At 75.5% G+C, this 57,671-nt stretch carries 50 protein-coding genes (1 of these 50 only partly in view); 20 read left to right on the forward strand and 30 right to left on the reverse strand.

From position 1 onward, the window contains the following. Positions 1-31 precede the first annotated feature (31 nt). The 3 genes from KOV94_RS04910 (at position 32) to KOV94_RS04920 (ending at position 5,682) form a co-directional block, all read left to right on the forward strand. Complete coding sequence (locus KOV94_RS04910; protein WP_218051361.1) at positions 32-622, forward strand: protein-L-isoaspartate O-methyltransferase family protein; 591 nt, start codon at positions 32-34, stop codon at positions 620-622. Positions 623-823: 201 nt separating this feature from the next. Continuing rightward, the gene (locus tag KOV94_RS04915) at positions 824-4,975 is read left to right on the forward strand and encodes a S8 family serine peptidase (RefSeq protein WP_218051362.1); all 4,152 of its coding nucleotides are present in this window, start codon (positions 824-826) and stop codon (positions 4,973-4,975) included. 200 nt (positions 4,976-5,175) lie between these two features. After that, positions 5,176-5,682, forward strand: coding sequence for a DUF3806 domain-containing protein (locus KOV94_RS04920; RefSeq protein ID WP_218051363.1), 507 nt, complete (start codon positions 5,176-5,178; stop codon positions 5,680-5,682). Positions 5,683-5,812: 130 nt separating this feature from the next. On the opposite strand, the gene KOV94_RS04925 is transcribed toward KOV94_RS04920, so the two are convergent. Further along, positions 5,813-6,439, reverse strand: a complete 627-nt coding sequence (locus KOV94_RS04925) for a ribonuclease H family protein (protein WP_235843105.1) — start codon at positions 6,437-6,439, stop codon at positions 5,813-5,815. 80 nt (positions 6,440-6,519) lie between these two features. On the opposite strand from KOV94_RS04925, the gene KOV94_RS04930 reads away from it, so the two are divergent. Further along, a complete protein-coding gene (locus KOV94_RS04930; protein ID WP_218051364.1) occupies positions 6,520-7,041 on the forward strand; it encodes a hypothetical protein in 522 nt (173 codons plus the stop codon). 89 nt (positions 7,042-7,130) lie between these two features. Here the strand turns inward: KOV94_RS04930 and KOV94_RS04935 are convergent, their stop codons facing one another. The 7 genes from KOV94_RS04935 to KOV94_RS04965 form a co-directional block, all read right to left on the reverse strand. After that, positions 7,131-7,754 carry a DoxX family membrane protein gene (locus KOV94_RS04935; RefSeq protein ID WP_218051365.1) on the reverse strand — a complete coding sequence of 208 codons (624 nt, stop codon included), beginning with the start codon at positions 7,752-7,754 and terminating at the stop codon, positions 7,131-7,133. A 308-nt stretch (positions 7,755-8,062) separates the two neighbouring features. Then, positions 8,063-9,016 (reverse strand): 5'-3' exonuclease, encoded by a 954-nt coding sequence (locus tag KOV94_RS04940; RefSeq protein ID WP_218051366.1) that lies wholly within the window; start codon positions 9,014-9,016, stop codon positions 8,063-8,065. A gap of 104 nt (positions 9,017-9,120) precedes the next feature. Then, positions 9,121-9,708 carry a DUF4203 domain-containing protein gene (locus KOV94_RS04945; protein WP_218051367.1) on the reverse strand — a complete coding sequence of 196 codons (588 nt, stop codon included), beginning with the start codon at positions 9,706-9,708 and terminating at the stop codon, positions 9,121-9,123. An 86-nt stretch (positions 9,709-9,794) separates the two neighbouring features. Next, entirely contained in the window at positions 9,795-10,826 is a 1,032-nt protein-coding gene (locus KOV94_RS04950; RefSeq protein ID WP_124341624.1) for a LacI family DNA-binding transcriptional regulator, read from the reverse strand. Between the two features lie 31 nt (positions 10,827-10,857). Then, positions 10,858-11,757, reverse strand: a complete 900-nt coding sequence (locus KOV94_RS04955; protein WP_372449444.1) for a carbohydrate ABC transporter permease — start codon at positions 11,755-11,757, stop codon at positions 10,858-10,860. Next, positions 11,754-12,719, reverse strand: a complete 966-nt coding sequence (locus tag KOV94_RS04960; RefSeq protein ID WP_218051368.1) for a carbohydrate ABC transporter permease — start codon at positions 12,717-12,719, stop codon at positions 11,754-11,756. Before KOV94_RS04960 ends, KOV94_RS04955 begins: the two co-directional genes overlap by 4 nt. A gap of 120 nt (positions 12,720-12,839) precedes the next feature. Beyond that, on the reverse strand, positions 12,840-14,165 hold the full coding sequence (locus tag KOV94_RS04965) for an ABC transporter substrate-binding protein (protein ID WP_124341622.1): 1,326 nt from the start codon (positions 14,163-14,165) through the stop codon (positions 12,840-12,842). A 229-nt stretch (positions 14,166-14,394) separates the two neighbouring features. Here KOV94_RS04965 and KOV94_RS04970 point away from each other — a divergent pair, with 229 nt between their 5' ends. After that, entirely contained in the window at positions 14,395-16,440 is a 2,046-nt protein-coding gene (locus KOV94_RS04970) for a beta-galactosidase (RefSeq protein WP_218051369.1), read from the forward strand. 204 nt (positions 16,441-16,644) lie between these two features. On the opposite strand, the gene KOV94_RS04975 is transcribed toward KOV94_RS04970, so the two are convergent. The 6 genes from KOV94_RS04975 to KOV94_RS05000 all read right to left on the reverse strand — a co-directional run bounded on the left by KOV94_RS04975 (position 16,645) and on the right by KOV94_RS05000 (position 23,183). Further along, positions 16,645-18,174 (reverse strand): hypothetical protein, encoded by a 1,530-nt coding sequence (locus KOV94_RS04975; protein ID WP_218051370.1) that lies wholly within the window; start codon positions 18,172-18,174, stop codon positions 16,645-16,647. A gap of 1,015 nt (positions 18,175-19,189) precedes the next feature. After that, entirely contained in the window at positions 19,190-19,816 is a 627-nt protein-coding gene (locus KOV94_RS04980) for an RNA polymerase sigma factor (RefSeq protein WP_218051371.1), read from the reverse strand. Positions 19,817-19,908: 92 nt separating this feature from the next. After that, a complete protein-coding gene (locus KOV94_RS04985) occupies positions 19,909-20,475 on the reverse strand; it encodes a hypothetical protein (RefSeq protein WP_124341581.1) in 567 nt (188 codons plus the stop codon). Between the two features lie 140 nt (positions 20,476-20,615). Beyond that, positions 20,616-22,106: a MinD/ParA family ATP-binding protein gene (locus tag KOV94_RS04990; RefSeq protein ID WP_225916107.1), complete on the reverse strand. Its 1,491-nt coding sequence runs from the start codon at positions 22,104-22,106 to the stop codon at positions 20,616-20,618. A gap of 108 nt (positions 22,107-22,214) precedes the next feature. After that, on the reverse strand, positions 22,215-22,658 hold the full coding sequence (locus KOV94_RS04995; RefSeq protein WP_124341582.1) for an ATP-binding protein: 444 nt from the start codon (positions 22,656-22,658) through the stop codon (positions 22,215-22,217). Positions 22,659-22,817: 159 nt separating this feature from the next. Beyond that, the gene (locus KOV94_RS05000) at positions 22,818-23,183 is read right to left on the reverse strand and encodes a VOC family protein (protein ID WP_124341583.1); all 366 of its coding nucleotides are present in this window, start codon (positions 23,181-23,183) and stop codon (positions 22,818-22,820) included. Positions 23,184-23,377: 194 nt separating this feature from the next. Here KOV94_RS05000 and KOV94_RS05005 point away from each other — a divergent pair, with 194 nt between their 5' ends. From KOV94_RS05005 to KOV94_RS05025, 5 genes are all read left to right on the forward strand, one after another. After that, a complete protein-coding gene (locus KOV94_RS05005; protein ID WP_124341584.1) occupies positions 23,378-23,584 on the forward strand; it encodes a hypothetical protein in 207 nt (68 codons plus the stop codon). Beyond that, the gene (locus tag KOV94_RS21055) at positions 23,581-26,481 is read left to right on the forward strand and encodes a helix-turn-helix transcriptional regulator (RefSeq protein ID WP_218051372.1); all 2,901 of its coding nucleotides are present in this window, start codon (positions 23,581-23,583) and stop codon (positions 26,479-26,481) included. The genes KOV94_RS05005 and KOV94_RS21055 overlap by 4 nt, the downstream gene beginning before the upstream one ends. A 31-nt stretch (positions 26,482-26,512) precedes the next feature. After that, positions 26,513-27,067 (forward strand): P-loop nucleotide/nucleoside kinase family protein, encoded by a 555-nt coding sequence (locus KOV94_RS05015; RefSeq protein WP_218051373.1) that lies wholly within the window; start codon positions 26,513-26,515, stop codon positions 27,065-27,067. An 84-nt stretch (positions 27,068-27,151) separates the two neighbouring features. Next, positions 27,152-28,222, forward strand: a complete 1,071-nt coding sequence (ligD, locus tag KOV94_RS05020; RefSeq protein WP_124341586.1) for a non-homologous end-joining DNA ligase — start codon at positions 27,152-27,154, stop codon at positions 28,220-28,222. Then, positions 28,206-29,741: an MFS transporter gene (locus KOV94_RS05025; protein ID WP_308160370.1), complete on the forward strand. Its 1,536-nt coding sequence runs from the start codon at positions 28,206-28,208 to the stop codon at positions 29,739-29,741. The genes ligD and KOV94_RS05025 overlap by 17 nt, the downstream gene beginning before the upstream one ends. 112 nt (positions 29,742-29,853) lie before the next feature. On the opposite strand, the gene KOV94_RS21165 is transcribed toward KOV94_RS05025, so the two are convergent. Next, entirely contained in the window at positions 29,854-30,849 is a 996-nt protein-coding gene (locus tag KOV94_RS21165) for a M15 family metallopeptidase (protein WP_308160371.1), read from the reverse strand. 213 nt (positions 30,850-31,062) lie between these two features. Between KOV94_RS21165 and KOV94_RS05035 the strand changes: the two genes are divergently transcribed. Next, positions 31,063-32,070 carry a DUF3806 domain-containing protein gene (locus KOV94_RS05035; RefSeq protein WP_124342889.1) on the forward strand — a complete coding sequence of 336 codons (1,008 nt, stop codon included), beginning with the start codon at positions 31,063-31,065 and terminating at the stop codon, positions 32,068-32,070. A gap of 148 nt (positions 32,071-32,218) precedes the next feature. Next, positions 32,219-33,397: an RtcB family protein gene (locus tag KOV94_RS05040; protein WP_218051374.1), complete on the forward strand. Its 1,179-nt coding sequence runs from the start codon at positions 32,219-32,221 to the stop codon at positions 33,395-33,397. A gap of 195 nt (positions 33,398-33,592) precedes the next feature. Here KOV94_RS05040 and KOV94_RS05045 read toward each other — a convergent pair whose 3' ends face one another. The 13 genes from KOV94_RS05045 to KOV94_RS05105 all read right to left on the reverse strand — a co-directional run bounded on the left by KOV94_RS05045 (position 33,593) and on the right by KOV94_RS05105 (position 48,243). Beyond that, positions 33,593-33,880, reverse strand: a complete 288-nt coding sequence (locus KOV94_RS05045) for a hypothetical protein (RefSeq protein WP_124342891.1) — start codon at positions 33,878-33,880, stop codon at positions 33,593-33,595. A gap of 222 nt (positions 33,881-34,102) precedes the next feature. Beyond that, on the reverse strand, positions 34,103-38,716 hold the full coding sequence (locus KOV94_RS05050; RefSeq protein WP_218051375.1) for an FtsK/SpoIIIE domain-containing protein: 4,614 nt from the start codon (positions 38,714-38,716) through the stop codon (positions 34,103-34,105). A gap of 78 nt (positions 38,717-38,794) precedes the next feature. Then, positions 38,795-39,067: a WXG100 family type VII secretion target gene (locus tag KOV94_RS05055; RefSeq protein WP_160142877.1), complete on the reverse strand. Its 273-nt coding sequence runs from the start codon at positions 39,065-39,067 to the stop codon at positions 38,795-38,797. Positions 39,068-39,162: 95 nt separating this feature from the next. Beyond that, the gene (locus tag KOV94_RS05060; protein WP_218051376.1) at positions 39,163-41,973 is read right to left on the reverse strand and encodes a hypothetical protein; all 2,811 of its coding nucleotides are present in this window, start codon (positions 41,971-41,973) and stop codon (positions 39,163-39,165) included. After that, on the reverse strand, positions 41,970-42,428 hold the full coding sequence (locus KOV94_RS05065; protein ID WP_218051377.1) for a pilus assembly protein TadG-related protein: 459 nt from the start codon (positions 42,426-42,428) through the stop codon (positions 41,970-41,972). Before KOV94_RS05065 ends, KOV94_RS05060 begins: the two co-directional genes overlap by 4 nt. Then, a complete protein-coding gene (locus KOV94_RS05070) occupies positions 42,425-42,838 on the reverse strand; it encodes a TadE/TadG family type IV pilus assembly protein (protein WP_218051378.1) in 414 nt (137 codons plus the stop codon). The genes KOV94_RS05065 and KOV94_RS05070 overlap by 4 nt, the downstream gene beginning before the upstream one ends. Positions 42,839-42,870: 32 nt before the next feature. Then, positions 42,871-43,311: a TadE/TadG family type IV pilus assembly protein gene (locus KOV94_RS05075; RefSeq protein ID WP_235843482.1), complete on the reverse strand. Its 441-nt coding sequence runs from the start codon at positions 43,309-43,311 to the stop codon at positions 42,871-42,873. After that, the gene (locus KOV94_RS05080; RefSeq protein ID WP_225916109.1) at positions 43,308-43,532 is read right to left on the reverse strand and encodes a hypothetical protein; all 225 of its coding nucleotides are present in this window, start codon (positions 43,530-43,532) and stop codon (positions 43,308-43,310) included. Before KOV94_RS05080 ends, KOV94_RS05075 begins: the two co-directional genes overlap by 4 nt. Positions 43,533-43,601: 69 nt before the next feature. Next, positions 43,602-44,522, reverse strand: coding sequence for a type II secretion system F family protein (locus KOV94_RS05085; protein WP_124343504.1), 921 nt, complete (start codon positions 44,520-44,522; stop codon positions 43,602-43,604). After that, positions 44,519-45,415, reverse strand: a complete 897-nt coding sequence (locus KOV94_RS05090) for a type II secretion system F family protein (RefSeq protein ID WP_218051379.1) — start codon at positions 45,413-45,415, stop codon at positions 44,519-44,521. The genes KOV94_RS05085 and KOV94_RS05090 overlap by 4 nt, the downstream gene beginning before the upstream one ends. Next, on the reverse strand, positions 45,415-46,725 hold the full coding sequence (locus KOV94_RS05095) for a TadA family conjugal transfer-associated ATPase (protein ID WP_124344028.1): 1,311 nt from the start codon (positions 46,723-46,725) through the stop codon (positions 45,415-45,417). The genes KOV94_RS05090 and KOV94_RS05095 overlap by 1 nt, the downstream gene beginning before the upstream one ends. Positions 46,726-46,735: 10 nt before the next feature. Further along, a complete protein-coding gene (locus tag KOV94_RS05100) occupies positions 46,736-47,518 on the reverse strand; it encodes a CpaE/TadZ family protein (protein ID WP_218051380.1) in 783 nt (260 codons plus the stop codon). A 2-nt stretch (positions 47,519-47,520) separates the two neighbouring features. Then, positions 47,521-48,243, reverse strand: a complete 723-nt coding sequence (locus tag KOV94_RS05105) for an SAF domain-containing protein (protein WP_124344026.1) — start codon at positions 48,241-48,243, stop codon at positions 47,521-47,523. Between the two features lie 264 nt (positions 48,244-48,507). On the opposite strand from KOV94_RS05105, the gene KOV94_RS05110 reads away from it, so the two are divergent. Next, complete coding sequence (locus KOV94_RS05110; RefSeq protein WP_218051381.1) at positions 48,508-49,467, forward strand: FHA domain-containing protein; 960 nt, start codon at positions 48,508-48,510, stop codon at positions 49,465-49,467. Between the two features lie 9 nt (positions 49,468-49,476). Here the strand turns inward: KOV94_RS05110 and KOV94_RS05115 are convergent, their stop codons facing one another. Continuing rightward, positions 49,477-50,502 carry a hypothetical protein gene (locus KOV94_RS05115; RefSeq protein ID WP_124344024.1) on the reverse strand — a complete coding sequence of 342 codons (1,026 nt, stop codon included), beginning with the start codon at positions 50,500-50,502 and terminating at the stop codon, positions 49,477-49,479. Further along, a complete protein-coding gene (locus tag KOV94_RS05120) occupies positions 50,496-51,095 on the reverse strand; it encodes a hypothetical protein (protein WP_124344023.1) in 600 nt (199 codons plus the stop codon). Before KOV94_RS05120 ends, KOV94_RS05115 begins: the two co-directional genes overlap by 7 nt. Before the next feature lie 197 nt (positions 51,096-51,292). Between KOV94_RS05120 and KOV94_RS05125 the strand changes: the two genes are divergently transcribed. The 7 genes from KOV94_RS05125 to KOV94_RS05155 all read left to right on the forward strand — a co-directional run. Continuing rightward, on the forward strand, positions 51,293-52,117 hold the full coding sequence (locus tag KOV94_RS05125) for a hypothetical protein (RefSeq protein ID WP_124344022.1): 825 nt from the start codon (positions 51,293-51,295) through the stop codon (positions 52,115-52,117). Further along, positions 52,114-53,559 carry a hypothetical protein gene (locus KOV94_RS05130; RefSeq protein ID WP_218051382.1) on the forward strand — a complete coding sequence of 482 codons (1,446 nt, stop codon included), beginning with the start codon at positions 52,114-52,116 and terminating at the stop codon, positions 53,557-53,559. The genes KOV94_RS05125 and KOV94_RS05130 overlap by 4 nt, the downstream gene beginning before the upstream one ends. 9 nt (positions 53,560-53,568) lie before the next feature. Further along, positions 53,569-53,853, forward strand: a complete 285-nt coding sequence (locus KOV94_RS05135) for a hypothetical protein (protein WP_124342361.1) — start codon at positions 53,569-53,571, stop codon at positions 53,851-53,853. Further along, a complete protein-coding gene (locus KOV94_RS05140; RefSeq protein WP_218051383.1) occupies positions 53,850-54,488 on the forward strand; it encodes a hypothetical protein in 639 nt (212 codons plus the stop codon). Before KOV94_RS05135 ends, KOV94_RS05140 begins: the two co-directional genes overlap by 4 nt. Before the next feature lie 40 nt (positions 54,489-54,528). Then, positions 54,529-54,966 carry a hypothetical protein gene (locus tag KOV94_RS05145; RefSeq protein WP_218051384.1) on the forward strand — a complete coding sequence of 146 codons (438 nt, stop codon included), beginning with the start codon at positions 54,529-54,531 and terminating at the stop codon, positions 54,964-54,966. A gap of 507 nt (positions 54,967-55,473) precedes the next feature. After that, a complete protein-coding gene (locus KOV94_RS05150) occupies positions 55,474-56,811 on the forward strand; it encodes a YibE/F family protein (protein WP_124342358.1) in 1,338 nt (445 codons plus the stop codon). Further along, on the forward strand, positions 56,808-57,671 hold the 5' portion of the coding sequence (locus KOV94_RS05155; RefSeq protein WP_218051385.1) for a YibE/F family protein. It continues 378 nt past the right edge of the window; the window shows 864 of its 1,242 coding nt (coding positions 1-864); its start codon is at positions 56,808-56,810; its stop codon lies off the right edge, out of view. Before KOV94_RS05150 ends, KOV94_RS05155 begins: the two co-directional genes overlap by 4 nt.

Raw genomic sequence — 57,671 nt, forward strand, 5'->3', positions numbered from 1 at the left:
GCGCGCGAGCCTCGCGCCGTAGGCTCGGACGATGGGCGCCACCACCGGCCCCGACCCCGAGCGCGCGGCCGACGTCGCGGACGCGATGCGCACCCTCGCGCGCGAGCTCTTCCTCCCCGACGAGCAGCGGCACCGGGCCGGTGAGGACCACCCCCTCCCCCTGTGGCACGGCCAGACGAGCTCGCAGCCCTCGACGGTCGCCGCGATGCTGCGGCTCCTGCAGGTCCCCGTCGGCGCGCGCGTGCTCGACGTCGGCAGCGGGTCCGGGTGGACGACCGCGCTGCTCGGCCGGCTCGTCGGACCCGGCGGCACGGTGCTCGGCCTCGAGCTCGACCCGCAGCTCGCCGACTGGGGCCGCGGCAACGTCGACGCCTGCGGGATGCCGTGGGTCACCGTCGAGCGCGCCGACCCGCACGTCCTCGGGCGCCCCGTCGACGGCGGCTGGGACCGCGTGCTCGTGTCCGCGGCACCCCGCGCGCTCCCCGAGACGCTCGTCGACCAGGTCGCCGAGGACGGCCGCATGGTCATCCCCGTCCGCTCGACCATGCACCTCGTGCGCCGCATGGACGGACGCGTGCTGGTCACGACGCATGGCTCGTACACGTTCGTGCCGCTGCGCTGACGCAGGTCGCGGCGACGGTCGCCCACCGGCGTCGGGACGCGCGTCCGACTCCGACGGGACCCCGACGAAAAAGACGACCGTGCACGGGGGTGACGAATGTCGTGACTCGTCAGTAACGTGCACGAGGCACCCGGGTGCGCGCGCCAGGAAACGGCGCGTCGGCCGGGTGCACGCCGGTCCTCACCAGTCAGGGATGTGCACATGTCACGTCGTCCGTTGCTCGCCGGGCTCACCGCCCTGTCCGTCACCCTCGGAACCGCCGTCCTCGGCGCGCAGCCCGCCACCGCGGCACCGCCCCCGGACACCCCGAGCGCCGCCGACCCCGGCAAGCTCGACCCCCGCGCCGCCGCCCGCGTCTCGCGCGACCTGCAGGACGCCACCGGCCGCGTCACCGCGTTCGTCCAGCTCGACGCGAAGTCCGGCGCCGACATCGTCGCCGACGGCGGCACGCCCGCGCAGGTCCGCGCCCAGGCCGAGGTCACCGAGGACCTCGCCGAGGACGTCGTCCCGCAGGAGCAGACCGCCCGCTCCGCCAAGGCCGCCGAGCCGCAGCGCATCGCCACCCTGACCAACCTCGTCGCGGGCACGCTCGTCACCGGTGACGCCGCCGAGGTCCGCGCGCTCGCGGAGAGCCCCGACGTCGTGGCCGTCTACCGCGTGGCCCGCAAGACCGCCGACAACAGCCACCAGGTCGAGTTCACGCGTGCGCTCGCGACGTGGCAGAGCACCGGCCAGACCGGCGAGGGCGTCCGCGTGGGCGTCATCGACACGGGCCTCGACTACACGCACGCCGACTTCGGCGGCCCCGGCACGGTCGCGGCGTACGAGGAGGCGTACGGCGAGGACGGCACGCAGCCCGTGCCCGCGGGCCTGTTCGACCCCGAGAAGTTCCTCGGCGGCTACGACTTCGCCGGACCGCTGTACGACCCCAGCGTCGACCCGCTGCCCGGCTCGACGCCCGTCCCCTCGCCGGACGACAACCCGATCGACGCGACCTACCTGTCGGACAACGTCGGTCACGGCACGCACGTCGCCGGCACCGCCGCCGGCTACGGCGTCCTGCCCGACGGCACCACGTTCGAGGGCGACTACACGTCGCTGACGTCGGTCGCCGACTGGCAGGTCGGCCCGGGCACCGCGCCCGAGGCCGGGCTGTACGCGTTCAAGGTCTTCGGCGACATCGGCGGCTCGACCGAGCTCACCGGTCTCGCGCTCGACCGCGCGGCCGACCCGAACGCCGACGGCGACTTCGGCGACCGGCTCGACGTCGTGAACCTGTCCCTCGGCGCCGACGGCGCCCCCGCCGACGACCCCGACACGATGCTCGTCGACGCGCTCGTCGCGCTCGGCACGGTCGTCGTCAACTCCGCGGGCAACTCGGGCGACATCACCGACATCGGCGGCTCGCCCGGCAACGCCGCGGGCGCGCTGACCGTCGCCAACTCCGTCGGCGCCCCGCAGACGTACGACGGCATCGACGTCACGGCCGCCGCGAACCCCGCGCTCGTGGGCCTGCACTCCGGCCAGAACTCGATCGCGTACGCCGGCCCCGACGTGACGGCCCCGGTCGCCTACGTCGGCGCGACGTTCGACGGCTGCACCGCGTTCACCGCCGCCCAGGCCGCGACCGTCTCGGGCAAGATCGCCTACCTCTGGTGGGACGACGACGACGCGACCCGCCGCTGCGGCTCCGTCGCCCGGTTCACCAACGCGGCCGCCGCCGGCGCCGTCGGCGTCCTGCTGCCCACCGAGCAGACCGTCTTCTCCGCCGGGATCTCCGGCACCGCCACGATCCCCGGCGCGCAGATGACGGCCTCCACGACCGACGCGCTGCTGCCGGAGATCCAGGCAGGCACGCTCACGGTCCACATCGGCCCGTCGCTCGCGGGCGCGGTCGTCGCGGACCTCGCGGGCGACGCGCTCAACCCGGGCTCGTCGCGCGGCGAGCACGGCTCGCTCGGGCACGCCAAGCCCGACGTCGCCGCACCCGGCACGCTGATCTTCTCGGCGGCGTCCGGCACGGGCAACGAGCCGCAGTCGCTGTCCGGCACGTCGATGGCGTCGCCGCACGTCGCCGGCATCGCCGCCCTGGTCCGCAGCGCGCACCCGGGCTGGGACGCGACGCAGGTCAAGGCCGCCGTCGTCAACACCGCGACCCACGACGTGTGGACCGGCCAGAACCGCACCGGCGACGCCTACGGGCCGCGCCGCGTCGGCTCGGGCCGCGTCGACGCGCTCCAGGCCGTCAACACGAACGTCGTCGCGTACAACACGCAGGACCCGAAGCAGACCTCGGTGTCCTTCGGCGTCGTCGAGGTCGGCGCGCAGCCCGTCGTGCAGAAGAAGACGGTCACCGTGAAGAACCTCGGCACGGCGAGCGCCCGCTACAGCACGTCCGTCACCACGTCGACGACCACCGGGGACGCGTCCATCACCGCGTCGCCCGCGTCGTTCACGCTGCCGGCCGGCGGTTCCGCGGTCGTCACGCTGACGTTCACGGCCGACCCGTCGACCCTGAGCCGTGACCTCGACCCGACGTCCGACGCCGTCACCGCCGGCGTCCCGCGCGAGTACGTCTCCGAGGTCTCGGGCCGGCTCGTGCTCACGTCGGGTGCGCAGGAGCTGCGCGTGCCCGTCCAGGCCGCGCCGCGCCTCGTCAGCGAGCTGACCGCGGCCCCGGTCGCGTTCGCGGACGCCGCCGCCACCACCGCACCGCTCACGCTCGCGGGCCGCGGCGTCGCGGAGGGCGGCTGGTACTCGCTGACGACGCCGCTCGTGCTCGGTGCCACCGACGCACGCCGCGACGCCACGCCCGCCGGCTTCGTCACCTCGGAGTCGACGCTCGCGGCCGGTGACATCCGATACGTCGGCTGGGCGTCGAACGCGCCGCAGGTGGCCGCGGCCGGCGGCGACCCCGCCGCGGAGGGCGTGATCGGCCTCGGCCTCGCGACCGACGCGGAGTGGGCCTCCCTCGGGCTCAACTGGCTGCCGGTCTTCGACATCGACGTGGACGGCGACGGCGAGCCCGACTTCCAGACGGTCGTCGAGAAGCTGCCGGACACCGACATCACGCTCGCCGACACCTACGACCTCGCGACCGGCGACACCGTCAGCCAGTGGCCGGTCAACGGGTTCTTCGGCGACGTCGAGGCCGGTGTCTTCGACAGCAACGTCCTCGTCGCCCCGGTGGACATCGCCGCGCTCGGCCTCGAGCCGGGTACGACGCCGACCGTCCGGGCGTGGACGTACGCGCCGGACTACGCCGTGACGCCGCCGGCCATCGACGAGGCCGACCCGTTCACGATCGACCCGTTCGACCCGCCGTTCTGGTTCGCGCCGGACATCGCGGGCTCGTTCTCGTCGCTCGGTGACGACGGGACGCAGATCCCGGTGCACCGGTCCGCCGACGCCACGTCGGGACAGCTGCTCGTCCTGCACCACCTCAACGCCGACCCGGCCGCGCGCGCGCAGGTCGTCGACGTCACGGTGCCGGAGCCGACGGCCACGACCACGACGCTCAAGGCGAGCGGTGCGTCGAAGGCCGGCCAGGAGCTCACGCTCACGGCGACCGTCGCCCCGGCCGAGGCCACGGGCACGGTGCGGTTCCTCGACGGTGAGACGGAGGTCGCCTCGGCGGCCGTGAGCGGCGGCACGGCCACCGCGAAGGTCCGTCTCGGTGCCGGCTCGCACGCGCTCACGGCGGTGTTCACGCCCGACAGCGCGCTGTACGCGTCGTCGACGTCCGCGGTCGTCACGGTCGACCTCAAGAAGTCCGGGTCGTCCACCGCGGTCACGCTGTCGCGCAACTCCGGCCCGTACGGCGCCGCGGTCACCGCGACGGTCACCGTGACGGGTCAGACGGCGGCGCCCGCGGGCACCGTCGAGATCCGCGAGGGCACCAAGGTCCTGGGCACGGGCACGCTGGCCGTCACGAACCTCGTCGGGACGGCGACGATCGCCCTGCCGCAGGACCTGACCGTGGGCACGCACCAGCTGACGGCGGTCTACACGGGCAGCGCGGACGTCTCGTCGTCGAAGTCGCAGCGGTCCTACCGCGTGACGCCGGCGCTCGCGAAGGCGACGCTCTCGACCGGCTCGTGGACCGTGCCGGCGGGTGCGAAGCCGGCCGTCACCGTGACGGTCTCGGGCGCTGCGGGCGCCCCGGCCCCGACCGGCAAGGTCACCGTGCTGTACAACCTGCGCACGGTGGCCGTCGCCCAGCTGAAGGACGGCGCCGCGACGGTCACGCTGCCCGCCGTGAAGGTCGGCGGCTACGTCACCGCCCTGTACGCGGGCGACAAGGGGTACCTCCCGACCGTCACCACGCACGCCATCACGGTGACGCGGTCCTGACCCGGTCGGGACCGCCCGCGCGGTCCCGACCGAGGCCCTGACCTGGGCTTCTCCTCACGAGGGCGGGTCCTCCGACCGGCACGACGCACGTCGTCCGGACGGGGGACCCGCCCTCGTCGTCCGTCAAGTCCCGTCCCGGACGCGTCGATCAGGACCGTATGCCGCTGTTCCGTCGCACGCCCAGGCCCACGGACGGCTCCGTGGTGCCCACGCCGCACGGACCCGCCGGGGCCGAGCACGTGGACGCCGAGCCCGTCCTCGCGTCCCTCAACGCCGCCGAGCTCGTGTGGACCGCGCAGCAGCGCGCCCTCGTCGAGGAGCTGTGCGACGGCTCGCTCGATGCGCAGGCCGTGGGCGACCTGTTCGACCGCGTCCAGGCGACGTGGCGCGCGACGGACGACCGCCCCGACCCGGAGCCGCTCGTCAACGCGTTCGGCGTCGCGCTCGGCGACCTGCTCGTCCAGCGCGTCCCGGGCCTCGCCTGGGCGTCCCGCACCGACGGGTCGGGCACGCAGCTCGTGCTCACGCACCCGACGGGCGGGCTGCTGCTGTTCCCGATCACCGCCGTCGGCGACGAGTGGGGCGCGGCGCCCGAGCGCTGGTTCGTCGCGACCGTGCACCGCTCCGCCGGCGCCGCGCTGGCCACGCTGGCCGCCGGTCAGCCGGAGGCGGGGACCCCCGCCGGGACGGAAGCCCCGCCGGCCTGACGGTCGCCGCCCGGCGCCCGCCCGGCGTCTGCCCCTCGCTCGCCGCGAGTCGCCGCGCCCGGCGTCCGCGGACGTCAGGCGTCACGCGTCAGGCGTCACGCGTCAGGCGTCACGCGTCACGCGTCACGCGTCAGAACAGCGTGTCGACCACGACCGCAGGCTCCGACCGCTCGGGGGCGGGCGTCGCGCGCACGGCTCGCGCGGCGGTGCCCGCCGTCGTCCGAGCAGGCTCCGGCCGAGCCGCCGACGCGACCGTCGGCTCCTGCGCGCGGCCCGCACCCCCGACCGCGTTCGCCGGGACCGACGACTGGGCGGACGAGGCGCGCCCCTCGCGGGCCTCCCGCGCCGCGATCCCGGCGAGCTCGTCGGCCCGCTCGTTGAACCGGTCGCCGCGGTGCCCGCGGACCCATGCGAACGCGACGGGGCCGGGGCGCTCGGCGATGGCGCGGTCGATGGCCTGGATCAGCGCGAGGTTCTGCACGGGGCCGCCGCTGGCCGTCCGCCAGCCCTTGCGCTTCCAGCCGTGCACCCACTCCGACGAGCACTTGATCGCGTACTGCGAGTCCGCCTCGATGCGCAGCGGCTCGTCGCCGGGGTGCGCGTGGATGGCCTCGAGGACCGCGGTGAGCTCGGCGATCTGGTTGGTGCCGGACGCGGCGCCACCGCTCGCGTGCGTGCCGTCGTGGTTCGCCCACGCCCAGCCGATCGCGCCGCCGGGGTTGCGCAGGCAGGAGCCGTCCGTGCTGACCGTGATCACGAGCGTCGATTCTGCCGTGCCTGCAGGGCCGAACGGTGCACGTCGCTCAGGTCGGGCGCGCGGCGCGCCGATGAAGGAGCATGACGACGATCGACGACGTCGACCTCTTCGGTGAGGCGTTCGGTGGTTTTCGGTCGGTGGGCGTCGCGCGGCGACGTCACCCGGCGGTCCTGACCGTGCTGGCGCTGCTCGCGGCTGCGGGCGTCGTCGGTGCGGGCTTCGTGTGGGCGCGGGACAACGCCCGCGGCCCGGTGGTCGAGCACGTCGACGCCCGGACGCTGCTCCCGGTCCTCGCGACCGCGCAGGGTGCCGACGACGTCGTCGACCGCGCCGAGATCGGCTCGCTGGCCGTCGAGCCCGCGTCGACCCGGTTCCTCGCGGAGACCGGCAGCGGGCGGCACTTCGCGGCGATCAGCGCGTCGGGCGACCTGTGCGTGCTGACCGTGCCGTCGGGCGACCTGGCGACGCTCGGCTGCGTCCGGTCGGTCGTGGGTGCGCAGCTCGCGTCGGGCGACGTCTGGCTTGCCGCGGAGGGCGGACCCGCCCCGGCGGCCGACGACGGCTGGCACGAGGCGGGTCCGAACCTGTGGGTGCGGGGCTGAGGGTCGCGCTCCGCTGATCCTGCGGCGCCGGGGGGTCGCCCCGCGCCGGAGGGTGTGGCGGCGCCGAGGGTCGCTCGGCGCCGCGCCCGTCACTCGCCGGGCAGGCGCAGCCGCGCACCGAGCGCGACCGCGGCGATCACGGCGCCTGCGGCGGCGAGCACGACGTCCTTGAGGACGTACTGCGCGACGATCGTCGGGCCGCCGGCGGGGAACAGCTCGTCGAAGAACAGGACGAGCGGCGACATGATGCCGACGAGCGCGCCTGCGAGCAGGACGAGCCCGGTCCGCAGGAAGCGCCCGGTGACGAGTGTGAGGCCGATGACGGTCTCGAGGACGGCGGTCAGCAGCAGGGCCGCGGTCGGCCCGACGAGCCCGAGCGTGAGCTCGCCGATCGTGCGCTGCGCGAGGTCGGCGGCCGGGCTGACGCCGGGGAAGAACTTGAGCGCGCCGAAGCCGAGGAAGACGAGGCCGAGCGCGATCCGCAGCGCGGTGACCGAGTGCCGCGCGAGCCCCCGGGCCAGGGCGGCGACCGCGTCGTCGACGAGCGCACGCGTGCGTGCGGGGCGGCCGGCGGCGCGCGGGCGGGTCGTGGTCGTCAGCGGCGTGCCGGGCGTGCCGGGCGTGCCGGGCGTGCCGGGCGTGCCGGCGAGCGTGTTGTCGGGGACCGGCGTCGTCGTCGGCCGCGCGGTGCGGCTGGTGGTGGTCGAGGTCATGGTGGTGCCTTTCCGGGCGGGCCGCGTCGGGCCGTGGGGGTGCCGGCGGTCTCCGGCGGGGTCCTGTCGCTACCGGTCGGTAGCTCACGACCCAGCAGGAGGGCCGCCTCCCGATGTCTGATACGCCCGGTTTCACCAATCACCCGGACGAGCGACCAGGACGCCGGACCGGCCGACCGCGGCACGACCGGGCCCCTGCGGGCACGCGCCCGCGGAACCCCGTTCCCCCGACGGCACCCGCCCGCGAAGTGGCGTCCCGCCCGCAGGGCACGCGCCCGCTGGGCCCCGCCCCGTCCTGACGGCCAGGCTCAGTCCGCCGACGCCAGCGCGTCGACCACCCGCGTGACGCTCGACGCGAGCCCCCACCGCTCGGCGAGCGCGACGAGCCGCTCGGGGTCGGCCGCGACCCGCGGCAGCGCGTCGGGCACGTCGTCGACGGGTGCGTCGGGCGCGACCTGCACGACCCGCGGCGCGACGGCCAGGTAGTCCGCAGCCTCGGTGAGCCGCCGCCGCTGCGTCGCGGTGAGACCCGCGTCGCCCGCGTCGCGTGCCGCGAGGATCCCCTCGAGCGAGCCGTACCGGTGCACGAGGGTCGCGGCCGTCTTCTCCCCGATCCCCGGAACACCCGGCAGGCCGTCGCTCGGGTCGCCGCGCAGGACCGCCATGTCGGCGTACGCCTGGCCGGACGCCACGGAGTACCGCTCGGCGAGCCGGGCCGCGTCGACGACCTCGAGGTCCTTGATCCCGCGCACGGTGTAGAGCACGCGCACGTGCGCGTCGTCGTCGACCAGCTGGAAGAGGTCGCGGTCCCCCGTGACGACGTCGACCGCGGCCCGCTCGGCGGCGGGTCGCGCCTTCTCGCGCGCGACGAGCGTGCCGATGACGTCGTCGGCCTCGAAGCCGGGCGCCTCCACGCGCGCGATGCCGAACGCCTCGAGAACCTCGACGATGACCGGGACCTGCGGCGTGAGCAGGTCCGGCACCTCCTCGACGTCCGCGCCGCCGGGCACCGGCTGCGCCACGCGGTGCGCCTTGTACGAGGGGATCGCCTCGACCCGGAACGCCGGCCGCCAGTCGTCGTCCCAGCACGCGACGAGCCGCGTGGGGCGCCGGTCCTGGACCAGGCGGGCGATCATGTCGAGCAGCCCGCGCACCGCGTTCACGGGGGTCCCGTCGGGCGCCTTGACCGAGTCGGGCACGCCGAAGAACGCGCGGAAGTACAGCGAGGCGGAGTCGAGCAGCAGCAGCCGTCCGTCAGTCATGCTCGGACGCTACCGGCGGTCACCGACGCGGTGTGGAAGGTGCGTCGCGTCGGGCGCGACACGGCTTCCACACCGCGGTGCGGCGACGGGGCAGGCGGCCGTCGTCACGCCGCGACCGCGGCGCGCGGCGGCAGGCCGAGCTGCTTGCGGAACAGGCGACGCTGGACGACCCAGCCGGCGGCGGCGAGCGCGACCCAGGCCACGACCATGACCACCTGCTCGACCCCCTCGTCGGGGTGGCGCAGCAGCCCGAAGACGGACGGCCACAGCAGCGCGAGACCGCTCAGCGTGAGGCTCGCGCCCGCGAGCACCGTGAGCCACAGGAGCGCGCGGCGGTGGTACTTCTCGGCGAGCGTCGCGGACGCGATCGCGACGGACAGGACCAGGACGCCTCCGAGCACGACGCTGGTGCCGGACGACCCGAGCGCGGACCACAGCTTGGCGCCGATGACGGCCCCCGCGGCCAGGCCGACGACGAACGTCGCGAACCGGAAGACGAGCGACACGACGAGCCACAGCACGACCGCGGTCCCGGCCGCCACGAGCAGGGCCGTGCCCGTCGACGCCCCGGTCGCGTCGGCGACGAAGTACCCGAGCCCGAACCCGGACGCGAGCAGCGCCAGGTTCACCGACCGGATCCCGAAGAAGCAGAGCAGCAAGCCGACCGCCAGGACGACCAGTCCTGTGCCCATCGCGCACCCCCTCGCGTCGAGCCCAGGCTAGCGAGCGACGCCCGCGGCACACCCTCCTCCGCGGGTGAGACGCGGGGGCCTGCAGGTCAGGCGCTCGCGCGGACGACGAGCGACGTCGGCAGGGTGATCGCGGCGGGCGCCTCCCCCTCGACGACCTCGAGGAGCAGGCGCACCATCTCGGTCGCGATGCGCTCGAACGGCTGGCGCATGGTCGTGAGCGGCGGGTCGAGGGTCGTGGCGAGGCCGGAGTCGTCGAACCCGCCGACGGCGACGTCGCCGGGGACGGTCCGGCCGGACTCGCGCAGCACCTGGATCGCGCCGGCCGCCATGAGGTCGGACGCGACGAACACGGCGTCGAGGTCGGGGCGCCGCGAGAGCAGCTCGCGCATCGCGGCGGCGCCGCTCTCGCGCGAGTAGTCGCCGTGCGCGACGAGGGTCTCGTCGAACGCGTCGCCGAGCTCGGCCCGGTACCCCTCGAGCCGCATCTTCCCGCCGGGGGTGTCGAGCGGGCCGGTGATGGTCGCGACGCGCGACCGGCCCTGGTCGAGCAGGTGCCGCGTCATGCGCCGGCCACCGCCGAGGTCGTCGGCCGCGACGTACCCGAGCTGACCCTCGAACCCGAGCGGGATGCCGCACGCGATCGTCGGGATGGCCTGGCGGACGAGCTCGGCGAGGACCGGGCTGCCCGCGTGGGAGGAGATGAGCAGGACGCCGTCGACGTGCCCGGCCCCGACGTAGGACAGCACCTGGCTCTGCTCCTCGGGCGTGCCGGCGACCATGAGCAGCAGCGGCATCGACCGGCCTGCGAGCGCCTGCGCGGCGCCGCGCAGCAGGATCGAGAACGTCGGGTCCTCGAACAGCAGGTGCTGCGGCTCGGTGAGCAGGAACGCGACGGAGTTGGATCGCCCGGTGACGAGCGACCGCGCGTGCTGGTTCATCGAGTAGCCGGTGGTGCGGATGGCCTCCTCGACGGCGGCGAGCGCCTCCGGCGAGACCCAGTGCCCGCCGTTGATGACGCGGGACACGGTCCCGCGGGACACGCCGGCGGCCGCCGCGACGTCGCGGATCGTGGGGCGTCGGCGCGGCACGGGCGCGGCGGCGTCGGTCGTCGTGTCCATCGGACGGAACTCTATGCGTCGGGCCACGTCGTCAGGCCTTGACCGAGCCGGCGGCGAGGTCGACCTTCCAGTACCGCTGCAGCGTGAGGAACAGCAGCGCGAGCGGGACGATCGAGAGCAGGGCACCCGTGATGACGGAGGTGTACATCGCGGGCTGCGACGCCCCCTGGTTGAGCAGGCCGTTGAGGCCGACCGTGATCGGGTACAGCCGGTCGTTGCCGAGCATGATGTACGGCAGCATGAAGTTGTTCCAGATGCCGACGAACTGGAACAGGAACACGGTCACGAGGCCCGGGCCCATGAGCGGCACGGCGATCCGCGAGAACGTGCGCCACTCGCTCGCGCCGTCGGTCCGCGCGGCCTCGAGCAGCTCGTCGGGCACGGACGCACCGGCGTAGATGCGGCACAGGTAGATGCCGTACGGGCTGATGAGGCTGGGCAGCAGCACCGACCAGTAGGTGTTGGTGAGGTTCACCTCCGCGAGCAGCAGGTACTGCGGCACGGCGAGCACGACGCCCGGGACGAGGACGCCCGCGAGGATGAGGTTGAAGACCAGCTTCTTGCCCGCGAACCGGTACTTCGCGAGCGCGTAGCCGGCCATCGACGAGACGAGCACGGACACGGCGGCGCCGACGCCCGCGTAGAGCGCGGTGTTCGCCATCCAGCGCCAGTACAGGCCGCCACGGTACGCGGAGAGCTCGCCGATGTTGTCGAGCAGGTGGGTCGACGGCAGGAACGTGAACGTCGAGAAGAGCTCGCCCGCGGACTTCGACGACGCGACGAGCACCCACGCGACGGGCATGAGGCAGTAGAGCGCGCCGACCAGCAGCACGACCGTGCCGAAGACGGACGGGCGGACCTTCCGCTCGGGCCGCAGGGCGGGCACCGACGCCGCGGCCGTCGCGCGGTGCAAGGTGGTCGTCGTCGTCACTTCGACTCCTGGGAGAAGGCGCGGCCGTCCTGGACGAGGCGCAGGAACAGGTAGGAGAACGCGAACGTCGCGAGCGCGATCACGACCGACGTGGCCGACGCGGCGTAGATGTCCCCGCGCGTGAAGGCGTCGCGGTAGACCTTCATGAGCGGGCTCCACGTCGTGGAGATCGTGTTGCTCAGGGGCCGCAGCGTCATGGGCTCGGCGAACACCTGCAGGGTCGCGATCATCGAGAAGAGGAACGTCAGGACGAGCGACGGCATGACGATCGGGATCTTGATCCGCAGCGCGACCATGAGCTCGGACGCACCGTCGAGGCGGGCGGCCTCGTAGAGCTCGGTCGGGATCGCCTTGAGCGCGGTGTAGATGATGATCATGTTGAAGCCGACGCCGCCCCACAGGCCGATGTTCGCGATCGCGAACACGACGAGCCCGGACGACATGACCTCCGGGACGTCCCAGCCGAGCTGGTCGAACACGTAGTAGAACGGGCTGACGCGCGGCAGGTAGAGGAAGCCCCACAGCAGCGACGCGATGACGGCGGGCACCGCGTAGGGCAGGAAGATCGAGATGCGCGAGAAGCCCGTGGCGCGCGTGCGGCGCGAGTCGAGCAGCAGCGCGAAGAGCAGCGCGAGGCCGAGCATCGTCGGGACGAGCAGCAGGCCGTAGACGGCGACCCGGCCCACCGACGCGAGGAACTCCGGGTCCTGGAGCGCACGCGTGTAGTTGGCGAAGCCTGCCCACACCTCCTGGCGCGCGCCCGAGCCCAGGCCGAGGCCCTGGACGATCTCGGTGCGGAAGCTGAGGTAGACGGCGTAGCCGATCGGCAGCGCGAGGAACAGCGTGAAGAGCGTGAGCGCCGGCGCGAGGAAGGCGTAGGGGGCCGCGGTGCGGCGGCGGGACCCGCGGCGCCGGGTCGGTCCGCTCGTCGCGGCCGCGCGGGGCGGGGCGAGGGTGGTCACGTGAGGTGTCCTTCCGGGACGCGCGGGCGCGACGGTCGTCGCGCGGTGGCGGTGGCGCGCAGGCGCCGGTGAGGGCGACGGGCGGCCGCCCGGCGGGAGGGTACCGGGCGGCCGCGCGCGTCACTTCGTGACGGTGAAGCCCTGGTTCTCCAGGTCGTCGACCGTGGTCGCCTGCATGGCCGTGACGGCGTCGAGGAACAGCGACGCCTGCTTGGCCTCGGCGGCCTTGCCGAACTCGTCGTTGTACGCGGAGTACGCGACGTTGACGTTCGGGCCGTAGGTGAACGGCTGCACGCCCTTCGCCGTCTCGGCGGCCAGCGTGTAGAAGTCGGCCTGGTTCGAGAAGAACTCCGGCGGGCTCGAGAGCGCCTCGGCCTGGCTCGGGATGTCGGCCGGGTACAGGCCGCCCTCCGAGACGAGCAGGTTCACGCCCTCCTGGCTGGCGTTGAGCCACGCGATGAACTTCGCGGCCTCGGCCTTGTGCGTCGACTGCGACGTCACGGAGGTGGCGGACCCGCCCCAGTTGCCCGTGGCGTCGTCGCCTTCCTCCCACTGCGGCATGGGCGCCATCTTCCACTTGCCCGCGGTGTCGGGGGCGTTGCCCTGCAGGACGCCGGGCGCCCAGATCGCCGAGAGCCAGCCGACCTGCGAGCCGTCGTTGAGCGCGGCGTTCCACTCCGGGGTGTACATCGGCTTGTTGTCGATGACGCCCTTCTCGACGAGGCCGCCCCAGTACTCGGCGACCTTCTGGACGGGCGCGGACTCGATGTCGACGCTCCACGCGTCGCCGTCGATGCCCCACCACGAGGCGCCGGCCTGCTGCGTGAGGCCCGTGAACCAGCCGGCGTCGTTCGCGGAGAACGTGCCGAGGTACTTGGACGGGTCCGCGGTGTGCAGCTGCTCGGCGACCTGCGCGTACTGCTCCCACGTCGTCGGGACGGAGAGCCCGTACTGCTGGAAGACGTCCTCGCGGTAGTAGAACTGCATCGGTCCGGAGTCCTGCGGGACGCCGTAGACGGCGTCGCCGCCGAGCGTGACGGACTGCCACGTGCCCTCGGCGAAGCGCTCCGCGGTGCCGTCGGGGAGCACGTCGGCGATGTCGGCGAGCGCGTCCTCCGAGACCAGCGTCGGGATCTTCTGGTACTCGGTCTGGAACAGGTCGGGCGCGCCCGAGCCCGCCTGGATCGCGGTGAGCAGCTTGGTGACGGCGGGGTCGCCGCCGTCCTGCTTGTTGACGGTGACCTGGATGTCGGGGTTGGCCTCGTTCCAGACGGCCACCGCCTCCTCCATGCCGGGCGCCCAGGTCCAGAAGGTCAGCTCGACCTTCCCGCCAGAGCCGTCCGCCGTGTCGTCGCCGCTGTCGCCGCTGCCGCTGGAGCAGGCGGTCGCGAGCAGCGCGGTCGCGGCCACGGCGGCAGCGACCCGGATGCCTGTGTGCAGGCGCATGTGACCTCCTCGTCAAGGGTCCGCCGCTGCCTCGCGACGGACGGGCGTCATCGGTGACGCCGAGCCTGTGCGCGTTCACAGTGAACGACGCTCCGGAGACTTGTCAACTGGCGTCACCCTGGTGTTACCTACCCGTTGTGAACGGTCCCAGTACCGGGGATGGCGCTTTCGCGCCTGTGACGTCGCTGTGACCGATCACAACGGATGGACCCAGACTCGACGGAGCGTCATGCCACACCAGACCGCCCTCGGACCCACGCGCCCCACGTGGCCGCTCGGGCTCGACCGCATCGCCTACGGCGGCGACTACAACCCCGAGCAGTGGCCCGAGGAGGTCTGGCACGAGGACGTCGCGCTCATGCGCGAGGCCGGCGTCACCCTCGTCAGCGTCGGGATCTTCTCGTGGGCGTTGCTCGAGCCGCGGCCCGGCGAGCACGACTTCGGCTGGCTGGACCGGCTGCTCGACCTGCTGCACGAGAACGGCATCCGCGTCGACCTCGGCACCCCGACCGCGTCGCCCCCCGCCTGGTTCTTCGCCGCGCACCCCGACGCGCGCGTCGTCACCCGGGACGGCACCGTCCTCGGCTTCGGGTCGCGCGGCATGGCCGCACCCACGCACCCGGCCTACCGCACCGCGGCCGTGGGCATCGCCGACGCGCTCGCCCGCCGCTACGGGTCGCACCCCGCCGTCGCGCTCTGGCACGTCCACAACGAGTACGGCGCACCCGTCGCCGAGGACTACTCCCCCGCCGCCGCGACCGCCTTCCGCGCCTGGCTGCAGGACCGGTACGGCACGCTCGACGCGCTCAACGCCGCGTGGGGCACCGCGTTCTGGGGCCAGCGGTACGGCGAGTGGGCGCACGTCGACGTGCCGTCCGTCGCGCCGTCCGTCGTCAACCCCGCGCAGCGCCTCGACTTCGCGCGGTTCTCCGACCAGGCGCTCCGCGACTGCTACGTCGCCGAGCGCGACGCGATCCGCGCGCACTCCGACGTCCCCGTCACGACGAACTTCATGACGACCAACTGCCTGCCCGTCGACCTGTGGGCCTGGGCCGACGAGGTCGACGTCGTCGCCAACGACCACTACCTCGACGCCGCCGACGAACGCGCCCACGTGGGCCTCGCGCTCGCCGCCGACCTCACGCGCTCGCTCGCACGCGGCAAGCCGTGGATCCTCATGGAGCACTCGACGTCCGCCGTGAACTGGCAGCCGCGCAACGTCGCCAAGCGCCCCGGCGAGCTCGCGCGCAACGCGTACAGCCACCTCGGGCGCGGCGCCGACGCGATCCTGTTCTTCCAGTGGCGCGCCTCCCGGTCCGGCGCCGAGAAGTTCCACTCCGCGATGCTGCCGCACGCCGGCACGTCGTCCCGCGTCTGGCGCGAGGTCACCGCGCTCGGCGACGGGCTCGCCCGGCTCGACGAGGTGCGCGGCTCCACCGTGCGCGCCGACGTCGCGATCGTCTGGGACTGGCAGTCGTTCTGGGCGCAGGACCTCGAGTGGCGGCCGACCGTCGACCTCGACCACCGCGAGCGCGTCCTCGCGTACTACGACCGCCTGTGGCGCGACGGCCTCACCGTCGACCTCGTCCACCCCTCCGCCGACCTGTCCGGCTACCGGCTCGTCGTCGCGCCCGCGTCCTACCTGCTCACGGCCGCCGACGGCGAGAACCTCACGCGGTACGTCGCGGACGGCGGGACGCTCGTCGTCTCGTGCTTCTCGGGGATCGTGGACGAGCACGACGCCGTGCACCCCGGCGGGTACGGCGCACCGCTGCGCACCGCGCTCGGCCTGACCGTCGAGGAGTTCCAGCCGCTGCGCGCGGGCCGGTCCGTGCGGGTGGGCTGGTCGCACGCCGGGACCACGGCCGAGCTCGTGGGCGACGTGTGGGCCGACGACGTCGCGCTCGAGGGCGCCGACGTCGTCGCCGCCTACACCGACGGACCCGTCGCCGGGCGGCCCGCGATCACCCGGCACGCGCACGGGCGGGGCACAGGCTGGTACGTCTCCACGCGGCTCGACGTCGACCAGCTCGCCGTCGTGCTCGGGGCCGCCTACGCCGACGCCGGCCTCACGCCGACCGGTCTGCCCGAGGACGTCGAGGTCGTCCGACGGCACGGCACCGACGCCGACTACGTCGTCGCGATCAACCACGCCGACGCGCCCGTCGCCGTCCCCGCCGACGGCACCGACCTGCTCACCGGCACCGCCGTGAGCGGGACGGTCAAGGTGCCGGCCGGCGGCGTCGTGGTCGTCCGCGAGGCGCGCCCGGCCTGACCACCGCCGTCGGACCCGTCCCGGCACGGCGCGTCCGTGCCCGGTCGGTCGGCACCTGCGGCACGACGTCGGGTCCGTGCGTGCCGGCGGATGCGGCACGCACCCGCGCCGCGGCGCGTGAAAGGCCGGTCGGCGTCCCTCCACGCCGACCGGCCTTCGTCGCCCCCTGCTGCCCCCTGCCCCGCCGCTCGCGCGACGGGCGTCTCAGCGCGCCGCCGCCGTGAAGTCCAGGTCGGCGTCGGCGACCGCGACCACGGTCCACGTCCGGCCGTCCGACGACGACAGCTCGTACGTCGGCAGCAGCACCGCGGCGCCGTCGGGCAGCGTCGTGAGCGCGAGGCCCAGGCGTGCCGACTCGATCGTCACGTCCTCGACCGGCCACGCGAGCGGACCGAAGTCGGGGGTCGCCGGGACCGTCGGCACGTCGTCGGGCGCCGGTGCGACCTCGGCACCGGACTCCGCCCGCATCATGTCGTCGGCCGCGAACGGCATGATCCCGCCCGACGCCCCGAACCGCGGGTCGCCCAGCCGCTCGACCGCGGCGCGCGGGCTCACGACGTCGTAGTCACCGAGCTCGACGAGCGGTGCCAGCGAGCCCCACAGCGACTGCACGCCGTCGCCCACGAGCGACACGTTCCACGCGACACCCGACCGCTGCCCGCCGACCACCAGGTGCGCCGTGACCTGGGCGAGCGCGGGCGAGCCCGTGTCCGCCACGACCTCGAGCTCGTACGCCGCGGGGTCGACGCCCAGCGCACGCAGCAGGTCCGTGGCCGTGGCCCTCGCCGCGTCGCCCGTGGGGGCGGCGGGCAGGTCCTGGGGGTCGCAGCCGGCGCCGAGGCCCGGGTCGACCTGCGCCTTGTCGACCGACGACGACGTGCCGCCGCCCTCGGTCGCACCGTCGAGCGTCTCCGGGGCCGACGCGACGCAGGACCACGGGTCCTTCGACGGGTCGTAGTACGAGATGCTGCCCGTGCCGTCGGGCGAGAGCGACACGGTCGGGCCGGTCCCGTCCGTCGAGCCGACGGTCCACGCGCCGTACTCCTGCCGTGGCTCGCCCGCGACCCCGAGCGCCGCCGCGACCCGCGCGAGCGACTCCTGCGAGAAGACCGACGCCGCGTCGAACGCCCACGCCGTCCCCGTCCCCGCCTCGTCCGACAGCCCGCTGCCCGCCGTGAACACCGTGCGCCCGCCGTACCAGGCGAGCTTCGACGTCGCCGCCGTGTCGGCCGCCGCACCCGCCGACGACATCTCGCGGCCGGCCATGGGCTGCTCCAGCGACATCGCGGGCGCGGCCGCCAGGTCCGACGCCGCACCGCCGTCGCCCTGCGCCGCCACACCGGCCGCGAAGCCGCCGCCGCCGACGACCGCGACACCCGCGACCGCGGCGGCGACCGTCAGCCAACGCGTGCGCGACCGTCGGGCCCGCGCCGCCGCGAGCTCGTCCGGCACGGACACGACGTCGACCGTCTCCTCCGCGACCTGTCCCGTCGCACCGCCGACCGACGCCGCGAGCGCCGCGCGGATGCGGGCCGCGTCGGGCTCGACGCCCGCGGCCGGGTCCGCCGCGCGGAGCCGGGCGAACGCGACGTCGTCACCGCGCGCGTCGCCCGCGGCCGCGCCGGGTCCGGCTCCTGCCGCGGACCGGGACGCCTCGGTCGGCGGGGTCGACGGCGCGTCCGCCGGGGTGGCCGGCTCGTCGGCCGGGGTGCTCGGGTGCTTCTCGTCGGACACGGTCTCTCCTGGGGCGCGTCGGGAACCTGCTCTGCCCTGCTTGTGTGGCGACCGGCCCACCCCTTGCACCGACGGCCCGCACCTCACCCGGTGCAGGCGTCCGCCGGGCTGAGGTGTGCGCCGGGGTCAGACGTCCGCCGGGCTCAAGGACGTCCGCCGGGCTCAAGCGCGTGCGCCGGGCTCAAGCGCGTGCGCCGGGCTCAAGCGCGTGCGCCGGGCTCAAGCGCGTGCGCCGGGCTCAAGCGCGTGCGCCGGGCTCAAGCGCGTGCGCCGGGCTCAAGCGCGTGCGCCGGGCTCAAGCGCGTGCGCCGGGCTCAAGCGCGTGCGCCGGGCTCAAGCGCGTGCGCCGGGCTCAAGCGCGTGCGCCGGGCTCAAGCGCGTGCGCCGGGCTCAAGCGCGTGCGCCGGGCTCAAGCGCGTGCGCCGGGCTCAAGCGCGTGCGCCGGGCTCAAGCGCGTGCGCCGGGCTCAAGCGCGTGCGCCGGGCTCAAGCGCGTGCGCCGGGCTCAAGCGCGTGCGCCGGGCTCAAGCGCGTGCGCCGGGCTCAAGCGCGTGCGCCGGGCTCAAGCGCGTGCGCCGGGCTCAAGCGCGTGCGCCGGGCTCAAGCGCGTGCGCCGGGCTCAAGCGCGTGCGCCGGGCTCAAGCGCGTGCGCCGGGCTCAAGCGCGTGCGCCGGGCTCAAGCGCGTGCGCCGGGCTCAAGCGCGTGCGCCGGGCTCAAGCGCGTGCGCCGGGCTCAAGCGCGTGCGCCGGGCTCAAGCGCGTGCGCCGGGCTCAAGCGCGTGCGCCGGGCTCAAGCGCGTGCGCCGGGCTCAAGCGCGTGCGCCGGGCTCAAGCGCGTGCGCCGGGCTCAAGCGCGTGCGCCGGGCTCAAGCGCGTGCGCCGGGCTCAAGCGCGTGCGCCGGGCTCAAGCGCGTGCGCCGGGCTCAAGCGCGTGCGCCGGGCTCAAGCGCGTGCGCCGGGCTCAAGCGCGTGCGCCGGGCTCAAGCGCGTGCGCCGGGCTCGACCGTGCGCCGGGCTCAGGCGTCGGTCGCGTCGAGCGCGTCCCACGCCTCGCGGAGCCGAGCGCGGGCCCGGCTCAGCGCCGCGTCCGCGCCGCCGCGGGAGATGCCGAGCACGTCGGCGAGCGCCTGACCGGCCAGCCCCTCCCACGCGTTCAGCAGCAGGATCTGCCGGTCACGCGGCGCGAGGGCGCCCAGGACCCTGCGGACCTGCTCGTCGCGCACCGCGACCACGGCCGGGTCGGTGAGGTCGAGGGTCTCGGGCACGTCCGCCACCGGCACGGGCCGGGCCTTGCGGACATGGTTCGCCAGGACGAAGCCCGCGGTCCGGTAGAGCCACGGCAGCTCGGCACCGCGCGGCACGTCGTCGCGTCGCCGCCACGCCACGGTGAGCACGTCGGCGGTCAGGTCCTCCGCGTCCTGGCGGCCGACGCGTCGCACCAGGAACCGGTGCACGGCCGTCGCGTGCGCGCGCACGATCCCGTCGAACCACGTCCGGTCCGCCGGGTCGACCGGCCCCGACGCCCCGCCGGCCTCGGCACCACCGTCGCGCGTGGGGTCGTCGTCGCGCGGACCGGAGGCGCCCAGCGGCGGCTCGTCGGCGGTCACGTCGTCGACCGGTGTGCTCGGTGTCGGCGTCGGCACGGTGCTCCCGGGGGTCGTCGGAGGGTCCTCACCTGCTCTCTGTGCCGGGACCCCGCGATCTTGCACACGGCCGACGACTTCGTCGGGACGGGTTACGCGACGGCGACCGCGACGGCCCGCCGCGCCTCGTCGAGCGCACCCGCGAGCGACCGGCGCGCGGCGACGGCGTCGAGTCGCACCAGCCCGGGACGGCCGGACCGGCCGAACTCGTCGACCAGCTCCGCGAGCAGGTCCCGCTCGACGAGCGGCTCGTCGACCTCGAGGACCGTGCCGTCGGCGTCGTGCACGACGTACGTGACGTGCGGGACGAAGCCCTGCGCGGGCGCGACCCGGAACCACGTGCCGTCGACCACGACCGGTCCGGGCATCGTGCGGCCCGCGACGCGGATCCCGCGCAGCGCGGCGCGGACCGACGCGGCGTCCTCGGCAGACAGCCCGTCGCACGCGTCGAGCTCGTCGAGGTCGACCAGCACGACGCACGCCGGACCCGGCTCGTCCCCGCCGGGGTGCCAGGCGGCGTCGAGCTCGAGGGTGAGGAAGCCGTCGTGGACCGCGAACGCCGAGCGGACCGCGTCGAGGCGCGCCGCGACGTCGAGCCCGCGCAGCGGGTTGCGGCGCGAGTCGCACACCGACCCGCACGAGCAGGAGATCGTCACCATGCGCACCAGGGTGCCTCCGACCACCGACATCCGCGCGGACGACGGGCGGCGCGGCGGCGATCCGCGGCGCGCGACGACGGGGTCGTCGTCGCCGCGCAACCGCCCACGGGTCACGCCGGTCCGGGCGGCCCGACGAGCCGTCAGAGCCCGTCGGCCACGATCGCCGTCGCCCGCAGCCACGCGTCGCGCGTCGACGGGTTCAGGGCCTCGTAGTCGATGGGGCCGCCGGACACGAGCGCCTTGTCGTGCGGCACCTCGACGACCGCGCGCGTCAGGGCGCCGAAGTGGCCGCGCAGCCGCGTGCGCAGGTCCTTGTCGACCTTGGGCGACGGCGCGGACAGGATCGTCACGGCCTTGCGGACGGCCTCCTCGTGGCCCTTGGCGCGCAGCGCGTCGAGCGCCCACGCCGCCGACTGCGCGGTGTCCTCGCGGATCGTCGAGACGACGACGATCTGGTCGGCCGCGTCGACGGACGCCTGCCAGTTGGACGCGCGCATGTTGTTGCCCGTGTCGATGACGAGCACCCGGTAGAACCGCGAGAGCACCTGGTGCAGCGCGACGAACGACGCCGCGTCGACGGACGACAGCGACGCCGAGCTCTCGTCGGACGCGAGCACGTCGAACTGCTCGGCGGCCTGCGTCCGGACGAACCCGTCGAGGTCGCCGATCCGCACGGTCGCGCGCCCGCCGAGCCGCGGCAGGGCGTTGAGCAGGTCGACCGCGGTGCGCTGGTGCTCGGTGTGCGCCGACCGCCAGCCGAGCGTGCCGCGCGTCTCGTTGTTGTCCCACGCGAGCGTGTACCCGCCGCGCTGGATGCCGAACGTCGCGGCCAGCAGCATCGTGGCGGTCGTCTTGTGGGCGCCGCCCTTGGGGTTGACGACGACGATCGTCTTGGGGCCGTCGAACGTGCGGCGCACCGACGCCGACTGCGACCGGCGGTTGCGCTCGGCGCGGCCGGGTCCCGGCGAGATCGCGCCGAACGTGACGCGTCGGATGCCGCTGCGCCAGCCGTGCTCGGCCGGGCCGTCGGACGCGGGGTGCCGGGCCGCGAGCAGGTCGTCGAGCGTGGGCAGCGACGTCGCGTCCGACGCCGCCTCACGGCCGGCCGACGCACCGCTGCGCGAGGCCGCGGACCGGGTCGTGGCGGCGGACGAGGTCGTGGACCCGCCCGTCGTCAGGCCGGACGGCGCGGGCTCGGAGCCGGCGTCGGCGGGCGCGAGCGGCTCGGCCGGGACGGTCGGCGCCGACGGCCCGTCGACGTCCGCGACCCCGTCGGCAGGGGTCGGCGGCGGGCCGACGGGCGGGGTGATCGCGCTGGACGCCAGGTCTGCGGCGGCGATCCCCTCGGGCGGCGTCGGGGCGCCGGCCTCGTCGACCAGGCCGTCGGGGTGGATCAGGAGCGACCAGACGCCGTCGGGGTCGCGCACCTGCACGGGCAGCGGCGACCCGACGGAGCCCGCCAGGGTCGCGATGCGCTGCGTGATGGCCGCCCCCGCCTCCTGGAGGTTCGCGGTCTGCACCTGCTCGATCACGCCGTCGACGGAGATCTCGCCCGTGCCGTCCTCGCGCACCTCGGCGCGGATCTCCGGCAGGCGCGTGGCGGCCGGGGCCTGTCCCTCGGTGTCGGTCATCAGTCGCCCTTCGCTGGCTGGTCGCACGTCCCAGAAACTACGCGCACCGGGCGTACGCCGCATCGCCGAGCCGCAGGCCAGACCCGGTGCCGACGTCCAGGGGGGCGGTCAGTCGGCGATGTCGAGCTCGAACCAGACCGTCTTGCCGGGGTGCCCGTCGGCCCGCGCGGTGGTCCCCCACGACTCCGCGAGCGCCTCGACGAGCGCGAGACCGCGGCCGCTGGGGGCCGTCGGCTCGGGGTGCGACACGGTCGGCCGGCCGCCGCCGTCGTCGGTCACGCCGACCCGCACGGTGCGCTCGCCGACGCTCACGTGCACGTGCACGAGCCCGTCGGACGGCCCGTGCAGCACCGCGTTCGACACGAGCTCGCCCGTCAGCAGCTCCACCACCTGGTTGACCGCGCCGGTCACGCCGGAGTCGGCCACGGTCCGCATGACCCAGTGCCGCGCGGCTCGCGGCGCGGAGCGCTCGGCGCGCACGACGACCTCGTCGTCCACCCGCCACTCGCGCCGGAGGCTCGCGGCACTCCTCAGGTCTCGCACGTCACCCACCCGTCAAGGGTGCCCGAACGTCCGCCGTCGCGCCGGGCGGACGCCGACGCGTCCGGGTGACGTGCACATGACCTGCACACCGACGTCGGTCGGCCGCGGTGCTGGACCAGCCCGACGACGCGGGTCAGGCGCGGTGCTCCACGAGCCCGGCGACGCGGGTCAGGCGCGGTGCTCGACGAGCCCCACGAGGTTGCCGTCGGGGTCGCGCACGAACGCCTGCCACTCGTCGGTACCCGCCGGTCCGAGGGTGTCGTCGTCGTGCCGGAAGATCACGTGCGGCTCGCCCTCGACGGGCACCCCGGCCGCGCGCAGCCGCTCGACCGTCGCGGCGACGTCGTCGACGCGGAGGTACAGCAGCGCCGACGGTGCGCCCGTGTCGAGCAGCAGGCGGACGCCGTCGAGGTCGAAGAAGAGCAGGCCCGGCGGGTCGAAGCGTGCCGTCGGCCCGCGGCCCAGGAGGTCGGCGTAGAAGGCCGCGGCACGGTCGAGGTCGGTGGCGCGCTGGGCCACCTGCACGAGGCTCATCGGCCCATGCTCCCGCGCGCGACGCCCGCAGCACAGACCCCGTCGTCGCCGCTGGTCACAGGGCGTCTGAGGTACCTCAGACGCACCTCACCCCGATCCGGTCGCCGAGACCGGTCGACCGACCGAGCCGCGGCGGGGGGCCTCACGAGCAGTGTCAGGGTCGACGGAGAAGGCATCGCGAGGAGGAGGACACCATGACCGAGCTCTGGGGACCGGCGCTCGACGCCGAGCTCGCGTTCCGCCGCGAGCAGCTCGTGCAGGCCGCGCAGCCGCGGGGGGCGGCGCGCGGCACGACCCGTCCCGTCGCCGACCGGCGCGCCGCCCGTCCCGGCCACGGCCGGGGGGAGGCGGTGCGTGGGTGGCTGCTGCGAGGATCGGGGGCGTGGCACGTGGCCCGATGAGCACACCGTTCGTCGCCCGCGCGGCGCAGGTCTCCGAGCTGTCGGACGGCCTGCGCCGCGCGGCTGCGGGCGACCCCGCGGCCGTCCTGCTGGCGGCCGACGCCGGGGTCGGCAAGTCGCGGCTGCTGCGGCACGTCGCCGCCCAGGCCGCCGCGGACGGTGCGCGCGTCGTGCTCGCGCACTGCGTGGACCTCGGCGAGATCGGCCTGCCGTACCTGCCGTTCACCGAGGCGCTCGTGCAGCTGCGGGACCTCGACGCGGCGGCCGTCGACGCGGTCGTCGCGCGGCGGCCCGCGCTGCGGCGGCTGCTGCCCGGCGCGGAGGTCGTCGACGGGCCCGCGGACGACGCGGCCGGCCGGCTGCAGCTGTTCGACGGCGTCGTGGAGGTGCTCGCGGCCGTCGGGTCGGACGAGCACCCGCTGCTCCTGGTCCTCGAGGACCTGCACTGGGCGGACGCGTCGTCGCGCGACGTCCTGCGGTTCGTCGTGTCGCGGCTGCGCGACCAGCACGTCCTGCTCGTCGGGTCCTACCGCACGGACGACCTGCACCGCCGGCACCCGTGGCGCCCGGTCGCGGCGGAGCTCGTCCGGCACCCGCGTGTCTCCCGGCTGGACCTGCCCCCGTTCGACGAGGACGAGCTGCGCGAGTTCGCGGCCGCCGTCGCGGGCGGCCCGCTGCCCGAGACGACGCTGCGGCGCGTGCTCGACCGGTCGGAGGGCAACGCGTACTTCGCGGAGGAGCTCGTCGAGGCCGGTGCGGACGGCGACGCGCTGCCGTGGTCGCTCGCGGACGTCCTGCGCACGCGCCTCGAGGTGCTCGACCCGGCCGTGCAGCACCTGGCCCGCGTCGCGGCGGCGGCGGGACGCCGCGTGACCGAGCCGCTGCTGCGTGCCGCGGTCGCGGCGAACGGCCACCCCGACCTGGCACCGCCCGGGGCCCTCGACGCGGCCCTGCGGGAAGCCGTCGCGCACCACGTGCTCGTCGGCGACGGGTCGCACATCGCGTTCCGGCACGCGCTGCTGGCCGAGGCCGTCTACACCGACCTGCTGCCGGGCGAGCAGTCGGCGCTGCACCGCGCCTACCTCCAGGCGCTGCACGACGACCCGGCGCTCGGGACCGCGTCGCAGCTCGCGTGGCACGCGCTGCGCGCCCCGGACCTGCCGACCGCCGTCACCGCGTCGCGCGAGGCCGCCCGGCAGGCGCACGACCTGCTGGCGCCGGTCGAGGAGCTGCGGCACCTCGAGGTCGTGCTGCGGCTGTGGCAGGCCGTCCCGGAGACGACGGCGACGCTCGACGACGACCACGTCGCGGTCCTCGACGCCGCCGCGACCGCCGCGGGCAAGGCCGGCCAGCTCGACCGCGCCGTGCAGCTCACGCGCGCCGCGGTCGACGAGGCCGCCGACGACCCGACCCGCCAGGCCGCGCTGCGCACCTGCCTCGCGCGGCACCTCACGAGCGCCGAGCGCGGGCGGGAGGCGATGGGGTTCGCGCGCCAGGCCGTCGACGGGCTCCCGGAACCGTCGGCGCAGCGCGCGTGGGCCCTCGCAACCTACGCGCGCGCGGCGCTCAACTCGGACGAGGACGACGAGGCGGAGCACGCCGCGGGCGAGGCCGTGGAGGTCGCGCGCGAGGTCGGCGCCGTGGACGCGGAGGCCGACGCGCTGACGACGCTCGCGGTGCTCGTCGTCGACGACCAGGACCGCGCCGCGGGGCTGCTCGCCGACGCGCTCGTGCTCGCCCGGGAGTCCGGCGACCTCTCGACCGAGCTGCGGACCATGTACAACCTCGCGAACAACCGGTACTACGCGGGCGACGTCGCGCGGGCGACCGAGATCGGCGACGAGGCCGTCGAGCGCGCGCGGTCGTCGGGGATGCTGTGGAGCACCTACGCGATCGAGATGCTCATGCTCGGGCACCTGTTCCGGTTCGTGCAGGGCGACCTGTCCCCCGGGCCCGTCCGCACCGACATCCCCGAGCCGCTGGCACCGACCGAGCGCCTCATGACCCTGTACGCGGCGGTCGCACGCGGCGACGACGACGCGGTCGAGCGGGGCAGGACGCTCGAGGCGCACTGGTCGCGCGACGGGATCCTCGCCCTGGTGGGCGGCGGTTGCACGGTCGACGCGCTCACGTGGCGCGGCGAGCTCGACGAGGCGGTCGACCTCGCGCTGCGTGTCATCGAGCACCTCGGGCGCGAGTGGAGCGACTACTTCCTCGGCGGCATCTGGCTGTCGGCTCTGGGGCTGTCCGCGCTCGCCGACGCCGCCGCGCAGGAGCGCCTCCTCGGTCGCGACGTGAGCGCACGTGTCGCGCTGGGCGACCGCCTGCTGGAGCGCGCCCGCACGACCGCGGACCGCGGCCGGCCCCGCGGCGGCGTGCTGGGACCCGAGGGACGCGCGTGGCTGCTGCGCGCGCAGGCCGAGCACGGCCGGCTGGTCGGCGCGAACGACCCCGAGACGTGGCGCGCGACGCTCACCGAGTTCGGCTACGGGCACCGCTACGAGCAGGCGCGGACACGCTGGCGGCTCGCGGAGGCGCTGCTGGAGCACGGCGAGCGGGACGCGGCGCGCGACGAGGCCGTGACGGCGCTCGCCGAGGCCGACGCGATGGGTGCGGTGCCGCTCGCGACGGCCGTCCGCGGGCTCGCGCGGCGCGGACGCCTCGACCTGCCCGGCGTGCGGGTCGCGGGCGCCGACGTGCTGACGGCGCGCGAGGTCGAGGTGCTCGGGCTCGTCGCGCAGGGCCTGTCGAACCGGCAGATCGGCGAGAAGCTCTTCATCTCCGGCAAGACGGTGTCGGTGCACATCTCGAACCTGCTCGCGAAGCTCGGGGTGTCGGGGCGCGCGGAGGCCGTGTCGGTCGCGCACCAGCGCGGGCTCATCGGCACGGACGTCTGACCGCGTTCGCCCGTCCCGCTACGGTCTCCCCGTGATCCTCTGGCTCAACGGCACGCACGGCGTCGGCAAGACGACGACCGCCGCGCTCGTGCAGCGCCTCCTCCCGGACGCCCGCGTGCTCGACGCCGAGAAGGTCGGAGAGACCCTCATGGACGTCGCGCCGGGCCTCCCGGCGACGGACAACTTCCAGCACTGGGACCCGTGGCGCCCGCTCGTCGTGGACACCGCCCGGCGCGTGCTGGAGTACACGGGCGGGACGCTCGTGATGCCGATGACGGTCCTGGTCGAGGCGTACTGGCGTGAGATCGCCGACGGGCTCGCTGACCACGGGATCCCCGTCCGGCACGTCGTGCTGCACGCCGACCGCGCGACACTGCTGGCGCGCATCGCGGGTGAGCACGCCGTCCCGTCGCCGTTCCGCCTGCAGTACGTCGACGCCTATGCCGAGGCCGCGCGCACCTGGCTGCACGCCGCGGCAGAGGTGGTGGACACGACGCACCTCACGCCGGACGAGGTGGCCGGCCAGGTGGTCGCCGCCGTCGCCGCCGCACCGGCCGGGGTGTCGTCGCCGTCGACGACGGCCTGACCGCCGCGACGCCGACGCGCGGGCCGCGGCCGACGCGCCCACCTGCACGGGCGCGTGTCGGGGGCCGGCTCTAGCGTGGGCCCCATGTCACCGTCGAAGACGCCCGCCGTCGAGCTCGACGTGCGCGGCCGCACGGTCCGCGTCAGCAGCCCCGACAAGGTGTACTTCCCCGAGCGGGGCCTGACGAAGCTCGACGTCGTCCAGTACTTCGTCGCCGTGGGCGACGGGATCCTGGGTGCGCTGCTCGACCGCCCCACCACGCTCGAGCGCTGGCCCAAGGGCGTGTTCGAGGGCGCGAAGCTCGCGACGCGCATGGACTCGACGGGCGACGCGTTCTACCAGAAGCGCGTCCCGCAGGGTGCCCCCGACTACGTGCGCACCGCCCGCATCGCGTTCCCGAGCGGCCGGACCGCCGACGAGGTCGCGCCGAGCGAGCTCGCGGTCGTCGCGTGGGCCGCCAACCTCGGCACGCTCACCTTCCACCCGTGGCCGGTGCTCGGCGACGACGTCGACTCCCCCGACCAGATCCGGATCGACCTCGACCCGCAGCCCGGCACCGACTTCTCCGACGCGGCACGCGTCGCGCCGCACGTGCGCGAGCTGCTCGCCGAGCACGGCATGGAGGGCACACCCAAGACGTCGGGCGGGCGCGGGATCCACATCTTCGTCCCGATCGAGCCGCGCTGGTCGTTCACGGACGCGCGCCGCGCGACCATCGCGTTCGGCCGCGAGCTCGAGAGGCGGATGCCCGAGCAGGTCACGATGAAGTGGTGGAAGGAGGAGCGCGGCCAGAAGATCTTCGTCGACTACAACCAGATGGCCCGCGACCGCACCATCGCGTCCGCCTACTCGATCCGCACCAACCCGCGCGCGACCGTGTCCGCGCCGCTGCGCTGGGACGAGGTCGGCGACGTGCACCCCGACGACTTCGACGTCACGACCATGCCGGCGCGGTTCGCCGAGGTCGGCGACCTGTTCGCCCCGCTCGTCGCGCGCGCCGCCCCGCGGTACTCGATCGAGTCGCTGCTCGAGCTCGCCGACAAGCAGGAGCGTGACGACGGCCACGGCGACCTGCCGTACCCGCCCGAGTACCCGAAGATGCCCGGCGAGCCGAAGCGGGTGCAGCCGAGCCGCGACCGTGACCGGCCCCGCTGACGACTCCGGGCCCGCCCGGCCCGCGGCGGGCGCCGACCCGCCGGCGGACGCGCCGGGGCCGGCGGCGCGCGCCGGCACGTCCGCACCGCCGACCTCGACCGTCGTGGAGTACCGGTCCGCGCGGGGACGGTGGGTGCTCGTCGCGACCGTGCTGGGGTCCGCGATCGCGTTCATCGACGCGACCGTCGTCACGATCGCGCTGCCGCGCATCGCCGACGAGCTCGACGCGACGACCGCCGACCTGCAGTGGACCGTCAACGGCTACGCCCTGACGCTCGCCGCGTTCCTCCTGCTCGGCGGGTCGTTGGGCGACCGGTTCGGGCGACGGCGCGTGTTCCTCGTCGGGGTGGTCTGGTTCGCGGTCGCGTCGCTCGCGTGCGCGCTCGCGCCGACCGTCGGGCTGCTCGTCGCGGCGCGCGCCCTGCAGGGCGTCGGCGGCGCGCTGCTCACCCCCGGCTCGCTCGCGATCATCCAGTCGACGTTCGCGGGCGAGGACCGCGGCCGGGCGATCGGCGCATGGTCGGGGCTCGGCGGGATCGCGGGCGCGATCGCGCCGTTCCTGGGCGGCTGGATCGTCGAGGTCACGTCGTGGCGGTGGGTGTTCGGCATCAACCTGCCGATCGCGGCCGTCGTGGTGGTCGTCGCGCTGAAGGCCGTCCCCGAGACGCTCGACCCGGGAGCCGTGCGCCGGCTCGACGTCGCCGGGACCGCGCTCGCCGCCCTCGGCCTCGCGGCCCTCACGTGGGCCTTCACGGCGTGGACGGAGGACGGTGCCCTGCGGCCCACGGTCGCGGCGGTGCTCGCTGCAGGCGTGCTCGCACTCGTCGCGTTCGTGCTCGTCGAGTCGCGCGCGGCGGCGCCGCTCGTGCCACCGCGACTGTTCCGCTGGCGCCCGTTCGCGGGCACCAACGCGGCGACGCTGGTCGTGTACGCGGCGCTGTCGGGCGTCTTCTTCTTCCTCGTCGTCACGCTCCAGGTGGTGTCGGGCTACTCGCCGCTCGCCGCGGGCCTCGCACCGGTCCCCGTCACGCTGCTGCTCCTGCTGCTGTCGTCGACGTCCGGTGCGCTCGGCGTGCGGCTCGGTCCGCGCCTGCCGATGACCGTCGGTCCGCTCGTGTGCGCCGGCGCGACCGTGCTGCTCGCCGGGATCGGCCCGTCCGCCCCGTACCTGACGGACGTCCTCCCGGGCGTCCTGCTGTTCGGGCTCGGGCTCGCGGCGGTCGTCGCGCCGCTCACCACGACCGCGCTGGCGTCCGCGCCGGACCACCTCGCGGGCGTGGCGTCGGGCGTCAACAACGCGGTCGCGCGCGTCGCCGGGCTCCTCGGGATCGCGGTCCTGCCGCTCGTCGCGGGCGTCGGCAGCGCCGGGCTCACCGACCCCGGCACGCTCGCCGACGCGCACCGCGTCGCGATGCTCGTGTGCGCCGGGCTGCTCGCGGTGGGCGGCGCGGTGTCGTGGTTCACGGTCCCGTCGTCGGCCGACGCCGTCCGCCCGCCCGCCGACCGGCACGAGGTCTGACCCGCCGCGTCGCCGGTGGCCGTCGGTCGCTGCCGGTGAGTCGCGGACGCCCGCTCAGCCCCCGCGCCAGCGGGCCGCGGGTCTCGGCGGGCCGCCTGACGGCCCCGCCGGATCAGCCGCGGTACTCGAAGTGCCAGTACTCGGGGTTCGAGCCGTTCTGCCGCGCCCACGACGGCACGACCCACCCGTACGACGGCCCGTTCGCGACCAGCCACTCGCGCTGCGGCGTGCCCCAGCCGTACTCGCACGGCAGCTCGGGGACGTCCATCGCGAGCCCGGTCCCGTGCGACGACGTGCCCGGCACCGCCGCGATCGTCCCGAGCGCCTCGCGCATCGCGACCTGCGTCGCGTAGTCGCGGTAGGTGAGGTCCAGGTCGAGGTCGTGCCCGAACCGCGCCCGGAACGCCACGTTGAGCCGCTCGAGCGCGGCGGTCGCGTCGTTGCGCAGGTAGTACGGCGTGCCGCGCGGGTCGACGTCCCACGACACGGCCGTGAGCGCCGACGGCGGCAGCTTCCCGTTGGACCCGTCGCCGCCGTCGGTCGCGGGCGACGTGTAGAACGGCGGGCCGTTGTACGTCGTCCGGCACGACGGCGGCGTCCCCGTCGCCGCGCCGCCGCTGCTCCCGTTCCCGTCGCTGCTCGGGGTTGTCGGGCGGGCCGCGCGCGCCGCCGCGGCGTCCTGCGCCTGCTGCCACTCGGCCTGCGCCTGCGCGACCGTCGCGTGCGCGGCACCGAGCGTCGCGGCGACCCGTCGAGCCGTCGCCACCGACGGACCGGGCGTCGCTGCCGCCGCGTCCGCCTCGGCGAGCACCGCCGCGAGCGCCTGCCGGGCCGCGTCGTCCGCGACCTTCCCCTCGCTCGCCGCGAGCGTGGCGCGCGCCTGCTCCGCGAGCGCCGCGAGCGCCGCACCAGCCTCCTCACGGGTCGCCGCCGTCACGGCCCTGCCGACGGTCGCGTCCGACGCGCCCCACAGGGCAGCGTCCGCGTCGCGCGACCCGACGGCGTCGTCGACGCGCACCACGGCGGCCTGCTCGGCCCGCTCCCGCTCCTGGTGGTCGACGTGCGCCCACGCCCCGGCACCGCCCCCGACGAGGGCGACGACGGCCACCGCTGCGGCGACGAGACGGAGCTGGATGCGGGACTCCCGAGGACGTGGACGGCCGTGCGCGTGCCGTCGTTCGGCGGCCAGGCTAACCAGGCCGCGGTGCCCGCGCCCATCGGCCGCGCGTCACCGCGGGCATGACCGCAGGTCACGCCCGCCATACGGAGGAACCGCTCGGCGGCGTCTCAAGAGCGTCCGCGCGACCGACGATCCACGGGTATGAGCGAGGACCGGACGTCCCCCGCGCAGGCCGCGACCATGCCCGGCCTGCGCCCTCTCACGCTCGGCGAGCAGGGTCACCTCGACAGCCTCCGCGCCCACGTCCGCCGCAGCCGCACCGACGTCACGGACGTCGCCGACGTCGCCCGGCTCGTGCACGAGACGTTCACCGGCTGGGCCGGCGACGCGGGCGCCGCGGTGCCGGAGGGCGTGGTGGCGGCGCTCGGCGTCGTCGTCGGCGACCTCGTCGTCGCGCGCGCCCCCGGGGCGCACTGGGTGCTGCGGACCGCGGGCCCCACCCCCACGCCGTGCGTCGTGTCGCCCGACGGCGAGGCGGCCGTCCTGCCCCTCGACGACATCCGGGCGCGCTGGGACATCGGCGTCACGCCCGACTGGGCGTCCGGCTACGTCGCGGCGGCCGCCGCCCATCTCGCGGTGTCCGGCCTCCCCACGGAGGACGCCGACGAGGCACCCGCGTTCGAGGTCCCCCAGCAGCGCACGCCCGCGCCCGCGGCGGCCCTCCCCCGTCGCACCGCGGCGCCGGCCGCCGACGACGCGCCCGCACCGGCGACCGGGTACCGCACGCCCGGCGACCTGCCCGAGCCGCCGTCACCCGCGACCCAGGACCTCGGCCTGCGCGCCCTCGAGCACGCGCTCGACGCCGTGCTCGGCGGCGAGTGCCCGCTCGTGACCTTCGCGATGACCCACGACGGTGTGCACCGTGTCGTCCAGACGTTCCCCGGCGACTCGCGCGAGTCCGCCGACCGCGCGCGGGCCTGGGTCCGGGCGTCGGGCGCCGCGGCGGCGGTCGTCGCGTGGGAGGGCGAGCTGCCGGGCGACGAGCCGGGCACGCACGCCGTCGTCGTCGAGGCGTCGGGCCCGGGCCGGCCCAGCATGGTCGTCGGTCACCGGTACGCGCCCGCGAAGACGAGCGGCGAGGGGCGTGCGCGCGCACCACGTCCGGTCGGCGAGCCGATGATCGTGGGCCAGGGCGACCCGCTCCTCTGACCGACGTGGCAGTCCGCGGTCGTCCCCCCGCGTGACGGCCGGCTCGGCCGAGCGGCGGACGTGACCCGCCGTCCCGCGCGCGACCGGGCGGGTGACCGCCGGACAATGAGGACGACACCTCCCGACCCCGCTGCCAGGATCGCCGACCATGACACGCCAGCACCTCACGAAGACGCTGGTCTCCTGGGCCTCGATCCTCGACGACAAGGCCCGCGACCAGGCCGTCGCCACGTCCACCATGCCCTTCGTCTACCCGCACGTCGCGCTCATGCCCGACGCGCACCTCGGCAAGGGCGCCACCGTCGGCTCGGTGATCCCGACCCTCGGCGCGCTGATCCCCGCGGCCGTCGGCGTCGACATCGGCTGCGGCATGATCGCCGTCCGCACGCAGTGGACGGTCGAGCAGGTCCGCGCCGCCGGCTCGCTCACGCCGCTGCGGCAGCGGATCGAGCGGACCGTCCCGCTGTCGGCGGGGGCCGCGAACCAGCGCCTCACGCCCAGCGCGGAGGCCCGCGTCGCGACGCTCGAGGCCGCCGCAGAGAAGGCGGGCTTCGACCCCGGCGCCTACGCGGGCCGGTGGGCGCTGCAGCTCGGGTCGCTCGGGTCCGGCAACCACTTCATCGAGGTGACCGCCGACGAGAGCGGCACCGTCTGGCTGTTCCTGCACTCCGGGTCCCGCGGCGTCGGCAACAAGATCGCGCAGCACCACATCCGGGTCGCCGCCGAGCTCTGCCAGACGTGGTGGATCTCCCTGCCCGACCGCGACCTCGCCTACCTCGTCGAGGGCACGCCCGAGTTCTGGGCCTACGTGCGCGAGCTGCGGTGGGCGCAGGAGTTCGCGCGCCTCAACCGCGAGGAGATGATGGACCGGGTCGTCGCCGCGATCGCCGAGCACATGGGCGAGGACGTCGTCGAGGCCGAGCGGGTCAACTGCCACCACAACTTCACGGAGCAGGAGACGCACTTCGGCAAGTCCGTGTGGGTGTCCCGCAAGGGCGCCATCCGCGCCCGCGCCGGCGACGCCGGGCTCATCCCCGGGTCGATGGGCACCGCGTCGTACGTCGTCGTCGGCAAGGGCGACCCGCTGTCGCTGTGCTCGTCGCCGCACGGCGCCGGGCGTGAGCACTCCCGGACCGCGGCCCGGAAGCTGTTCACGCGCGACCAGCTCCGGCAGGCCATGGCGGGGATCGAGTACCGCGACACCGACGCGTTCCTCGACGAGATCCCCGCCGCGTACAAGGACATCGACCGGGTCATGGCCGACGCCGCCGACCTCGTCGAGGTCCGGCACGTGCTGCGTCAGCTCGTCAACGTCAAGGGCGACTGAACCCGACCGTCGCCCTCGACGTCGCCGTCCGGGCCCGGCGGCACGGCACCACGCCGTCGCCGCCGGGCCCGCCACGTCCCCCGGCGGGCGCCGTCAGGCACGCGGTACGAGCGGGCGCCGTCGGACGTCGTACCAGCGATCGCCGTCGGACGTCGTACCAGCAGGCGGCCTCAGACGCCCGACCGACGGGCGCCGTCAGACGCGGTACCAGCGCGCGCCGAAGCGGCGCGTCACCGAGCGGCCGCTGATCTCGGCGAGCTCGTCCAGCCGCGCGAGGACGGCCCACCCGATCTGACGCGCGGCCTGGTCGTCGTCCGCCTCGTACCGCACGGTGACGCGAGCCTCGCCTCGAACGACCTCCACGTCGTGCGCCTCGACCGCGGTGCGGGCCCGCGCGACGGCGACAGCCTCGGGCAGCACGTCGGGGGCCGCGACGCCGGGACGCAACGTGCCGACGGCGGCGCGGACGCGGTAGGACGGCACGGCACTCCTCTCGGCAGGTCATGGCGAGGTCCGCCGTGAGGTCCGGCGCACGCGCCCCAGGGTCGCACGCCGCGGGGCACGCGCCCGCCCGGCGCCGAGACGGTCACGGCGTCGACACGGTCAGGCCGTCGCGACCGACAGGCCGTCGGGACGGACAGGCCGTAGCGACGGACAGGCCGGCGGGACGGTCAGGGCGCTGGGACGGTCAGGGCGCCGGGACGGTCACGGCGTCGGCACCTGGACGAGCTGCCACGACCCCGCAGCCACGAGCAGGCCACGTCCGGGGACGCCCGCACCCAGCGCGGACCGCGGCAGACGCAGCCCGAACAGGTCGCCGTCGTTGGGCGACGACGGGGCGAGCAGCAGGCCGTTGCGCGACTTCTTCATCGTGGCGGCCGGCCCGCGGTAGCCGTTCGACAGCTCGTCGGCCGACCCGGCCGCGACCACCAGACCCGGCCGGTCCCGGAGCGCGCCCAGGTGGGCGACGATCGCGTCCGCGAGGGGCCCGTCGGTGCCGACCAGCTCGAGGTCGTCGACGAGCAGCACCGTCGGGGTGTCCCCGGAGGGCACGAGGCCGGCGAGCATCTCGGTGATGTCGTCCCGGGACGCGTCGAGGTCGAGCGACCCCAGGACGCCCGGGTGGTCGGCGAGGTCGCGCAGGGGGCTGCGACGCGGCGTGACGATCCCGACAATCCAGCCGCGCTCCAGCGCGGACGTCCCCATCGTGAGCAGCGTGGTGCTGCGCCCGGACCGGCGCGGCCCGACGACCAGCACCCCCGGCCCGTGCTCCTCGGTGTCGAGCCCGAACAGCGTGAGCGAGTCCCCTCCGACACCGGCAGGCAGCGCCGTGCGGCCCAGCGGGCCGCCGCCGAGCGCGTGCGCCTCGGCGAGCGTCAGGCGCGCGGGGAGCGGGTCGACCCGGAACGGGACCTGCCCAGCCGGTGCCGACGGGGTGCGCGGGTCGGCGGCGTGCCGGGCCGTCGCCTCACGGGCGAGCCGCTGCAGCTCGGCGACCTGTGCCGGCCCCGACGTGTCCTCGACCAGCAGGGCCACCTGCAGCTCCTGGCTGCCCTGCGACCGGAACGCCCGCCCGTCGGGCAGGTTCGTCGGGACCTCGCGCGGGGCCAGCCCGACGGCGCCGTAGTCACCCACGTCGGACATCGGCAGCATGACGCGGTCCTCGGTGAGCGTCGAGACGCGGCCCGCGAGCAGCGACCGGTCACCGCTCACGACGACCTTGACGCCCGCACCCGGGCCCTCCTGCAGGATCTGCGTCCAGAGGTCGACGAGGGCCCCACCGTCGTAGTCCTCGAACGCCTGGATGAACCCCTCCCACCGGTCGAGCAGCACCAGCACGTACGGGAGGCGGTCGTCGGGCGCGACGCCCGCGCGCTGCTCGGCGACGTCGGCGAACGACTGCTCGGCGAGGACCTGCTGCCGGCGGGAGATCTCGGCGCGCAGCCGCCGGGTCAGCCGGGCGACGCGGTCGGGCTGGTCGCGCGGCACGACCGCACCGGTGTGCGGCAGGGCCACGAGCGGGAGCAGCGCGTTGTTCCCGAAGTCGAGGCCGTACACGTGCACGTCCCGCGGCGACACGCGCTCCGCGACCGCCGCGGCGAGGGCGCGCAGCACGGTCGACCGGCCCGTGCGCGGGGCGCCGACGACAGCCAGGTTGCCGGCCGTGTCCAGGTCGTAGGTCGCGACGTCCCGGCGCTGCTCGGCGGGCAGGTCGACCAGGCCGTACGGCAGGTGCAGCGGTCGCGCGGCGAGCGCGGCGCCGCCCTGCGTGGTCAGGTCCGCGGTCGTCACCGTCGTGGACAGGGCGGGCAGCCACGGCGGAGGCGGCGCGACGACACCGGCGAGGTCGGCGGCGGCGCGCACTGCCTCGACGAGCGCGGCCAGGTCCGTGGGCGCGTCGTCGTCGTCCTGCTGCGCGCGCGGCGGGACGGCGGGCGGGCGGCCCACGTCGCCCCACGTCAGCGGGGCGAGCGTCACGCTGTCCGCCGGACCCGACGCTCCCGGCGGACGACCCCCCACCCGCGACGACTGGAACGCGACGAGACTCGAGTGACCCAGCCGCGCGTACGCGCGACCGGGCAGGCTCGGCGCGATCTCGGCGGCGTCGCCCGACTCGATGACGTCCTGGCTGTCGTTCTTGTCGGTGACCCGCAGGGCGATCCGCAGGTTGGTGTTCGACTTGATCTCGGCGCTGACGACGCCCGCGGGCCGCTGCGTCGCGAGCAGCAGGTGCACGCCGAGCGACCGGCCCCGGCGGGCGATGTCGACCAGGCCGGTGACGAAGTCCGGCAGCTCCCCGACGAGTGCGGCGAACTCGTCGATGACGATCATGAGGCGCGGCATCGGCGCGTCGTCGGGACGGCGGCCCGCGAGGTAGTCCTCGATGTCCTTCGCACCCGCACCGGCGAGCTGGTGCTCGCGGCGGCGCAGCTCGGCGGCGAGGCTGTCGAGCGCGCGCCGCGTCAGGTGCTCGTCGAGGTCGGTGACCATGCCGACGGTGTGCGGCAGGTGGTGGCAGTCCTTGAACGCGGCGCCGCCCTTGTAGTCGACGAGCACGAACGTCATCTCGTCCGGGCGGTTCGCGACCGCGAGGGACGCGATGAGCGTCTGCAGGAGCTCCGACTTGCCCGAGCCCGTGGTGCCCGCGACGAGACCGTGCGGGCCGTCGGCGCGCACGTCGACCGTGAACGGCCCGTCGGTCGTCTCGCCGATCACCGCGCGCGTCGTGCGGCCGCCGCGCGCCCACACCTGCGCGACCGCCTCCGCCCGCGGCGGGTCCAGCTCGAGCACGTCGAGCAGGCGGGACGACGTCACGAGCGTCGCCGCCAGGTCCTCCGAGCCGATGTCACGGATCGGGGCCAGCGACCGGCCGAGCCGCTCGAACCAGCCCCGCGGGACGACGTCGGCGCGCACGCCGTCGACCGGCTGCCGGCCGGCGACCGACACCGTCGTCCGCGGACCGTCGACGACGACGACCGCCTGGCACTCCTCGGGGAGCTGCCGCTCCTGCTCGTCGACGCAGACGAACATCACGCCGACCGCCGGTCCCTCGCGCAGCAGGGTCACGAGCCCCGGGAGCAGCCGGATCCGCCGGGCTCCGTCGAGGACGACGAGGACCGGCGCCCCCACCGGCTCGCCCCGCATCCCGTTCCCTCGTGCGGCCGACCGGCGGCGCTCGACGAGGTCGAGCAGCTCGGCGACCCGGCGGGCGGTCGTCTCCTCGTCGTTGCCGACCGCGGCGACCGGGCCCGCGTCGCGGCGCGCGTGCGGCAGCCAGCGCACCCAGCTCCACGCGTCGTCGCCCTGCCCGTCGGTCAGCACGACGACCGAGACGTCGGCGGGCGAGTGCGCGGTCACGACCTGCGCGAGCATCCACGCGGCGACCGCGCGACGCTCGTCGGCCGGTCCGGCGACGCCCGTGACACCGGCAGCGGCGAGCGGGACCGCGACGGGCACGTCGGCGGCGCTCCAGTGCCGCTCGCGCTCGTGGTCCTCGCGCGCCGGGTCGTGCAGCGACACCTCGCTCTGCACGTCCGCGGTGCCGATCCGCGCGAGCATCCAGTCGGGGTCGGTCCGTCGCCGCTCCCAGAGCCGGGCGCGCGGTCCCGTCGCGAACAGCAGGACCGAGGCCGGGTCGGGCAGCTCGCGGCGGCGCGCGGCGCTCTCCTCCCCGAGGGCGTCGTAGGCCTGCCGCTCGATGCGGGCCGTGCGCTCCGCGTAGGTGCGGACGGCCTCGACGTGCTGCGTGCGACGCGTGCCCCGGGAGGAGACGTAGTTCGACACGGCCATCATCGGCGACAGCACCATGATCACGAGGCCGTAGGGCGACTTGGTGAACAGGTACATCGCGACGCCCATGACCAGCGGCAGGACCATCATCGCCAGCGGGAACCGCAGCTTGTCGGGGCTCTTCGGCTCGGCCGGCAGACGGAAGTCGGTGGGACGCAGCGGCGGCAGGAGCCGCGGCGGCCGGTTGTAGTCGAGCGTGGCACCCGCGGGCGACGGTGACAGCGACGCGTCGGCGGGCAGCACGTCGGCGGTCTCGAGGACGACGTCGCCCACGACGAGCGACTCACCGGGTCGCCAGGGCCGCGGGCCGTCGAGCACCGTGCGGTCGACGTGCACGAGGGGGCGGTCGAGCTCCGGGTCGACCTCGACGACGCCGTCGAGCCCACGGCGGGCGTCGGCGAGCCGTCGCGCGTACCGCTTCGACGCCGTGCGCGGGGCGGCGTCCGCGTCGGGACGGCGCACGACGATCGGCCCCTCGAGCGGACGCCGTCGTGCCGGGGCGGGCCGGGTGACGCCGAGGACCGACGGCTCGGGGTGCAGCGTCCGCGACCCGTCGATCCCGACCTCGAGCACGACCGCGGACGGCGGGACGTCACCGTCGACGGGCACCGACGCGGACGCGCCGCTGCCGATCACGTGACGCCCGACGCCGAGGCGGTGCACGCGGCCGGCGCCGGGGCCGGACACGACCCGCACCTCGCAGGTGCCCAGCGGCTCGTCCCAGGGGTCACCGGGATCCGCACCGACACCGACGACCGACCCGTGACGCAGCGGGCACGTCTCGACCGGCTCGTCGGGGTCGAGCTCGCGTCCCCGCCACCAGAGCGGGGGTGCGTCCTGGCCCCACGGCTGCACCTCGACGACACCGAGGTGGCCCGAACCCCGCGGCACGACACGCGCGTGCGCTCCGGACGTGTGCCGGGCGACGGCGCGGGCGACGTCCCGCACGCGCGCGCCGGGCGCGCAGTCGAGCACGACGTCGACCGGCTCGGACGCCGCGTCGAGCGCAGCGCTGAGGATCAGTCGCACTCGTCTGCCCTTCTCGTCGCGGACCCCGCCGCAGACACGTCCGGCCCGCCGCGACGGGCGGGCCGGACGTGTCGACGCTCAGATGCGGTCGCCCTCGCCGGTGGCCGCCGCGATGTTGTTGTGGTTGGTCCGCACGTCGCTCGCGGCGCCGTCGAGCGCCTCCTGCAGACGGTCGAGGTTGGCGCGGTAGTCCTGCCACAGCGAACGGAAGTCGTCGGCGTACTTGCCGGTCCACTCCGTGGCGTTCAGCCCCTGGTCGACGTGCGACTTGATGTCTGCGGCCTGCTGGGCGTTCTGCTGGAACGTCTTGAACAGCGCCTGGAGAGTGCTGAGCTCGGCACCAACTGCCACGGTGGTTCCTCCTCGGTACGAGCGCCGCCCGGTCAGGCGACGCGACATGCGGACATTACCGGCAAACCCCACCGCCACGGGCGGGTGTCACCCGGTCAGGCCCCCGACCCCCCGGCCTCGGACGGCTGGGGCGCGAGGTCCTCGACGACCGCGAGGGTCGCCGGGCTCATCGCGGGGACACCGGCCGCGCGCAGGGTCGCGGCGAGGTCGCCCGCCGCCTGCCGGACGGCGTCGGGCCCGCCGACGAGCGACGCGGCACGCATCAGGTCGCGCCACAGCAGCTCCTCCGTGGGCGCGAGGCGCAGCCCGGCCCAGGCGGCGGCCTGCGCGGCGCCCGGGTCGTCGTCGTGGTGGCACAGCACGACGAGCCGGTGCACCGCGTCGACCAGCAACGCGCGCGACGCCCGCTCGAGCCGCACGCGCGCGAGCCACGCGTAGCGTCCCGAGTGCCGCACCGACAGCACCGTGCCGTGCGCGAGCTCGAGGGCCGCGGCGAGGTCCGCGCGCTCGGCCTGCGGGCTCGCGGCGCTGCGGGACCGTGCGAGCAGGGTCGTGACGACGTCCCAGTCGACGACGGCCTCCGGCCCGAGCGCGACGCGGCCGTCCGCGCCACGGACCAGGCGGGGACGTCCCGACGCGTCGGTGCCGAGCCAGCGGGCCGCCCGGTCGAGCGTGCCCTCGCGCACCTCCGCCGTCACCCCGCCGGGCCACAGCGCGGCGGCGAGCACGTTCACGTGGACGCCCTCCGGGTGCAGCGCGAGGTGGACGACCAGCTCGGTCAGCAGCGCGCGCCGGCTTTCGTCGAGGACGCCCGGGCTCTCGACCCGGGGTTCCCCCAGCACCAGGACGCGCACCGGCGCCGCCGCGAGGTCGTCCGGGGTCCGCGGCCGCACGGGTGCCGCGACGTCGGGCCGCTCCACGGCCCCTTCGTGCGCGACCGCGTCGTGCCGCGCGTCGAGGGCCGGGGCCGGCTCGGGCGCCTCGGTGAACAGCTCGTCGAGGGCCGCCACCTGCCGCGGCGTGAGGCGGTTCGACTGCACGTCGACGCCCAGCAGGCGGGCGACGAGGCGACCGTCGGGCTGCGCGACGAGCTGCCAGCGCGCGCCGGGCAGGTCGCCGACACACACGACGCCGAGCGGCGACCGCCGGTCCGTCGTGGCGGTCGCGACGACCTGGTCGGCCAGGGCACCGGTCGGCGCCGCGCCCAGCACGAGGTACTCGGGCACCCACGTCGTCGCACCGTCCGGCCGCACCCGCCCGGACAGCACGTCGCCGTCGTGGGTCACGGCTCGACGGCCGCCGAGCCGGTCCAGCACGTCGGACGCGGACGCGGCGCGGGCGTACCGACCACCCGGCAGGGCGTCGAGGCCGTCGGGCAGGTCGACACCGGTGACCCGGAGCCCGTCGGACCAGCGGTTCGTCGCGAGCTCGGCGGCGAGCGCGGTCGCGACCTCGCGCGCCACCTGCGGGTCGCCGACGACGCAGACGGGTCCCTGCGCGCTCTCGAGGTCGAGCAGGACGTCCCGGCCCTGCGCGTCCCGGCCCAGCGAGACGAGACCCGGGAACGGGGCCGGACCGCCCGCCAGCGCGGCGTCGACGTCGTCGGCGGCGAGCCGCCACGTCGAGCCGTCGGCGGCCGCCTGCCACGGCGTCGGCGCGTCGGGCGTCGACGGCGACAGGCGCAGCTCGAGCGCGTCGTCGGAGACGACGGCCGCGACGACACCCGGCAGGGGCCGGCCGGTCGCGCCGTGGGCGGCCGCGAGCTGCCGCAGCCCACGGTCGAGCAGCAGCGCGCGGCGGGGGTCGGCGCCGACCCGCAGCGCGACCTCGAGCTCGACGGCGTCGTCCGACGGCTCCCCGGTGCGGCGGCGGCGGCGCAGGCGGTCGAGCGCCGCGAGCAGCCCGACGGCGAGCAGACCGCCGCCCACGAGCAGCGCGGTGCTCGCCGGGGACTCGTGCACGGCGTCCGCGGCGGGCCCGGCCTGGGCGGCGTCGGCCGCGGGTGCCTGCTCGGGGACCGGCGCCACGGGAGCGGGCGCCTCCGGTGCGGGCGCGACCGGTGTGACGACGGCGGTGACGCGCTCGACACCGGCCGCGTCCTCGGGCATCACCAGCAGCCAGTTCGGGTAGATGAGCCGCTCGAGCGTGAGCTCGTGCCCGTCGGGCTGGTCGCGCCCCTTGTTGAGCTCGAACACCTCGCTGTACCGGCGGCCATCGCCCAGCGTCCGCTCGGCGATGTCCCAGAGGTTGTCGTGGTAGCGCCCGTCGGGCACCTTGACGACGTACACGCGCTTGCCGAGGAGCTCGGCGCCCTCCTCGGGGCTCAGCTGGACGTCGCCCAGCCAGAACGTCGTCTCGCCCTGCGCGACCTGCGCCTCGGCGGGTGCCGCCACGGTCGCCGCCACCTCGCCCGCGACGGCGGGCGCGGAGATCGCGACACCGACCTCGCTGTGCACGGGTGCCGACGGCGCCACCGCGGCGGACGCCTGACCGGCTGCGCTCGCGAGGAGCAGCACCGACACGACGAGCGTGCGGGCCAGCCGCTGGCTCGGCCCGGCGAGCGGGACGCGTGCGGGCAGCCCGACGCCCGAGAGCGCGGACCGCAGCTCGACCACGGTGCAGATCGTGAACTGGAGCCAGGCGAGCCAGACGATCCACACGAGCACCGCGAGCAGCTGCTCGACGCCGATCGTGCCGGTGAGCGCGTCCAGCGACGGCAGCGAGCGCGGGATCGCCGGGGCGGCGTCGAGCGCGAGCAGCCCGGCGGGCACCCCGACCACGAGCAGGAGCAGCAGGGCGGCGGACAGGACCGACGACGCGACGCGGCGTGGCCGCTGCTCGACGTCCTCCTGCAGGAACCTGCCCGGCCCGGTCTCGCGGTCCGACCGCAGCTCGGCCTCGTTCACGGTGCTCCCCCGATCTCGGTGACGATCCCGACCGCCGCGCGCGCGGTCGCGCTGCCCTCGACGGTGAACGTGTCGACGCCCGCCAGCTGCAGCAGGACCGTGGGCACGACGTCCTCGACCTCGACGGTGACCTGGTCCTCGGCGGCGGTCACCGTCATGCGACCGGGTGCGTACCCGCGCACGGACAGGAAGTCGACGGCCGCGTCGCGGGCGGCGCCGGGGTCGATCCGCGCCTCGCCCGTCGCGCGCAGGTGGGCGACGTCGAGCTGGTTGGCCGCGGCGCGTGCCGCCTGCTCGGCGTCGTCGACGATCGCGACGCGCGCGTTGACCGCCCGGCCGCCGTCCGCGACGAGGCCGACGACGGCGAACAGGACGAGCACGATCCCGATCACGAAGACGGACGCGGACCCCTCGTCGGACCGGAGGCGCAGCGGGTGGCGGTCGCGCACGGTCACGCCCCCGTCCTGCGGTACCGGTCCAGGGGTGCCGCCGACGACGCCTCGACCTCGACCGTCCCGGGGAGCCCCAGCACGCCGAGGTCCGACCAGGACACCGTGCAGGCGACGTCGACGCGGACCACCTCGCCGGCCGCGAACGTGCCGCCGAGGTCGACGGGGTCGCACGTGAGCGACGCCGGGGTGCCCGCGGCCGCCGTCGCCCGCGCGGCGGCGAGCGCGCTCGCGCCGTCGCGCTCGAGCGTCGCGGCGCGCACCGCGTCCCGCGCGATCGCCTCCGCCTCGCCCTCGGCGGACACGTACCGCCCGGCGGCGACGACGAGCAGCGCCACGAGCAGCAGCACCGGGATCAGCACGACGACCTCGACGGCCATCGAGCCGCGGTCGTCGCCCCGCGCGGTCCGTCCCACCGCGGTCCTCCTCCGTCCGTGCGCCGGGCGCGTCACTGGTCCGCCCGGAACCGCTCGACGGGCCCCTGCACGAGCGCGCTCACGCGTGGTGCCAGGCCCTGCACGATCTCCTTCGAGCGGGCCGAGACCTCGACCCGCACGGTGTCCGGGGTCGGCCGGCTGATCTCGACGTCGAGGTCCTGCAGGTTCTCGCCGCCGATCAGCTCGGCGAACTCGACCGCCCGGGCGCGGGCCGCGGTCTCCGACGCGGGGGTGCCGCCGCCGGTCCGCACGACGCGGGCGGTCTCCCGCGCGACGGCACCCACCAGCTGGTTGCCGTGCCACGTGAGCGCGAACTGCACCGTCACGAGGATCACGAGCATGAGCAGGGGGGTGTAGAACGCGAGCTCGATCGAGCTCGCGCCACGGTCGCCCTCGGCGCCCGCGGACGCGCGCAGCCGTCGGCGGACCGGGGTCAGGAGCGGAGCGGTCACGGTCCGCCCGGGGCGTCGGGCATCTCGATCGACTCCGCGGCGTCGTTCGCGAGGTTGTAGATCACCGTGCCGACCACGCCCGCGAGCAGCACGAGGACGCCCGTGATGATGACCCACTCGATGACCGACGCACCGGCGTCCTCCGCGAGGCGGGCGCGCTGGTAGCGGCGTCGCAGCTCCATGACGAGGTAGTCGACGACTCCCCGGTGGGGAAAGCTCATGTCAGCACCGTCCTTTGTCGAGTGTCCGTGTCGTGCGGTGGTGGCCCGTCCGGTCGTGCCGTGCGCGGGTCATGTCTGGCCCAGCACGCTCTGCAGCGCCGGGTAGAGGAGGAAGACCAGGAAGCCGACGGCGAGCAGGAGCTGCGCGACGAGCATCGACTCGGAGCTCTCTCCGGCCTTGCCCTCGGCTTCCGCCAGCTCGCGTCGACGCATCGAGCCCGCACGCGCCGCGAGCGAGTCGCGGACCTTCGCGCCGTCCTCGGCCACGAGCGCGAGCGCGGCCGCGAGGTCCCGCAGCTCGTCGACGCGCAGCTCCGTGCCGAGCCCGCCCAGCGCGGACCACGGCGTCTCGCCGCGCAGCCGCGCACCGCCGAGCGCGTCCCGGATCCGCACCATCGCCCATCCGTCGCTGAGCTCGGACGCGCCCTGCAGCGCCTCGGGGACGCCGCGGCCGGCCGCGAGGCTCATCGAGACGAGGTCGAGGAACGAGCCGACGACGTGCCGGAAGTCGCGGCGCCGCGCGGCGGCCTGCGACCGCACCGCGAGCCACGGGACCGCCGCGGCGCCGACGCCCACGAGGAGCGAGACGAGCAGCGGCACGGACAGGTTGACGTCCACGTGCAGCGCCACGAGCACCGCACCCACGACGAGCGGCGCGAGGAACCCCCCGACGAACGCGAGCACGGTGCGCGCGAGGAACGCGTCGAGCGTGAGCCCGGTCATCGCGAGGTCCGCCCGGAGGGCGTCCAGCGGCAGACCGGTCGCGGTCACGCGGCGTGCGGCCTCGCGCCCGAGTGCGAGCCGCCACCGGGCCCCCTCCCCCGCACGCGGGTCGACGCCGACCGCGCGCGCGTACGCGCGGCTCTGGCGGCGTTCCTCGTCGAGCCGGGCCAGGGCGCTGCCGGCGTGCGTCGGCGGAGGTACGAGCACGACGACGAGCAGGAGCACGCCGAGGCCGACGACCGCCCCTGCGAGGAGCACGAGCGTCACGACGCACCCCCCACCGGAGCCTTGGCGTCGACCTGAGGCTGCCCGTGCCGGTCGGGCGTCGCGACGAGGAAGCGGGCCGGGACGTCGACGCCCGAGAGCCGCTTCATCCACCAGAACCCGGCGGCGAAGAGCGCGATGACGACCACCAGCACCGCCTGCCCGGTCGCCGTGCCGTACGGCGCGACGTACGTCGGGTTCAGGATGGCCAGGCCGAAGATCATGAGCATCGAGAAGCCCATGACGATCTGCGCGGACCGGCGGGTCGAGGAGCGGCCCGCCGACACCCGCTGGCGCATGTCGAGCTCGGCGCGCGCCGACTCGGAGACCGACGTGAGGACCTGCCGCAGACCCGGGCCGCGCAGGCGCGAGTTGAGGATCAGCGCCGCGACGACCAGGTCCGCGCTCGGGTCGTCCAGGTCGTCGGCGAACCGCTGGAGCGCGGTGCTGAGCGGCACCCGGACCCGCAGCCGGTCCACGAGCATGCGGAGCTGCGGCTGGATGGTCGGCGACGCCGCGTAGACGGTCGCGGGGATCGCCTGCTCGAGACCGACCGCGCCGGCGATCGTGTCGCGCAGCGACTCGGCCCACGACGCGAGACCCTCGAGGCGGGCCATCGCCTGCTTCTCCGCCTTCGCCCCGCCGAAGAGCGACGTCCACGACAGGACGAGCGCCGCGGCGGCGACGGCGGCGACCGGCCACCGCGTCACGACGAGGACCACCACGGCCGCGACGGCCGCGAGCAGCGCGCGGCGCCCGAGCCGGTCGACGAGCGACGGCCCGCCGTGCACCACGCCCGCGTCCCGCGTGCGTGGTCGCAGCGACTCGACGAGCAGCGCGATCCCGAGGCCGACGACGGCCCCCGCGAGGACGATGAAGACGGTGGACGGCGCCATCACAGGCCCCGCATCGCGTAGCCGGGCGTGTAGCCCACGGCGACGAGCTCGTCGAGGCACGCGATCGGCGCGGAGGCGACCGCGACGCCGTCCGGCCCGGGTGCGAACACCTCGCTCGACAGCACGCGGCCGTCGATGCCGTTGACCTCGCGGATGCTCGCGACGAACCGGCGCAGCCGCCCGCCGTGCAGGTAGTCGTTCTGCTTCTGCACGAACACCACGAAGTCGATCGCGCCGGCGATGAGCATCATCGTCGCCTCGACGGGCAGGCGCTCCTGCGACTGGATCGCGTAGGTCGAGATGCGGTTGAACACCTCGATCGACGAGTTCGCGTGGATCGTGGACAGCGACCCGTCGTTGCCCTGGCTCATCGCGTTGAGCATCGTGACGATCTCGTCGCCGAGCACCTCGCCCACGATGACCCGGCTGGGGTTCATGCGCAGGCTGCGGCGCACGAGCTCCGCCATGCTGATCGCGCCGTTGCCCTCCGAGTTCGGCAGCCGCTCCTCGAACGCGACGACGTTCGGGTGCAGGTCGGGGAACTCCCCGAGGCCCAGCTCGAGCGCGCGCTCGACGGTGATGAGGCGCTCGTGCGGGCGGATCTCGTTGGCCAGCGCCCGGAGCATGGTCGTCTTCCCGGCGTTCGTCGCGCCCGCGATCATGATGTTCTTGCGCGCCGCGACGGCCGCGGACAGGAACGCCGCGACCTCGTGGGTCACCGACCCGAGCCGCACGAGGTCGTCGAGGTGCACGCGCGACAGGCGCGCCCGCCGGATCGAGATCGAAGGGCGTGCGCAGACGTCCATCACGGCCGACATGCGGCTGCCGTCGGGCAGGCGGATGTCGAGCTGCGGGTTCGCCGAGTCGAACGGGCGGCTCGACAGGCCCGAGTACGCGCCGAGGATCTGGATGAGCTCGACGAGCTCGTCGTCCGACTCCGCGACGGGCGGCATGCGCGCCTCACGGCCGTCCGCGTACTGCACGAAGACGTTGTCGCAGCCGTTGATGTCGACGTTCTCGACGTCCCGGTCGTCGAGGAGCGGCTGGAGCCGGCCGACGCCGTACAGCGCGGCGTGGATCCCGGACGCGAGCTCGCTCTCCTCGACCGGCGACGGCGGCGTGCGACCGGCGGCGATCTCCGCCCGCGCGTAGGCGTCGAGCACCCGGTTGACGACGGCGCGCGCGAACTGCCGCTCGTCCTGCCCGGACATCTGGGCCACGCCCGCCGCGGCGTCGTCGCGCCGCTGCCGCGCGAGGACGTCCGCGACCTCCTCGCGGAGCCGGCGCACGAGCGCCTGGTCGACCGCCACGCGCGCCCCCTCAGATCCCGGCCCGCACGGCGCCCTGCGACGCGGCGAGGTCGGAGACGGGTGCGACGAGCTGACGCACCGACCGCACGAGCAGCGAGCGCTCGACCCCGCGGTCGAGGCGACCGCCGACGACGTCGGCGGCGCGCTGGTCCTCCGCGACCTGCCCCACGACGGTCACGGGCAGCCCTTCGTGCGCGAGGAGCTGCGCGAGCTCGGCGAGCGACCGGCGGTCCCTGCTCTCCGCGAGGAGCGCGACACCGAGGGCGGGCATCCGGCGCGTCGAGGTCGCGCGCATCTGGGCGAGCCAGCGCAGGCGCTCACGCAGGTGCGCGTACGACTCCAGGCGCGGGCGGGCGAGGAGCACGAGCACGTCGGCCGCCGCGACGACGGGCATGACCGGGCTGCCGGCCTGGACCCGACCGCAGTCGACGACGACGTCCCGCGTCGGGTGGTGCGCGAGCGCCGACGCGAGCGCCGGCACCGCCGGCGCGATCCCCGTCATCTGCTCGGGGCTCGTCACGCCGCACAGCACGTCGAGACCGCCCTCGAGCTGCTGCAGGTGGTCGTCGAGGCTGTCGTTCGCGAGCCCGCGGCGCGCGTCGGCCGCGAGCGAGAGGACGCCGCGCTCGGGGTCGAGCGGCCCGCGCGAGGCCGTCCGGCCCAGCAGCGACACGTCGCCGCCGGCGGGGTCGGCATCCACGAGGACTACGTCCGACGGCCACACGCCCGCGAGGACGCGCGCGGTCGTGCTGACGCCGGGCGAGCCCTTCGCGGAGCCGATCGCGACCAGCACGCTCAGCCCCCCTGACCGACGACCGGCGTCCCGCGGCTCACGAGGACGGCCGAGAGCGACGCCTCGGCGGCCGCCGCGGCCAGCTCGGCGCCGTCGGACTCGTCGACGATGAGCGTCGCGGTCACCCGACCGCCGTGGGCGCCCTCCGCCGGGGTGGTCGCCGAGCTCACGAGCGCGTCGGCCACGAGGACCGTGCCCGTGCCGTCCACGACCTGGACGAGCTGGACGACGTCTCCCGCCAGCAGACCGGACGCGGGCGCACGCCCCTCCTCGAACGAGGCACCGACCGCGACCTTGCCGTCCTGCAGCGTGCGGGTCGTGGTGAGCATCGACGTGTCGACCAGCTGGCCCTTCGTGACGGCGGTCCGCGCGAACTGGCCGACGACGAGCTCCTGCTGCGACGCGGGCACCAGGAGCGTGCCCTCGGACGCGACGGGCGTGGTGGCGAGCGCGTCGTCGGTGATCTCCTCGCCGACCGCGATGTCGCGCGCGGCGACCAGCACGGGGACGCGCTCGTCGGCGCGCAGGGCGAGCAGGCCGGCCGCGGCGGCGCCACCCACGATGAGCAGCACCGCGAACGCCGCGAGCAGGGGACGCCGCTCGCGCGGTGCGTGCGGGAGCCGTTCGGCACGGGCAGCGCCCGCCGACGCCATCCCTCGCTCGTCACGGGCGCGGCGGCGGTCCTGCGCGGCCACGCCCCCGGGCGTGCTCGTGTTCACCGTCATCGATGGGGGTCCAACCTCGCTGCGGGGGTTCGTGCAAGGACTGCATGACTATAGGGGCAAATCGGACGGTGACGGTCGCGCGCGGTCGGGGCCGCGTCCGGTCCCGGCGCGTCTACCATGGCCGCCGACCACAGCCCGAGGGAGGCCTTCCATGCCGACGAGCGCGCACTTGCCTGCGGCGACAGCTCTCGCGCGACGAGGGACCGCCCGTCAGCGCGCAGGGGGCACCCGGTGACCGCACGCCCGCACACTTCACCTGATCGGGTGGCGGCCGTCCCGGCGACATGGCCGCTCGTCCGGGTGCAGCTGCGACCGGACGGCACGGGGACCGTGCACGTCAACGAGCACGCCTCGGCGTGCGCCGCCGCGTCCACGGCACGCCTCCGGGCGGGCGCGCTCGCGCGAGCGGTCGCGGTGGCCCGCACCGTGGGGCGGCCGGTCCGCGTGGTCCTCGCCGACGCGACCGGCGCGTCGCTGCTGGCCGCGCACCCCGACGGCACGCTGCGCACCCTCCCCGCCGAGGGTGCCGGCGCGCCCGTGGACGTCCCGCCGGCGCCCTGCCGTCGGTGCGGGGCGGACCAGCCCGTCGCGGCGCTGGCGTGCGGGGCGTGCGGGACGCTCGAACCGCTGCGCGTGGAGACCGACCCCGTCGCCCTGCTCGACGCGGCGACGCTCAGCCGGCCCGACGAGGGGCTGCTCGCGTCGCTCCCGGCGCCGCGTCCCGTCCCTGCGCTCCCGACGGTCCCGGACGCCCTGCCGGACGGGCTGCCGCACGGCCTGCGGGACGGCCTCTCACCGGTGTCCGTCCCGGTCCCGCCGGACGGCCGCTCGCCGGTGTCCGTCCCGGTCCTGCCGCCCGAGCCCGCAGCGGGCGGCGCGGCACGCGACGCGGCGGACACGTCGGGCGGGCACGTGCTCGTGCTGACCGTCGACGGTGGTGCCCCGGTGCGCGTCCCCGGCGGCGCGTCGCTCGGCCGCGACCCGGTCGCTCCCACCGGGCGGACGCCCGTGCGCGTGGTCGGGGCGACGGTGTCGAAGACCCACGCGCTCGTCGACGTCGAGCCCGACGGGACCATCCTCGTCACCGACTTCAGCTCGACGAACGGGACGCACGTGCTGCTCGACGCGCCCGTGCGGCTCGTCCCGCACACCCCGGTCGCCGTGCCGGCCGGGACGGTGGTGCTGCTCGGCGAGGTGCGCTGCACGCTCGGCCTGAGCGCCTGACGCCGCGGGCTAGCGCGAGACGACGCCCTGGATCTCGGCGACCGGGACCTCGGCGGTCGCCGAGATCGTCTGCGCCGGCAGCGCCGTCGGGTTCGGGTCCTCCGACGACACCCACGACGCGGTCCAGGTGGCCTGCGCGGTGAGCGTCGCGGTCGGCTGAGAGTGCCCCGCCTTGACGGCCTGGTTCGCGCTGGACCGGAAGAACCGCAGCGAGCACGTGGTGGACGCCGCACCACCGCCCCACGGCGTGCCCGTGTCGGGGCACGTCACGGAGTCGGCGCCGGGGGCGCTGACCTGCAGCGCGGACAGCACGGCGTCGACGCGCGCCCACGTGCCCGACGGGATCTGCGCGGTCACCGAGACCGTCGTGGCGGCGTCCTCGACCCACACCCAGGTGTCGGTGCCGACGACCGTCGCCCCGGTCCCGGACATGCTCGGGTTCCAGCGGATCGTCCCGCGGGGCAGGTCCATCGAGTCCGACGCGATCTCCGCGAGCACCTCGGGGTCGACCTCCGCGTCCTGCGGCGGCACGGGGTCGGTCGGGCCGACCCACACCGCCGGGTGGGACAGGTGGTACTCCGTCGCGACCTCACCGGGGGCGTCGGCGCTGCACGTCGACTCGTACCAGTGGCCCTCGGTGTCGGTCGCGTGGTCCTCCCAGCCCTGGTGCAGCAGGCCCTGGTTGGCGTAGTCGTCGAGGGTGTCGGACTCGCGGGCCTTCCCGCCGAGCTTCCAGTACTCGTAGTACTGGTACCCCGTCGGGCCCCGGCCCATCCAGCACAGGGGCGCGACCGTGCGCGTCGTGGTGCTGCTGAACGTCCGGCCGCCCGACGTCGAGCCGGACTGCGAGACCGTGACCTGGATCGACCCGCCCGACGACCCGCCGCTCGTCCCCGTACCGGGGCCGCTCGAGTCGCCGGGACCGGCCGTCTCCTCCTGCCCGAAGGGCGGCTCGTCGTCCGCGGCGGCGAGCGTCACCGGGGCCAGGACCAGCGCGGCGGACAGGGCCAGGACGGCCGCGGCCCGACTCAGCATGTGCCCGACACCTCGTTCGTGGCGACGAGCCACCGGTCCTCACCGGGGACGCGGGTCAGCGTGTAGGCCTTGTGCTTCTTCTCGCCGAACCCCGCCTCCGCGGGCGTGTACGTGCGGGTCGCGTCCGCGAAGGTCGCCTGCGAGAAGTCCTCGCAGATCTCGCCGGTCGCCTGGTCGCCCGTGACGGCGACGTCGCTCACGCGCGTCTCGAGGACGCCGCCGATGGACGCCTGGATCGCGGTGTTCTTGTCGACCACCTTCTGCATCGCGCCCTGCAGCTCGGCGGAGGCGATGAGGGCGAAGGCAGGGCTCACCGTGTTGGTGCGCATGGTCCGCCAGTACTCCTTCTCGTACGTGGCGAGCCAGTTGTAGACGTCGGCCTCGTCGCCCGTGAGCGTCGGCACGTCGGTGAACACGATCCCGAGCTCGGGGTCGGACAGGTCGTCCACCTCCGGGTCGGGGGTCGGCGTGGCGCTCGGCGTCGGCGTCGTGGTCGGCGCCGCGGTGAGGCCCGCGGGCTCCTCGGCCCCGCCGCACCCTGCGAGCAGGCCCACGACCAGCGTCGACACCACGACCACCACGAACCGGCTCATCTGCGCCCTTCCCGCGACCACGGCCCGGTCGACCGAACCGACCGATACCGTACCGAATGCCCCGTCCGCGCGCGGCGCCCGGGACGCTCCGTCGCGCGGCGGCCGTCCGGGTGACGGTGGACGAGCGGTCACACCACCCCCGTGGTCGCCACTAGGGTGCTGTCCGAAATCGCCGGATTCGAAGGGTGGACGTGAGCATGGCTCGTCTGGACGTCGTGCGGCGCAGGGTCGCCCTCAGTGAGGACGAGCTCGAGACGCTCCGCCTCCTCCACAACGGGGAGCCCACGCCCGAGGAGGCGCGCGCCGCGCTCGTGCAGGCCGGCGTCGTCGACGAGGACGGCGCGGTGAGCCCGCTCGTCGTCGACCTGGTCCGGACGGTGACGGACCCGATGATCCAGGCGTCCGTCGAGACCGCGGGGCCGCAGGGACCCACGCTCGCCGTGCTCGCCGTGCGCGAGGAGACGGTCTGGTACACCGACCCGTGGCCCCAGGACGACGGGACGGTGTACTGCCAGGACGAGCTGCCGCAGATCCTGTGGATCCTCGCGCGGCTCGCCGGGCTGCGCCGGCGGGAGGTCCCGAAGATCGCGACGCCGTTCACGGTCCCGCTGCGCGCGGTCGACGCGGTCGTCCAGACGATGAGCCTGACCGACGACACGTGGGAGCCGGCCCGCGTCGTCGCCACGGCGCAGCTCGAGCGGTTCTTCGGCGAGGTCGCCGAGGCGGACCGGTCCATGCTCCTGGCGACGCTGTCGTTCCTGGAGTCGACCGCGCGCGTGAGCCTCGTGTGGGGCCCGGACGCCGCGACCGACGCCCGCGGCCTCGCGCTGTGGGACTGCGGGCCCGGCGGGTACTGGGTGCGGGAGCAGCCCGCCGAGCCGCTGCGCCCCGAGGACGTCACCCCGGACACCCTCGCCACGTTCCGCCCGGTGTCCGGCGGCGAGGTGTGGCAGCTCCTCCGGGACCTCCTGCCGTCGTCGGCGGACCTGCGCTCGGTCCTGGCACGGGTCGGCGCGTCGTGACGGTCAAGGTCGACAAGGAGGTCCTCGCCGCGACCGTCGTCGCGCTCGAGGACCTCGCCGAGGACCTGCCGGCGCTGTTCGACCGCGCGTCGGCCCTCGACGCGCGGGTCGACCTCGCGGGCCTCAACGGTGCCGAGCAGTGGGCCCGCGACGTCGCGAAGGACCTGCGCCAGCGGATCGGCGTGCTCGAGCACATGGCGCAGGCGAACCCGACGTTCGGTGGCGTGAGCATGACCGCCGACCAGGCGTCCGCGATCGCCGGCCAGTCGATGTCGGTCGAGGACGCGCTGATCGCGGTGCACGCGACGGGCACCGCCCCGAACGCCTGGAACGACACGGACCCCGCCAACCTCGCCGAGTGGTTCGAGCAGCTCCAGGCCGAGGCGCTCGAGAAGCTCGCCGGCATGACCGACAGCGAGCAGGCCACGGCCCTCGTCGACGCCTACCACGACGTCCAGAACTTCGTCGTCGGCGGCGGCGCTGCGGTCGCCGCCGCGGGGACCCTGATCTTCCAGGGCGGTCCCGCCCTCGCGCGCTGGCTCGCCGACCGCAAGATCATCCAGCCGGGCCTCGCGGCGCTCGCCGAGTCGGACGCCGCCTGGGCGAACAGGCTCTCCGCGGCCCTCACGGCGGCGGACCGGCGGGGGCTCGCCGGCAAGGTGCCGTTCAAGTACCCGGGCTCGTTCGTCCCCAACACCGTCGGCAACTACCTGCTGAAGCTCGCGCCGACCGTCGAGGACTTCGACGCCTGGGTGACCCGCATGTCCTCCGCGACGCAGACGTACGCGGTGAACGGCGAGATGCAGCCCACGCTCCTGGCCAAGCTCCTGCAGAGCGAGAAGGGCGTCCAGGCGACGACCTGGGTCTCGCGGGTCCTCGGGACGACGCGCACCGGGCAGCTCGCGACCAGGCTCGCCACGTGGGGCAACGCGATCGTCGGCAAGCCGTGGATCAACCCGGCCACGGGGGCCGTCGTCGCGCGTGGCGCCGGCAACCTCCTGACGATGGCGAGCCAGTCGGGCGTCACGACGATGCTGAGGTCCGCGGGCGCGCTACGGGTCCTCGGCGTCGCGGGCAGCGCGTTCGCGACGGTCGACGGCGTCGTCGGGCTCGTCAACAACTTCGACGAGAACAACAGGCTCTGGTCCGAGGGCGGCACGGAGGGCAAGGCGCACGTCATCGGCGAGTACGCCGAGACCGCGTTCAACGCGTCGATGACCGCGGCGCTCATCGCACCCAACCCGGTGACGCTCGGCCTGGTCGCCGTCACGGGTGTCGTCTGGGCCGGCGCGGAGATCGTCGAGCACTGGGACGACATCACCGCGGCGGCCGACACGGCCGTCGACTGGGCGGGCGACCGGGCCGAGGAGGCCGGCGAGTGGGTGGGTGACCGCCTCGACGACGTCAAGGAGTCCAACCTCAACCCCATGAACTGGTTCTGAGAGGGCGCGATGACATCGACCGAGCTCTTCGCCAAGGCGCAGGCCCTCGACGCCCTCGCGGGCGACGTCGAGACCGCGATCGACCCCGCGAAGTCGATCGCCGACTCCCCCGACTGGGAGTGCGCGAACGCGACCGACGTCCGCGGCGCGCTCAACGGCTGGCGGTCGGCCGCGCAGTCGGCCGCGCGCAACCTGCGCGACGAGGCGTCCCGCGTGCGCGGCGAGGCCCGGCGGGCCGAGGAGCGTGAGGAGCAGGAAGAGCGCGACGCGCGCCGCGAGAGGCAGCCCCAGTGACGGTCGACGTCTGGGCGCCGCTGGGCGTCGCGGGCGTCGTGCCGGTGGTCGACGAGCTGAGCATCCCGGACTTCCACCACATGCCGAAGGACGTCCCGTTCGCCGCGCGCACGCAGGTCGACATCGCCGGGCACCGGGTCACCGTCGTGTGGCGGCACCGCGTGCTCGTCGCGTCGCTCGCCGACGACACGGCCCCGGACGGCGCGCGGAAGATCGCCAGCGGCTTCCGTCAGCCCGCCACGGGCGGTCCGGACAGCATCCTGTGGAACTTCGTCCTCATGCCCGTCGACGTGCTCGGCGAGACCGTCGCCCTCGACCGCGAGCGCAGCGGGCGCGACCGGTGGCAGCTGCGCGTCTCGGGGCCGGCCGGACGCTCGTGGCAGTGGCGGCCGGCGGGCCGGATCTTCGCCGACCGGATGGAGCTGACCCGGTCGGACGACGCCGCACCCGTCGTCACGCACACGCTGCGACCGGTCCCGGGCCGCCCGGGGACGACGTCCGGTCCGCCGGAGGTGAGCTGGGAGGCGTCCGCGAGCCTCGCGGAGGTGCTGCTGCCGCTCCTGTGGGTGCTCGACCGGGCGCACACGTGCCTGCTGCCGAAGACGCAGCGCGTCCTGCGCGGCGAGTTCCTGTGACCCCCGCGGGCGGCGACCGGCCGGACCCTAGGATGTCCCGGTGATCCGGTACGAGGAGCGCGCGTCGCGACGCCGTTCGACCCTGGCCCTGGTCGTCGTCTGCGTCGTCCTGTGGGTCGGCCTCGCGCTGACCGACGGAGGCTGGGTCCTCGCCACCGTCCTCGTGGGCATCGTCGCCGTCCTGGGCGCGGTCCTCGTCTGGAGCGTCGGCCGCTGGACGAACATCCGCGTGACCGACTCCGAGCTCCGCGTGGGCCGCCTCAAGGTCCGCCTCGCCGACCTGTACCCGGGCGTCTCGCAGCCCGGGGAGGTCGTCGAGGGCAAGCTCGCGGGCGGCCAGTGGGGCACGACGGCGTCGACGGCGCACCCGCGGATCGTCGCCCTGACCCGGCGTGACGGGCAGCGCATCATCGTCTCGACGCAGGACCCCGACGCCTTCCGTGCGGCGCTCGACGCCGCGTTCGCCGAGCGCGCCTAGCACCCGAGCACGCCCAGCACCCGAGCGCACCCGACCCGCGAGGGCCCGGAGCCGGATCGGCGACGCCCCTCCTCGCTGACCGTCGTGGGGCGCTGACACCCCCGCCTGGTCGACCGCCCGTGCCGGCGCTGGTGGGACCTAGGTCCGGCATCCGTGCTCCTGGGAGCGGCGATGCTGCCGGGAGTGCCCCACGACGGCGCACGCCGTCCTCCGGCGGCCGGTCGACGTGGGGTCCGACGGAGGTCGGGCGACGTGGCTGTGGCGACCGCGACCCGTGAGCCTCCGGTGGGCGGCCCCTCCCCCCTCGGGGCCGCCCACCCCCGTCGGACGCCCCGCCCGCCCTCGAGGTCCCCGCCGCGTGGTCGGCGAGGGCGATCACGCGCGACGCCCCCGACGTCCCCCCGCCCGCCCCGCACGCTTCCGGTCGCGTCGACGGCGCCGGGCGGGGTGGACCGCCACCCGGCGCGTCGGGTCCCGGGTGCGCGGGACCGTGCATGATGCTGGGTCGTGCCCCACAGCCACCTGCCCGCCGCGCACGCGCCCGACGAGGCCCCGACGGAGCCCGCCGCCCTCCGTGTCACGGCCGCACGCGCACGCGTCTGGCTCGCCGCGGTGCTGGGGCCCGTCCTGCTGCTGACGCTGGTCGGCGCGTGGTGGCTGTGGCCGTCGGCGGACGCGCGGCCGCCCGTGCTCGACACGACGGGGCCGGGCGTCACGTACACGACGGGCGAGATCACGCAGGTCCGGCCCGACGCGACCGGGATGGACCAGGCGTCCGCGCGGCTGGCCGACGGCGAGGTCGTCGACCTGCACGTGCCGCCCGAGTACGTGCCGGAGGTCGCCGTGGGTGACCGGGTGCGGGTCGCGGCGATGTCCACGGCCGACGTCGGTGACCTCACGGACGTGACCGCGCAGCCGACGCTCACCACGACGTACCTGTTCGTCGACTTCGAGCGCGGGCCGCCGATGCTGCTGCTCACCGCGGTGTTCGCCGGGCTCGTCGTGCTGGTGGCGCGCTGGCGCGGGCTCGCGGCGCTCGTCGGGATGGGCGCGGGCCTGCTCGTCGTCGGCGTGTTCACGCTGCCCGCGCTGCTCCAGGGCCGGCCGGCGGTGCCGGTCGCGCTCGTGACGAGCGTCGTCATCATGTACGCCGTGCTCTACCTGGCCCACGGCGTCTCCGTCCGCACGTCGACGGCCCTGGCGGGCACGCTCGTCGGGCTCGTCGCGACGGCCGCGATCGCGTCGTGGGCGAGCGGGTCCGCGCACCTCACCGGGCTGTCGGGCGAGTACGCGCTCGACCTCATGTCGGCGGCGCCCGAGGTGCGGCTCCGGTCGGTGCTGCTGTGCGGGATGGTCCTGGCCGGGCTGGGCGTGCTCAACGACGTGACGATCACGCAGGCGTCGGCGGTGTGGGAGCTGCACGCGGCACGACCGGGCAGCACGTGGCGCGAGCTCGTCGGGCGGGGGATGCGGATCGGGCGCGACCACATCGCGTCGACCGTCTACACGATCGTGTTCGCCTACGTCGGTGCGGCGCTGCCGCTCGTGCTGCTCGTCAGCCTCACCGACCGGGGGCTGCTGGGTGTGCTGAGCAGCGGGGACATCGCCGAAGAGGTCGTGCGCACGCTCGTCGGGTCGATCGGGCTGGTGCTCGCGATCCCGGTGACGACGGTGCTCGCGGCCGTCCTGGTCCGGCGCAGCGCGGCGGGCACGACGGCACATCCCGACGGGCACGGCGACGACCCGGACGGTCCCGCGCGCGGAACCCGCGGCACCGACCGCGCACACCAGCCGCGGTCCGGTGAGGACGCGGCGGACGACGACCGCGCGGAGGTGTCGTCGTGACGCTCGACGCCCCTCCCGCGACGCGGACCCGCCGCTCGGGGACGCCGCGCACCGCCGTCGTCCTCGTCGTCCTGGTGGTGCTCGCCACGCTCGGCGCGCTCGTCGGGACGCTCGCGACGTGGCCCACCGACGAGAGCCGTCCGGAGACGGGCTTCGTCGACGTCGACGTCGAGCGCGTGTCCGCGACCGTCACGGGCTCGCGCTGGGACACGTGCGACGGCACGGTCGAGGACATGGCGCCCGACGGGTCGGTCCCGTCGACGGTCCGCTGCCTGCACGTGACCGCGAAGGTCGACGGCGGCAGCGAGGCGGGCACGTCGGTCGAGGTCATCGCGACGTCGGGACTCACGCGCGCCGACGTCCCGCCCGGCACCGCGGTCGTCCTGGAGCACTACCCGTCCGACGAGAACGGCGACGAGGTCTGGGCGTGGGGCGACTTCCGGCGCGGGGTGCCGCTCGCGACGTTCGCGCTCGCGTTCGCGCTCGTCACGGTCCTCGTCGCGGGGATGCGCGGGTTCCGGGCGCTCGTCGGTCTCGCGATCGCGTTCGTCGTGCTCGCCGTGCACCTCGTGCCCGCGCTCGTCCAGGGCCAGCCGGCGCTCGTCGCGACGCTCTCCGCGGCGACCCTCGTCGTCGTCGCCGTGCTGTACCTCGCGCACGGGCTCTCGCTGCGGACCACGACCGCGCTGCTCGGCACCCTCGGCGGCCTGCTCATGGTGACCGTGCTCGGCGTGGTCGGGGCGCGGATGGCGCACCTGCACCCCGGCTCGACAGAGGACACCTACCAGCTCGCACGCCTGCTCGGTGACGACGGCGTCCGGATCCTGCAGGGCGTGTTCCTCAGCGGCGTCGTGCTCGCG

It is taken from the genome of Cellulomonas algicola (assembly GCF_019024305.1).
Taxonomy (GTDB): Bacteria; Actinomycetota; Actinomycetes; order Actinomycetales; family Cellulomonadaceae; genus Cellulomonas; species Cellulomonas algicola.

Bases quoted from the DNA above. Each gene is read 5' to 3' on its own strand.
- KOV94_RS04935 (WP_218051365.1), bottom strand. From the start codon at position 7,754: ATGACCTCGACCACCACCAGCCGCACCGCGCGGCCGACGACGACGCCG.
- KOV94_RS04940 (WP_218051366.1), bottom strand. From the start codon at position 9,016: ATGACTGACGGACGGCTGCTGCTGCTCGACTCCGCCTCGCTGTACTTC.
- KOV94_RS04990 (WP_225916107.1), bottom strand. From the start codon at position 22,106: ATGACCGACACCGAGGGACAGGCCCCGGCCGCCACGCGCCTGCCGGAG.
- ligD (WP_124341586.1), top strand. From the start codon at position 27,152: ATGTCACCGTCGAAGACGCCCGCCGTCGAGCTCGACGTGCGCGGCCGC.
- KOV94_RS05135 (WP_124342361.1), top strand. From the start codon at position 53,569: ATGACATCGACCGAGCTCTTCGCCAAGGCGCAGGCCCTCGACGCCCTC.
- KOV94_RS04970 (WP_218051369.1), top strand. From the start codon at position 14,395: ATGCCACACCAGACCGCCCTCGGACCCACGCGCCCCACGTGGCCGCTC.
- KOV94_RS05040 (WP_218051374.1), top strand. From the start codon at position 32,219: ATGACACGCCAGCACCTCACGAAGACGCTGGTCTCCTGGGCCTCGATC.
- KOV94_RS05125 (WP_124344022.1), top strand. From the start codon at position 51,293: ATGGCTCGTCTGGACGTCGTGCGGCGCAGGGTCGCCCTCAGTGAGGAC.
- KOV94_RS04930 (WP_218051364.1), top strand. From the start codon at position 6,520: ATGACGACGATCGACGACGTCGACCTCTTCGGTGAGGCGTTCGGTGGT.
- KOV94_RS05000 (WP_124341583.1), bottom strand. From the start codon at position 23,183: ATGAGCCTCGTGCAGGTGGCCCAGCGCGCCACCGACCTCGACCGTGCC.
- KOV94_RS05005 (WP_124341584.1), top strand. From the start codon at position 23,378: ATGACCGAGCTCTGGGGACCGGCGCTCGACGCCGAGCTCGCGTTCCGC.
- KOV94_RS05080 (WP_225916109.1), bottom strand. From the start codon at position 43,532: ATGAGCTTTCCCCACCGGGGAGTCGTCGACTACCTCGTCATGGAGCTG.
- KOV94_RS04950 (WP_124341624.1), bottom strand. From the start codon at position 10,826: ATGGACACGACGACCGACGCCGCCGCGCCCGTGCCGCGCCGACGCCCC.
- KOV94_RS04985 (WP_124341581.1), bottom strand. From the start codon at position 20,475: ATGGTGACGATCTCCTGCTCGTGCGGGTCGGTGTGCGACTCGCGCCGC.
- KOV94_RS21055 (WP_218051372.1), top strand. From the start codon at position 23,581: ATGAGCACACCGTTCGTCGCCCGCGCGGCGCAGGTCTCCGAGCTGTCG.
- KOV94_RS05090 (WP_218051379.1), bottom strand. From the start codon at position 45,415: ATGGCGCCGTCCACCGTCTTCATCGTCCTCGCGGGGGCCGTCGTCGGC.
- KOV94_RS04965 (WP_124341622.1), bottom strand. From the start codon at position 14,165: ATGCGCCTGCACACAGGCATCCGGGTCGCTGCCGCCGTGGCCGCGACC.
- KOV94_RS05035 (WP_124342889.1), top strand. From the start codon at position 31,063: ATGAGCGAGGACCGGACGTCCCCCGCGCAGGCCGCGACCATGCCCGGC.
- KOV94_RS04915 (WP_218051362.1), top strand. From the start codon at position 824: ATGTCACGTCGTCCGTTGCTCGCCGGGCTCACCGCCCTGTCCGTCACC.
- KOV94_RS05105 (WP_124344026.1), bottom strand. From the start codon at position 48,243: ATGACGGTGAACACGAGCACGCCCGGGGGCGTGGCCGCGCAGGACCGC.
- KOV94_RS04945 (WP_218051367.1), bottom strand. From the start codon at position 9,708: ATGGGCACAGGACTGGTCGTCCTGGCGGTCGGCTTGCTGCTCTGCTTC.
- KOV94_RS05115 (WP_124344024.1), bottom strand. From the start codon at position 50,502: ATGCTGAGTCGGGCCGCGGCCGTCCTGGCCCTGTCCGCCGCGCTGGTC.
- KOV94_RS05120 (WP_124344023.1), bottom strand. From the start codon at position 51,095: ATGAGCCGGTTCGTGGTGGTCGTGGTGTCGACGCTGGTCGTGGGCCTG.
- KOV94_RS04910 (WP_218051361.1), top strand. From the start codon at position 32: ATGGGCGCCACCACCGGCCCCGACCCCGAGCGCGCGGCCGACGTCGCG.